The following is a 57,671-nucleotide window of genomic DNA, read 5'->3' as shown; positions in this document are numbered from 1 at the left end:
GTTACCTGGCGTGACGCCTGGGTTGCAGTTGAGCTCGAGGAGGCGGGTGAGCTCGAGGAGGCGGGTCGCGCGGGCTTTGGCCTCAGGAGCGCCGCCCCGGTCGGGAGGCCCTGGCGCCGACTGTTCTGGCGAACACGATCGACATTCCCAGCGCGAAGGCTGCGAACGCCCACCACTGCAGGGCATAACTGCGGTTGCGCGCCCCTCCATCGGTCTCCGGCAGCGGGGCGGTCGCCGCCGGCAGACCTTCGCGAGCCGCGTCCTGGCGGGACGCCGTGAGATACCCCGGCACGATCGGTTCGGGCCAGCTCTGGGCCAGTACCTCCAGACGCAGTGCGGGCAGCACCGAGACCTGCATCGGGACGCCCCCTGAGGCCACGCCGGAACCGGAGGAGGCGGAGGGGCTCGACGCCGAGTCGAAATCCGAGGGCTGGGCGTCGGAGGCCAGCAGCACGCCGGTCAGCGTCACCTGGCCGGTGGGCGGCGCGGTGACCTTCTCGGTCGCGGTGACCTCGCCCCGCACCACCGGGATGATTTCACCCGAGGTCATCTTGAGCCCGGTCACCACCCTCAGGGGCGACGAGGTCCCCACCAGCACCTGGGTGTCCTTCAGAAAGTGTCCGGTGACCTGGATCCGCCTGCCATAGACCTCGCCGACTTGGTCGCGGCGCGCAGTCGTGCCGTCCCAGACCACCGGTGGCTGTCCGGCGCGGGCCTGAGCGGTGTTGGCCCGCTGGGACTCGAAGACGTTCATCTGCCACAGTCCCAGACCGGTCATGATGACCGCCAGCACCAGGCCGATCCCCACCAGCAGCACCTGGCTGAGGCGGGTCGACAGCCTGCCCGACCGGGCGGGTCGCAGGGGTCGCGGGGCACCGGGTCGGCCGGCAGGGGAGCCGACAGGTCCGTCGGAGGGGGAGCCGCTCGGCCTGTCAGCCATCAACGGCGTCCCCGGCAGCATCGGAGACCAGCCGGGAACAGACCTCCCCCAGATCCAGCCCGGCAGCCCTCATCCCCACCGGCACCAGTGAGGTGCCGGTCATCCCCGGAGCCACTCCGGCCTCGAGGAAGACCGGGCGGCCGTGCTCGTCGACGATGGCGTCGACCCGGGAGATGCCATTGAGATCGAGGGTCTGCTGGACGGTCCGGGCCATCTCGGTGGCGGCATCGGCCTGGGCCTCGGTGATGTCGGCCGGGGCGGTGAGCCGGGTCTCTCCGGCGGTGTACATCGAGGCGTAGTCGTAGACCCCCGAGGCCGGCCGGATCTCCACGGCCGGCAGCACCTCGGTGCCCTCGCGGGTGGTGATCATCCCGATCGCCAGCTCGGTGCCGGAGATGAACTGCTCGATGACGACCGTGTCGTCATAGGCGTAGGCGGTGGCCATCGCCTGGGGCAGACCTGCGGCGTCGGTGACCTTGGTGACGCCGAGGCTCGAGCCGCCGTGGGCCGGCTTGACGATCAGCGGGAGTCCGATCCGACGGATCAGCCCCTTGACCACTTCGGCTGCCCCCAGCTCACGGAAGATGTCGTGCGGGAGGGCCGCCTGGCGAGGTGTCGCCACCGACGCCCCGGCCACGATCCGGGTGGCGATCGACTTGTCGAAGGAGACCCGGCAGGTCGCCGGCCCCGAGCCGATGTAGGGGATGTCCAGCATCCGCAGCACCTCGGGCAGTGCGCCATCCTCCCCGACCCCGCCGTGCAGCATCGGGAAGGCCACGACACCGGGGGTGGCGAGCAGGATGGGCACCAGGTCGGCGTCGACGTCGGTCTCGGTGACCTGGTGGCCGGCGCCGCGAAGGGCCTGGGCCACCGTGCGGCCCGATTTCAGGGAGATGTCGCGCTGATGGCTCAGACCACCGGCAAGGACGACGACGGGGTGCTTCATGGGCTCCATTCTTCCAGGGTCGGTGCGGACTGCCTCAGCCGGAGGTCAGCGACTCACAGCGAGTTCGGCCCGGGGCCGTAGTCCCGCGCGCCGCCCGCGGCACTCGGCCCCACGCCGAAGGTCTCGCGGATCTCCAACTCCCGGCGCATCACCGCGGCCAGCCTCTCGACGCCGAGCTTGATCCGCTCGGGGGTCGGGTAGCAGAAGGACAGCCGCATGTTCTGCTGGCCGCGGCCGTCGGAGTAGAACGCGGTGCCGGGGGTGTAGGCCACCAGCTCGGTGACCGCGCGCGGCAGCATCGCGGCGGAGTCCAACCCATCGGGCATCGTCACCCAGACGAAGAATCCTCCCGAGGGGTGGGTCCAGGTGGTGCCGGCCGGCATCTGCTCCTCCAGGGCCTCGAGCATGGCGTCGCGCCGTTGCCGGTACATGTCGATGAAGACCCGGACCTGCCTGCGCCAGTCCCAGCTCTTCAGATAGGTCGCCACCGCGAACTGGCTGAAGACCGGAGGGCACAGCGTGGCCGACTCCTGGGCCAGCACCAGCCGCTCCCGCACGAAGGCCGGCGCCAGGGCCCAGCCGACCCGGAAACCCGGTGCGAAGGTCTTGGAGAAGGATCCGAGGTAGATGACATTGTCAGGAGACATCTCCCGCAGTGTCGGCAGTGGGTCGCCGTCGAGATTGAGCAGTCCATAGGGGTTGTCCTCGACGATCAGCAGGTCGAGTCTTCGGGCCTCCGCCACCAGGGCATGACGTCGTTCGACGGTCTGCGAGATCCCCGAGGGATTCGAGTGGTTGGGGATCGTGTAGAGGAATTTGACCTTCTTGCCGGCCCGGCGGGCCGCGCTCACCTGGACCCGCAGGTCCTCGGGGTCCAGGCCGTCCTCGTCCATCCCGACCTGGATCACCTCGGCCTGATAGGAGGCGAAGGTGTTGAGGGCGCCGACGTAACTGGGGGACTCGGCCATCACGACGTCCCCCGGATTGCAGAAGATCCGGGAGACCAGGTCCAGAGCCTGCTGGGAGCCGCAGGTGACGGTGACGTCATCGGGATCCGCGTGGACCCCCTCGACGGCCATCACCCGGCAGATCCCCTCGCGGATCTCCGGTTCGCCCTGACCGGAGCCGTACTGCATGGCCTGGGCGCCGCGGGTCTCGACAAGCTGCTTGAGAGCGTCGCCGACGACATCGAGCGGGAGGTCGGAGATGTTGGGCATACCCCCGGCCAGTGAGACCACCTCGGGGCGGTTGGCGACCGCGAAGAGGGCGCGCACCGGGGAGGACTTCATCGACAGGGTCCGGGTGGCGTAGAGGTCGTGGAAGTGGTCGAAAGTGGTGTCGACCCGGGTGTGCTGGCGGCCTTGGGGCTCGCCCTCGGCGGGGGAGCGGTGGGGCCGGGGGGTCTGGGGCTGGGTGTGCTGGGTGTGAGAGGTCATGTCAGTGCGCTCGCTGCTGGTGGTGGGCTCGCCCGTGCTGGAGGTGCTGCCCTCGGTGGAATGGGACTGGTGCTGCGAACCGGCGCGGACCGGCTCAGTAGCCGCGGCGGCCTCGGTGGCCTCGGCGCCGGCGCGGGCGACGAGGTGGGAGAGGTCGGGTGCGGCATGGCTGAGTCGGTTCGTGATACTCACCCCGCCTACTGTGCCTCAGAATGCGGCCTGGTTCATAGAATGACACCGAAAAAAGTGTGTGGTTTCTCACGTCGGGTGGCTGTTCTGCAGGTCGATGGCCTCGCTCAGGTGCGCAGATCACTCCCCAGACGGGGGTATCTGCAGCCCAGCGAGCACGAACCCCCGTCTGCGGAGTGATCTGCGCACACCTCGGCCCTGGCCCGGATGCCCTTTCGGGTTCCCGGCGACGGCGGATGGCACTGTGGGGCAGGATGGGGACAGGGTTCGGGAGGGTCCCGGGCTGGACTGGCGGGCTGGGGGTCGCGATGAGTCTTCGACGCTTCCGGCCCATCACCCGCGACATGGTGGCCCACTTCCGCGGTGTCCCCGACGACGTGCTGGCGCATTCCTGGGGGATGGCTCACGGGGAACCGATGCCGGGGTGGATGGAGGCCGCGCTGGTGACCTGGGGGATGGCCGGGGTGAGTATGCGCTGCACTGACGGCTACGCCTTCATCCTGGTGACACCGGGGGAGGCGCTGCCTGCGGATCATCCGATGCGGCGGGTGCCGAGAACCTCGGGAGCCGCAGTCGTGGTCGTGGCGTGTGCGCCCGCGGCCGGATGTGGTGGCGACAGTCACGCGCAACGGGTCGCGGAGGTACCCCCCCAGACAGATGCGTCACCAACCGGACATCGCGCCGGAGCGAGCTGCCGGGACCGTTTCCACTCCGTACCGGTGGGCCGCCAACTCACCGGCTTTCTGGCCGGTCGGCTCCACGGCAGCGTTCCGGCGATCGAGGCCGGCGGGGTGGAGTGCGGGCGGCCGGGTGACTGCCGGGACCTTCGGATCGCCCCGGAGCCATGGCTGGAGTCAGTCGGTTTTCGCCTGGTCGACCCGCTGGACGCCGCGCCGGTCCGCCGGATGCAGCTCGACCTGCGCCACACGGTGGCGGCCGAGGATCTGGGCCACCGATTCCTCGACTGGATGCGAGGCTGGTCACATGAGCCGGCCTCCGAGCCCAGCACCGTGCAGCGGAAGGTTGAGTCTGGACTACCTGGTTCCCGCGGCCAGTACAGCGAGGTCCGTGGTGGCCAGCGGAGCTGAGGCGATCGGGCAGTAGCGGCTGCGAGGAAGCACGGACACGGTGCCAGCATGGTCATCAGCGAGGATTGTCGACATATCGCCGTGATCCCAGATCCTCGGGCCGGTACGGGGGGTGTGGCTCGAGGCAGACACTGCGTCGATATCAGGATGGCAGCCGACGCTCGATGAGGGCTCGGATTGGGCCCCTCGCCATCCCTCGGATTGTGAGAGGCCGAAAATGTCCGTGCCATTTCCCGATCTGGCGGATATGGACCGGAAGAGTCTCGCGAGGCGCAGTTGGTCGCCATGATGGGGTGTCGAGGCCATGGCGGTGGTGTGCCGATTGAATGCGATGAGCCCCGGCAGCTGGGTTGAGCCAGGAATTATGTCCCCAGTTTGGGGGACAACCCGGTGCGTCACCCCTAGTCCGAGGATCATGGTTGTGGCTTCGAACGCTCACTCATCATGAGCGACTGAAAATCGTGTCAGCATGACCCTGTGAGCAGCCTGATAAGCGGCGCATCCGAACCGTCAGCGGACGACGAGGGTGCCGGTGACCGTGTACAGGGCCGGTCAGGAACTCGCGATGACGCCAGTTCATTCGACGATGGCCCGATAGCGGCACGACCCATCATCCTAGCCGCGGTTGATGACGTCCCGATCCTTCTGGAAGGCATTCGTGCCGTCCTGGAGACCCGTATCACCATTGCCGACTATGCCTGCGCGGCCACCGTTGACGACCTGATCGCCACCAAGATTGAACCGGACGTCGTGCTGCTCGATATCCGACTCAATGATGACTCCGCGCCCCACCAGAACGTGGCCCGGATTCTCGGGGAGCTCGGATCCCCGGTGCTGATGTTCTCCCAGGAGGCCCGTCCCAGCGTCGTGCAGGCCTGCTTCGCCGCCGGGGCGGCAGGGATTCTCGAGAAGAACGCCGACGCCGACACCCTGGCCGAGGCCATCACGACCGTCGCAGACGGCGAACCCTGGCTCTCTCCGGAGTGGGCCCGGGCGATCGCCGACGAGGGCTGGGTCATGCCCCATCTCGCCGACCGGGAGAAGCAGGCACTCACCCTCTTCGCCGCCGGTCTGAAGACCTCTACCATCGCCCGAAAGATGGGTGTCCAGAAGGTCACCGTGGGCACCTGGCTGAAACGGATCCGGAGCAAGTACATCGACGCCGGGCGCCCCGCCCCCACTCGCACCGATCTCTACATCCGCGCGGTGGAGGACGGCTACTGCGAGGGTCCGCAGCGACACTGAGGTCCCCTGCCATGCTGAACACGGGGAGCATGCTGAACAACTGGCCGATGTCCGACGACAGCCCGACCTCCAACGAGTCCGCCCTCCACGGCGCACCTGGCGGACGCCCCCCAGGCCGGCTCGCACGGCGTCTCGCCCGCCTGTTGGCCCCCAGCGCGGGCCGCCGGATGGATCGCACCGCCGACTTCATCGGCGCCTTCGCCGCGCTGCTCGGTCTGGCGCTGAGCACAAGCGCCTCGGTGCACCAGTGGCAGACCCACCAGATGACCCCGCGGGACTCCCTGCTCATCGCGATCCTGCTGCCGGCGGTCGCGCTCACCTCCGGCTGGATCACGGTCTGCGTGGCCAGACGCCGTCCGGCCTGTCCGGCGCTGGTCGTGCACACCGCCCTGTGCCTCCTCGGGGTCATCGTGGCCGCACTGTGGTGACAGGTCACCCCTGGTCAGCTGGCACCTCCGCTGGCTCACTCGGCGGTGCTGGGCGCGGCAGCCGCGTGGACCTGCCTGTACTGGCCGTTCGCGGCCCTCGACATCGTGCTGACCGTGACCATCGGCGGCACGATCCTGGCCGGAACCGCCCAGCTGGGCTCGCTGAGCTGGGTGAACTCCGCCTACTACGGCGCCATCGGGATGGTGGCGACGATGGGCTGGGCGGCCGTCGTGGACACCGTGCGGATGGCCCAGTACGCCGACCGCAGCAGTCGGCGCTCCGAGCGGGCCCTCATCGAGTCCGAGGAGGCCCTGGCGGAGTCCAACCGGTGGGACGGGCTCATCCACGACAAGGTCCTCAATGCCCTGGGCACCGCTGCCCGCGCCGTCGTGCCGCAGGTCGAGGAGCCGGCCCGGATCCTGGCTCGCGATGCCCTGGGCGCGCTGCGCGACCCGGGTGCCCGCAGGTCCTCCGACGGCTTCGTCGAGCAGGTCCGCCAGAAGGTGGCGGTCCTCGGACTGGACGCCGACATCGCGATCAGCGGGATCCCGATCGGCCCGATCGTCGAGTGCTACAAGCGTGCTGCCGGGGAGGCCCTCACCAACGTCGCCCGGCACTCCGGCGTCAGCCAGGTGGGGGTGTGGGGGCATTTCGGCACCGACGCCGCCGAGCTGACGATCCGCGACGAGGGCTGCGGCTTCAACCCGGGCGATGTGTCCGAGAGACACCATGGCCTGTCCGGTTCGGTGCGTCGGACGATGGCTGGCTGCGGGGGCCGCGCCGAGGTGATCAGCTCCCCGGGGCACGGCACCACGGTGACGATGTACTGGCAGCAACCGCGCACCTCGAAGGTGCTGATCGGGCAGCTGCCGGCTTTCCGGATGATGATGGGTTTCTTCATCCTCTCCCTGGTGATCTCACTGTCGATGGGGGTGCCGTGCAGTCCCTATGTGATCAACTGGCATATCGAGGATCTGGGCCTGGCCATCCTGGTACTGGCGATCTTCGGGGCGATGCTCTGGCCCCGGCTCGACTGGTGGAAGTGCACGCTGCTGGTGACCGCGACGATGTTCGCCCAGATCATCATGCTGGCCAACCTGCGGCTCACCGCGGAGGTGGAGTGGCAGGAGTGGTTCATCGGCTTCGGCCTGGGGGTCTTCGCCCCGCTGGCCTGGCGGACCAGGAACCGGCGGTGGTGCGTGGTGGCCGGGCTCAGCCTGCCGGTGGTCACTGCCGGGGCGGCTCTGATGAGGGGCTGGGGGTTCTGGTGGCTGATGGCCAGCCGGGCCAGCTCCTTCACCTTCCCGGTCGTGCTGTCGATGGCCGCGGCGTGGGCCGCCAAGAGCATGGACGCCGCTCTGGCGACCGTCCACGACCGTCGCGAGAGGACTTTCCAGGCGATCCGGAGACAGGCCCACGCCGAGGCCGTGCGGCTCGAGACCGAACGGCGTCTGGCCACCATCGAGGGGGCGCCGCTGCTGATACTGGAGAGACTGGCCGGCGGGGTGCCGATCGACGCCGAACTGCGTCGGGAGTGCGCACTGCTGGAGGTCTCCATGCGGGATCTGCTGGTCGCCCCGTTGGTGATGGATGACGCCATGAGGCGCGAGTTCCGCAGCGCGCGGGAGCGGGGTGCCAAGGTGGTGGTGGCAGGCCGCGAGCCGGTGGATGGTGAGTGGGCCGGGCTCGCCGAGGCCTTCCGGGAGGTGTGCGTGAAGCTGGCTGCTGCCGCCGGGGCGGGGTCGAGGTTGACCTGCCGGTGGGCGCCGGGGTCGCACTTCGCTCAGCCGAGCGTGGCCCTGTCGGGGGGCGTCGGGTCAACCACGGTCGGCAGCGGTGACGACTCCGACGGCGTCCTGGAAGGGCTCGCGACACCCGATGGGGTGGACGCGCAGATCATTGCGGGCGGCTCAGACGTCCTGGTGATCCTGACCTCGACAGCACCGGATCGCCCTGCCGATGAAGGAGCCCCCGGCGCGGGCTGAGGTTGCCCGCGGACACCTTCGATGCGGTCCTCGGGACCGGTGTCTCTCGTCTCCGATGATCGAGGTGCTCACCTGAAGGAGAGGCACGCCGCCGCCAGATGTCGAGACGGCTGTGGATATGCTCGCCCGGACCTGTTCGAACCGATGGTGCACCGCGACCTGAAGGATGCTCATGTACAGCGACTGCGTGGTTGTCGGTGGTGGCCTCACCGGACTGTCAACGGCATTGCACCTGATGGTGTACGGCCTGCCGGTCCAGCTGATCGAGGCTCAGTCTGAGCTGGGCGGGCGAATCCGCAACTACCGGATCGACGGATTTGCCTGCAACCAGACGTTCGAACCGGTCTTCGGCGGCCGACCCAAGACTCGCATCATCAACTACAGCCAGTACTTCCCCCTCGCCGATGGCCTGGTGGTCCGAGGCCCCGAGGGCCCACGATTCATCGACGCCGATCCACTGCCGGTCGTTGGTATCGACTCTCCCCAGCTCGCCTCCTGGATGTCAGGTGTGCGGCATCCCGACCTGCCGTGGAACCAACAGGTCCGTCTGGACCGGGCCGCTGGCCCCTCTCGTCCGCCAGGTGACACCCGAGACGATGAGTTCAGGGCCCGAGTCGTCGACGGGGCACTGGCCTCGATGCTGGGGAGCCTGGACCAGTCGGTGAGTTTCAACACGGTCGCCGATCTGGCCCTGGACTGGCTGGCTGAGAAGTCCTTGCCCTGGGCGGGATCCGGCAGGCCGTACCTCACTCTGCGCACCGTTCTGTCGAGCATCCCACCAACCCTCGGGACCACCGTGCTGGACATCAAGGAGACCGGTCCAGATGAGGACTGCGTCCACACCAGCGATGCCGACATCTGGGGTCGCGTGGTCGTGGTGGCCGCCGGGCACTGTGAGGCGCTTCGACTGCGGGGCCAGGTTCCCGCAACCCCAGCGCACCCAGCTGCGGACAGCCCTCATGAGACTGTGCTCGCGCGGCCGGCCCCGATGCTCAGGCACACCATCTGGCTTCGGGCCGCAGTCTGTCCCACTGACAGTTCCGCTCTCCATCTGGGGTGGGCCGAGCCTGGCCGCGTTGCGAACACCGCCGTCGTCTCCAACATCTCCGACGGATACGCCGAACAGGACCACCTCATTGTGGCCACCAGCTTCGGCCACAGCGCGATCGAGGAGTCCACTCTCTACGCCGACCTGTCAGAGATCTACCGCGCCGACGCCACCGACTGGGATGTCGTCGCCAGCTTCACCGAACCTGAGCCGGCCACCCTCGAACCCGTGACGCCGTCCGAGACGCCAGGGATCATCTACGCGCCCTACCCGATCTTCACCCAGCAGCAGGCCTGGGATGCCGGCTACCAGATCGCCCAGCAGCTCTCCGGAACCATGGCCACCACCCGGCTCCAGCGGTGGTCCCAGCGGTGGTCTCGTCGCTTCGCCCGCCCCTGAAGGTCACCAGCGGATGCCCGCCTCGGGGCGTCATGTACTGTCGTACTAGTACGTTAGTACATGAAGCCCGGAGAGATCTGGAGACCCGATGAGCCAGCCCCCGAGCCGAAAGGCTCAGCGCAGACGCGACCCCCAGGCCCGTCGGCGTGCGATCGTCGATGCCGCCGCCGCGGTACTGGTGGAGAGCGGCGCCCTCACCCATCGGGTGGTGGCCGAGCGTGCCGGCGTGCCGCTCGGCGCGACGACCTACTACTTCTCCTCGCTCCATGAGTTGCGCACCGCCGCCATCACCCAGCTGGCTGAAGGGGTCTGCGATGAGCTCGCGGAGGTCTCGGAGCGGGTGAAGGCCTCCGGCGGTGACCCCCGTGTGCTGGCCGAGCTGTTGCACGAGTACCTGTCCGATGAGGATCAGATTCGTGCCGATGCCGCGCTGTACAGCACCGCGATGCAGCACGAGGACCTTCGGTCGATCGCGCTGATGTGGGTGCAGGGCTTCGTCGCGCTCGCCGAGCAGTGGACCAGTCCCGAATCGGCGCGCAGTATCGCGGTCTTCATCGATGGGGCGACGATGCAGACCACCCTCACCGGCACTCCTCTCGAGGTCGCCACGCTCCAGGGCGCGCTGACCGGTCTTCTCCACCAGGCGGGTGATCGGGCATGACGGGTGGGATCACCGGGGAACCCGCACGGGTGATCAGCAGATGGCGTCGGTGGGCGGCCCTGGCGGTCCTGAGCCTGAGCCTGGCGGGGATCAGCATGGACATGACGATCCTCAACGTGGCTCTCCCGCAGCTGGCCGCCGATGTTCACGCGACCTCGGTCCAGCAGCTGTGGATCGTCGACATCTACTCGCTGGTGCTCGCCGGCCTGCTGGTGCCGATGAGCGCTGCCGCCGACAGGCTCGGACGCAGGAGTGTGCTGCTCACCGGGTACGGGATCTTCGCGGCGGCCTCCCTGCTCGTGGTCCTCGCGGACAGCGCGCCGGCGGTGATCGCCATCCGCGCCCTGCTCGGCATCGGTGGCGCGATGATCATGCCGACCACGCTGTCCATGATCCGGGTGGTGTTCACCGACCCGAGGGAGCGCGCCACCGCGCTCGGCATCTGGGCTGCCGCCTCCTCGGTGGGGATGGCCATCGGTCCCGTTCTCGGTGGATTCCTGCTGGAGCACGGCAGCTGGCACGCCGCCTTTCTCGTCAACATCCCGGTGATGGGGGTCGCGCTGGTCGCCGGGTCCCTGCTGCTCCCGGAGTTCCGTAGCCCCACACCCCCGCAGTGGGACCTGCCCGGGGCATTGGCCTCGATCACCGGCACGGTCGCCCTCATCTGGGCCATCACGACCTTCGCCGAGCGCGGCGTGACAGATCAGCCGGCCTGGATCGCGTTGCTGGCGGGTACCGGCATCCTCGCCTGGTTCATCCGCCGGTGCCTGCGTCACGACAACCCGATGCTGGATCTGGGCCTGTTCCGCAGCAAGCCCTTCACCGCAGGCATCCTGGCGGCCACTACCTTCATGTTCGCGATGTCTGCGCTGTTGCTGCTGTCTGCACAGTGGCTGCAGATCGTGGAGGGTGCATCCCCGCTCGAGGCCGGTCTCGCCATGCTCCCCGCGGTACTGGCGGTGGGGGTCGCCTCGCCGCTGGCTCCCGGTCTGGCGGCCCGGATCGGCGCACGCGCCGTGCTCGGTGGCGAACTCGGCGTCACCGGAATGGGTTTCCTCACCATCTATCTCGCCCCGCAGCCCATCAGCTACGGCTGGATGGTCGTCGCCATGATCCTGCTCGGCGCGGGCGCCGGATCACTGGCCGTCGGATCGGCGCTCATCATCTCCGGCACGCCCCAGACCAAGGCCGGTCATGCCGCGGCCCTCGAGGAGACCAGTTACGAGCTCGGCAGCGTCCTGGGCATCGCCGTTCTCGGGAGTGCCGCTGCGGCGATCTACAGCTCCAGGATCACCTCGCTGGCCTCGCAGGCCGGCCTGGACCTGGCGCAGGTCCGGTCCGCGGGGCAGTCGCTCAGCGCGGCCGAGGACATCGCCAGGGCCGCCGGCACCCCGGAGCTGATGACTCTCGCGGACAGAGCCTTCACGACGGCCCTGGCGGACACCGGGCTGATCGGCTTCGTGGTCATGACGCTGGCAGCGGTCGGCGTCACCGTCCTGGTACCGCGCCGCTACGACATCACCCGCGCCGTCCACTGAGCGTCCCCCGTGCCGCCGCGGTGTCTCCAGTTGCAGAATGGCTGCCGAACCGCTTCTGTGAAAGGTCGCCGCGATGCCACGTTCCCGCCCGTTCGCCCAGGTCGATGTCTTCTCCGCTGTCGCATACCGCGGCAACCCCCTCGCGGTGGTCCTCGACGGCCAGGGGATATCGGACACCGACATGCAGCAGATGGCGCGATGGACGCATCTCTCGGAGACCACCTTCGTGCTGCCTGCGACCAGCACCGAGGCCGACTACCGCCTGCGGATCTTCACACCGGGGGGCGAGGTGCCATTCGCCGGACACCCCACCCTGGGCTCAGCGCACGCCTGGCTGGAGAGTGGTGGATCCCCCCGCGATCCGGAGCTGGTCGTGCAGCAGTGCACGGCCGGGTTGATCCCGATCCGGCGTGACGGCGGGGTGCTGTCCTTCGCCGCCCCGCCGACAACGCACACCGGCCCTCTCGAACCGGACCTCCTCTCGAGGATCGAGGCCGCATTCGGCATCGACTCATCCCAGGTGGTCGCCCACCAGTGGGTCGACAACGGACCCGGCTGGGCGGTGCTGCGGCTGCCCACAGCACAACAGGTGCTCGAGCTCGAGCCCGATCTGTCAGCGATCCCCGATGCCATGGTGGGCGCGATCGGCGCCTACCCGCAGGGCTCGGAGACGGCATTCGAGATGCGGACCTTCGCCCCGGGGGTCGGCGTGGCGGAGGATCCGGTGTGCGGGTCGATGAACGCATCGGTGGGCCAGTGGCTGGTGCGCACCGGAGAGGTCTCCGGGCCCTTCACAGTCTCCCAGGGCACCAGGCTCGGCCGCACCGGGCGGATCTCGATCACTCCCGACGATGACGGGACGGTCTGGGTGGGCGGCAACACCACCACCCTGTTCCGCGGCACGGCGCTGGCCTGACGGCATTCCCGGCATCCTGGGGATCCGAGCCACCGTGGGTGGGCCCGGGACCGACCGCGATGGCGACGCCGGCGACCCGCAGCCGGGGGGTCAGCGCTCAGTCGAGGGGCTGACCGTCCACCTTGAAGACCACCTGGGTGTCGGCCGACACGGTGCGCGCCACCGTGCACTCCTTGTCGCGTGACAACTTGACCAGTCGCTCGACCAGACCGGCCGCCTCGCGGCCCTCCTCGGTGTCCTTGAAGTGGACGGCGAAGTCCAGGGTGACCGGGTCCAGCCGGTTGCCGCCGGCCTCGTCGACGATCCGAGCGCCGCTGACGACCACCTCGAACTGCTCGGGTTCGTCACGACGGCTGGTGACGTTGTCGACATCGACCGAGGAGCAGCCTCCGATGGCCGCCAGCAGCAGCTCCACCGGGGTGAAGTCGTCGTCGGCTCCGTTCCCGAGTCGTACCTGACCGCCGCGGGCGTTGGTGGCGACGTATCGGCCCTCGCCCCTGCGGAACACGGTGACCTTCTTGGTGGCTGACGGCATGACGACCTCTTGATGCTCTGGTGTGTGATCTTCCCCAGCCCGGGTGGGGGCCCGGTGCAACACTTCGCCCATTGTGCGCCCGTGCCCGCCGAATGTCATTCCCGGTGCTGGTGTCGGCGGTGATGCCTGGCCCTCCTGCCGGCCGCCGACGCCGCGGGGGCGACCTGCTCGGGGCGCCGGCACGGCGTCATGCCAGCTGCGGCCAGGGTCACTGGCCTGCGGTCTGCCGGGCCACCTGCTGGGCCAGATCCGCCAGATCCTGGCGCGACTGGTTGAGCAGCGCCAGCACCAGCACAGCGGTGTTCTCCTGGAGCACCACGCAGCCGGTGTCGTTGTGGTCGGGGTCGATGCCGCACTGCGCACTGCCGGACTTGTCCGAGAGCTGCTGCTCGCTCACCGAGTTCATCCCGGCGTCATCCATGAAGGCCTTGAGATCGGTCTGGGGCCGGCTCATCAGGACCACGACGGCGTCCTGACCCTTGGTGGCATAGGTCGCCGAGGTGGTCGTGGTGCCCGCCTGGGTGGAGGGGGAGTCGGTGGCGTTCGGGTCGCGGGTGTAGGCCCCGATCTGCACCGGCAGCTCCATCTTCCAGGTCGAGGTGGCGGTCGGGGTGCTCGAGGGCCCGGCCGGCTGGATGGAGTTGATGGCGTAGACCGCGACACCGACGATGGTGACCACCACCAGGGCGATGATGGTGCCGATCAGCATGGTCTTGTGGGAGGGTGCGGGATCGGGGTCATCGGCGGCCCGACTCGGGCGACCTCGCCGGGGAGGGCGGGGGATGCTGGTGAGCTGGTCGTCGACCTGACCGGTCGCGGCCTGGCCGTGGGGGCTGCTGGCGGGGGTGCTCGGGGAGCCCGCCCGGTGGGGGAGTGGGCCGCTGGAGGCCGTGCTGCCCGGCGTCCTCTGCTCGGCCGGGGTCTCCTCGCCGTCGGGCGGGGCTGCCCGTCTGGGCGCCGGCCCGCGGTGGTGTCGGCTCATCTGGTCGTCATCGCTCATCGCAGGCTCATCCGATGAAATCGTCGAGGGCCTTGAGTAGTGCTCGTCTGGACCTGCCGCCCTGCAGTGACCGGACCAGCCGTCCGTCCTGCCACACCTGGATCGTGGGCAGCGAGAGGATCTGCTGATCGGCCGCGGTGCGCTGATTGGCGTTGGTGTCCAGGGTCGTGAATGTCATCCGATCGCCGTGACTGTCCGACAGCTCGGCGATCAGGGGGGAGAGCTGCTTGCACGGCATGCACCAGTCGGCCCAGTAGTCGACCAGTACGGGTTTCGCCGAGCTCATGACCACCGACGCGAAGGTCTCGTCGGTGACCTCGATGACCTGGCTCATGGAAAACCTCTCAAGACGGGGACCTCCCGATAGTAGAGGACGCTGCCCAGACCATCGCAGCCGGCCGCAGGCGGCGCGGATAGGGTGACCGGCATGCCCCCGCGCTCCCCACTGCCCCAGCGTCACGGCCTGGAGTCGGCCTGGGTGCGCACCCCCGATCAGGGTGAGTGCCGCCGGTTGGCGGCCAGTGCCGACGACATCTCGGCAGCGGCCGGCCGAGGCGCGACGGCGATGACCGGCGCCGCCCCGTGGCTCACCATGCGCCAGTTCCTGACCTGGAAGCTGCCACGGATCGGTCAGCCGCGGATCGACGAGATGGTGGCCGAGGGGCGCTTCGTCGACCTGACCGGTGTGCCGATCACCCCGCAGACCCCCTTCACCGCCCAGACCTTCATCTACTTCCACCGCGACCTGCCGGTCGAGACCCCGGTACCCTTCCCGATCGGCACCCTGTACCGGGATGACCGGATCCTGGTCGCCGACAAGCCCCACTTCCTGTCCTCGATTCCCCGCGGGTCCCACGTCCTGGAGTCGGTGGTGGTCAGGTTGCGCACCGAGCTCGGCATGCCGGAGCTGACGGTCGCCCACCGGCTGGACCGGGTCACCGCCGGGGTCCTGCTGCTCACCTGTCAGCGCCAGTGGCGTCGCCCCTACCAGGAACTCTTCGAGCACCACCTGGTGCACAAGAGCTACCGGGTCGTCGCTGAGGCCCTCGATCTGCCACCGGAGGGGATCGAGGTGGCCAGCCGCATCGTCAAGGAACGCGGGGTGATCCAGGCCCATGAGGTGCCCGGCGCCGCACCCAACGCCCGGACCCGGGTCCGGCTGCTGGAGCGGCGCGGGGATCTGGGGCTCTACGAGGCCACACCCCTGACCGGCAAGACCCACCAGATCCGGCTGCACTTCAACCGGTTGGGCGCCCCCATCCTCAACGACCCCTTTTACCCCGAGCTGCTGGACACCGCGGTCGACGACTTCACCAGGCCGCTCCAGCTCCAGGCCCATGAGTTGTCCTTCACGGATCCGGTCTCCGGAAAGTTCCGCAGCTTCAGATCACGTCAGAAGTTGGCCTGTTGGGGGTGACGGATGCGCAGATCACTCCGCAGACGGGGGTCCATGCAGCCTGAGCTGCTGATACCCCCGTCTGCGGAGTGATCTGCGCAGGCTCATCGGGGCGGCGGCCTCACTGGGCGACGGTGAACCGCTGTCCGCGGTGGGCAGGCCTCTCCAGCTCGTCGAGGATCGCCACGGCGAAGGTGCCGGAGCTGACGAAGTCGCCTGCCGGCGAGTCGGCTGCCACGGTGTAGTTCTGCGCCGCATCGCCGGGGGCGACCTGGGGGGCCGGGGAGATCAGCGTCCAGTCCAGCCCCTGGGAGGCCCGGTAGAGGTCAAGCACGGTGCTGAAGGCCTCGGACTCGCTCTTGTAGGCGGCCGGGAAGTCCGGGCTGTCCTTGAGCGGAACCCCGTCGATGAGCAGGGATCCGGCCCCTCCGACCACCAGCAGACGCCCCGTCGGGGCGGCGGCGATGAGATCGCGGTGGGCGTTGATCACCGGCTCGGCCGATCCACCGGTGCGGTCGGTGGGTACCGCGATGACGGTGGCATCGGCGGAGTTGACGAGGTTGGTGACGGTCGGGGTGTCCGACAGCTCCGCGGCCAGTGCGGTGGCTCCCTGGACCGGCGTGCCCGAGCGGGTGACCGCGGTGACCTGATGGCCGCGGGCCAGCGCCTCGGCGACGACCTTCGAACCGACCATGCCGGTGGCACCGATGACGGTGATGTTCATATCTCCTCCTTGGAAGGCCCCACCTCGTGGGCCGATCTGTGCAACGCCGGGCCGACCCTGATACTTCCCTAAGAACCTGGGCTCTTCAGAAGCCTCAGGTGAACTTCTCATCTGGTCCATAGGAAACCGCGGCACCATGAATTCATGGACGAGAACAAGGGCACCGGCAGCGCCCAGTACCCCGACCGGTCAGACCAGGTGGGCACCCAGTACCCCGACAGCCAGCCCTACTTCCAGAGCTCGGGATACGGGTACGGCCGCAACGAGTACGACCAGGCCGGCCAGACCCCAGCGAGTGGCCAGGGGGCCCACTACGGCCAGAGCGCCCAGTACGGCCAGGGCAGTGAGTACCCGCAGACCGGCCAGTACCAGGCCTTCGGCCAGGCCCAGTCGGGCCAGTCGGGTCAGTCGGGCCAGTACGACTACAGCCAGTCCCAGCCCTGGGCGGCCGTCTCCGGCTCCGGCTACCCTCCCCAGGGCCCGGGCCAGTCCTCCCAGACCCTCACTGAACCCAGGCGCGGCAAGGGCATCCGGGCTGGCACCGTCGCCCTGGTGACCCTGCTGGCAGCCGGTGTCGGAGGACTGTCGGGCTGGGCGGTCAGCAGCCAGACCCAGGACACCCCGGCCGCCGTCGCATCGGCATCGGCCACCAGCGCCCCGTCCGCCACCGTCACCAAGGTCGCCCAGGCCAATGCCTCCAATCCGGACTGGACGGCCACCGCCAAGGCGGTCTCCGACTCGGTGGTCTCCATCACGGTGCGTACCAGCCAGGGCACCGGGGCCGGCTCGGGGGTGGTGCTGGACGCCAAGGGCGACATCGTCACCAACAACCACGTCGTCTCGGCCGGAGGCGGTGGGGGCACCATCTCGGTGGGCCTGGGGGACAAGAGCTACCAGGCCTCGGTGGTGGGTACCGACGCCTCCACAGATCTCGCGGTGATCCGTCTCAAGCAGATCCCGAAGGAGCTCACGCAGATCGACTTCGCCGACTCCGACAAGCTTGCGGTCGGCGCACCGGTGATGGCGATCGGCAACCCGCTCGGGCTGTCGGGGTCGGTGACCACCGGCATCATCAGCGCGCTCAACCGTCCGGTGACGACATCCTCCAGTGAGCAGTCCAGTGGATCGAGCGACGGGGTGGTCGTCACCAGCGCCATCCAGACCAGCGCCCCGATCAACCCGGGCAACTCCGGCGGCGCCTTGGTCAACGCCGAGGGCCAGCTGATCGGCATCAACTCCTCGATCGCCAGCCTCTCCTCCTCCTCATCGGGGTCCCAGTCGGGCAGCATCGGGATCGGTTTCGCGATCCCGGCCAACCAGGTGCGCAACATCACCGACCAGCTGATCGCCACCGGCTCCGCCCGGCACGCCTACCTCGGCATCACCTCCGAGGACGGCACCGCCACCGTCAACGGGGTGACGACGTCGGGGGCCGAGGTGGCCTCGGTCCAGGCCGGTTCCCCGGCCGCCGGCGCCGACCTGCGTGAGGGCGACGTCATCATCGCGATGGACTCCACCAATGTCACCTCCGGGGAGTCCCTGGTCGGGCTGGTCCGCGCCCGCAAGGTCAGTGAGCAGATCACCCTGACCCTGGTGCGCGGCGGCTCCCAGCAGCAGGTGAAGGCGACCCTGGCGGCCGCTCCCAAGTGACCGGGGCGACGCCCTTCGGCGCCGCCTGCATCAAATCCAGGCCTACATCAGATCCAGAACGGCCCTGGCCGTCTCGTCGTCGACCACCACATCGGTGGCCACCCGGGCCCGCAGCGCTGCCAGCAGGGCCTTGGCCTTGGTCCTCCCCGAGACCACGCAGATCCGCCGCGGCACCTTCTGGAGTTGATGAGGAGTCATCCCGGTGGCCCTCTCATTGAACGGAATGTCGGCGTACCCGCCGTCGGCCCGCAGGAAGACGGTGTTGACATCGCCCACCACCCCGTAGCTGACGAGTTCAGCCATCTCGGCGTCGGTGAGGTATCCCGAGGAGTAGACGTGTGAGGGCACCGAGGCCTCCAGGGCGCCCAGCCCGAAGACCGCCAGATCCAGCACCCGCTGAGCCGCCAGCACCGTCTGGACCGAACGCTCGCGCCACATCGCAGCCTTGGTCTGCGGGTTGTCGAAGAAGGCCGGGACCGGGAAGTGGATCACCTCCCCCTGGAAGGCCTGGGCCATCCGGGTCATGATCGAGCCGGTGTAGGGGATCCCCGACGCGGCCGGGTTGGCGGCCCCGTTCATCTGCACGATCCGCACGTTGTGGGTGTCCTTGGGGACCAGGTGCAAGGTGATGGTCTCCATCGTCGTGCCCCAGGCCACTCCGATCGCCACGCCGTCATGCACTAGGTCGGTGATGAGCTGACCTGCGATCCGGGCCACCTGATCCAGCCGGTGCACCTCCGTGGTCCCCGACCGGACCGGAACGATGGTGGCCCGTACGCCGAACATCCGTGACAGAGAGGTGCTCAGCCCGGTCCTGGCCCCGGTGGGCTGGGCCAGGCTGATGCGCACCAGACCGGTCTCCCGGGCCTGTTTGAGCAGCCGGGAGACGGTCGACCGCGAGGTCCCCAGGTGCTTGGCGATGACCTCCATCGTCTCGCCCTGCATGTAGTACATGGATGCCGCAGTCCACAGGTCGTCAGCCCACTCGTTCATGCTCCACCTCCTGGCTGCACATTAGTGCACGCGGGGGTGGAGGGTGTTCACTTGTGCTTGACTGAGCCAGGTTCGGTGCTCACATCCGGACTGGTTGCTCGCGCGGTGTCCATGGAGGACGGCGCTGCAGCCCTGAACAAGTCGGTGTCGCTGGTGACACCATGGCACAGGAGTATCCCCTTGCTTCTAGAAACAATGGTCCCGGCCTGGACGGCCTTCGGATCCGAGTTCTTGGGCACAATGATCCTCATTCTTCTTGGTGTGGGAGTTGTGGCCAACAACCTTCTGCCCAAGTCCAAAGGACAGGCCAATGCCCCGGGTTCCCTCCAGATCAACTGGGGTTGGGGTTTCGGCGTGATGTTCGGCGTCTACTGCGCCTACAAGACCGGTGGACAGCTGAATCCGGCTGTCACCATCGGCCTGTGGGCGGCGGGCAAGGACCTGGCCCCAGGCCTGCCGGCCAACGCCACCAACATCATCGTCTGCATCCTCGGCCAGTTCGCCGGCGCCTTCGTCGGTGCCGTGGTCGCCTGGCTGGCCTACAAGCAGCACTACGACGAGGACTGCGATCCGGCCCTCAAACTGGGCACATTCGCGACCGGTCCTGCGATCCGCAACTACTTCTGGAACACCATGACCGAGGTCATCGGCACCTACGTGCTGCTGATCTGGGTGCTGCTGTCCGGCTACACGCAGAACTCCTTCATCGGCCCGCTCGGCGTGGCCCTGTTGATCGTGGCCATCGGCGCCTCCCTCGGCGGCCCCACCGGATACGCCATCAACCCGGCTCGAGACCTCGCTCCCCGGTTCGCCCACGCGGTCCTGCCGATCAAGGGCAAGGGAAGCTCCGACTGGGCCTACTCATGGGTTCCGATCGTCGGCCCGATGGTCGGTGCCCTCCTGGCCTCCCTCACCTACCGGGTCTTCTGGATCTGACCGCTGAGTCGGGGAGGACGCGATGTCAGGCCCTCCCCCACCCGCCTCACATTCCAACTGTTAGGGTGATCTACCAGCGACTGGCCACACGGCGTTCTTTCTCTGCTGTCTGACCACTGACTAGGTAGTTCACCCTCTCACGTGACTCACATGAGTTGTGTGAATGTGATACCAACGTAACTGAGAAGCATGTCGACCGGGTCAGCACCGACCCGGCCGATGAGGATCAGCACAACGGGGCGCAGATGAGCCCCACGCGACTCCTCGGGCTCACAGTGCCGCAGTCTCGACACACCGTGCCGAACCTGATGACGCGACATCGAGCCGGAGCAATCGACACAGAAAGGGATCACTCATGAGTGACCAGCAGTACGTTCTCGCCATCGACGAGGGAACCACCTCCGCTCGCGCCATGATCTTCGACCACCATGGCAACGTCGTCTCGGTCGGCCAGGAGGAGTTCGAGCAGATCTTCCCGCGCGCCGGCTGGGTCGAGCACGATCCGCTCGAGATCATGGAGGCCGTCAACGAGGTCGTCGGCCAGGCCCTGGTCAAGGCGGCCATCAACCGCCACCAGCTCGCCGCGGTCGGCATCACCAACCAGCGCGAGACCACCATCGTGTGGGACAAGAACACCGGCAAGCCGGTCTACAACGCGATCGTCTGGCAGGACGGACGCACCACCTCGATCGTCAACGAGATCAACGCCGGGGACGACCTGGGTTCGGAGCGCTACCGCCAGATCACCGGTGAGAATGTCTCGAACTACCCCTCGGCCCCCAAGATCAAGTGGATCCTCGACAATGTCGACGGGGCCCGTGAGAAGGCCGAGGCCGGCGACCTGCTGTTCGGCACCCCCGACACCTGGGTGCTGTGGAACCTCACCGGTGGGGTCAACGGCGGCATCCATGTCACCGACGTCACCAATGCCTCCCGCACCCTGCTGATGGACGTCCGCGAGCTCAAGTGGCGCGAGGACATCTGCGCCGACTTCGGCATCCCGGTCTCGATGCTGCCCGAGATCAAGTCCTCCTCGGAGGTCTACGGCTACGGCGCCAAGAACAGCCTGCTGATCGACACCCCGATCGCCGGCATCCTGGGCGACCAGCAGGCCGCCACCTTCGGTCAGGCCTGCTTCGAGCCGGGCAATGTGAAGAACACCTACGGCACCGGCTGTTTCACCCTGATGAACACCGGCGAGGAGGCTGTCTTCTCCTCGAACGGACTGCTCACCACGGTCTGCTACAAGATCGGTGACGCCGCTCCGGTCTACGCCCTGGAGGGTTCCATCGCCGTTGCCGGATCGCTGGTCCAGTGGCTGCGCGACAACCTGCGGATGATCGACGCGGCCCCCGAGATCGAGGACCTCGCCAAGACCGTCGAGGACAACGGCGGGGCCTACTTCGTGCCGGCCTTCTCGGGCCTGTTCGCACCCTACTGGCGCACCGACGCCCGTGGCGCCCTGGTCGGCCTGACCCGTTACGTCAACCGCGGCCACCTGGCCCGGGCCGTCATCGAGGCCACCGCCTTCCAGACCCGCGAGGTGGTCGATGCCATGAACGCCGATTCCGGCGTCCCGCTGACCGCACTGAAGGTCGATGGTGGGATGACCGCCAATGACACCCTGATGCAGTTCCAGGCCGATCAGGTCGGGGTGCCGGTGATCCGCCCGGTGGTCGCCGAGACCACCGCCCTGGGTGCCGCCTACGCGGCCGGCATCGCAGTCGGGTTCTGGAACGGCAAGCAGGACGTCATCGACAACTGGGCCGAGGACAAGCGCTGGGAGCCGAAGGGCGATCCCGACGAGCGCGAGCGCCTCTACCGCAACTGGAAGAAGGCCGTCACCAAGACCTTCGACTGGGTCGACGACGACGTGCGCGACTGAGATCCGGTGCCGGCCGGCCCGACGTGGCCGGCCGGCTGGGAGCTGAGTTCCGGCCGGGCCCGATGGCGTTGAGTCGCCATCGGGCCCGGCCGGGGGCGTTCTGGAGCGCGAGTCCTGAATCAGCGGTCACCGGGACGGGCCGGCCCCAGGGCGTCGTCGGGTGATACCTGGACCGCCTTGGAGATCGGGGCCCTGGTGTGGGGCAGGGCCTGGGTCACGGTGTCGGACTTGTCGCGGATGGTGAGGTCCCGATGGGGCTGCTCCTGGGTCAGCCTCCGGACCACTGCCGAGACGACCTCGTCGGGAGCCGTCGGGGCGGGCTGGGCGGCCAGCAGATCGCTCACCCAGCCGAGGTGGCGCGGGGTGCCGGGATCGGAGGGATCCAGGCGGTGGTCATGGCTGTCGTCCATCAGGTCCTCCAGGGTGTCGTCGGGTCGGGAGCCGGCCAGGGGGACCGGCTGTGCACTGGGCCGACCACCACCGGTGTGACGCGCCGGCACCGCGATCGGTTCCCCGAGCGGGTCGGACAGCGGCCATCTCGGGGACACGGTCCGGTGTGGAGGGCTCAGAAACTGTCGCGGAACGGCGCCAGCAGTTCGGCCAACCGGGCCCGGCCCCTGGCACACCGGCTCTTCACGGTGCCCCGTGGCACTCCCAGCTCCACAGCCGCCTCCGCCACCGGCATCTGTTCCATGTCGACCAGCACCAGGGCAGCCCGCTGATCGGCATTCAGCCGGGACAGCGCCTGCTCGACGATCGCGGCCAGCTCGGCCGACTCGATCCGGCGGGTCGGGTCCTCAGCAGCGATCAGGGCCAGATCCCGATCGGCCCCGGGGTGCAGCGGCTCGGTACGCCTCACCCGGTTGCGACGGATCAGGTCCAGGCATGAGTTGACGACGATCCGGTGCAGCCAGCTGGTCACCGCGGCGTCACCGCGGAATGTCCCGGCCCTGCGACTGGCCGAGATCATCGCCTCCTGAAGGGCGTCGGCGGCCTCCTCACGATCGCCCATGGTGCGCACCGCCACCGCCCAGAGCCGGTCCCGGTGGCGCAGGAACAGGGTGCCGAAGGCGTCCGGGTCACCGGCGACGTGGGCCGCCAGCAGGTCGGCGTCGCTGGGGCCCGGGCCCGGATCGGCGGCCTCGAGAGGGTCCTCGGGATCGGCGCGGCCCGGCTCGTCCTCCCCCTGGGCCGATCCTCCCGCCGGCCCCGCGGCCCGGCTCACGGGTTCACCTTGATCTCCGCGATGCCCCCCTGGAAGCGGTTGTCGGAGATCTTCGGCAGCTTGCTGAGGTAAACCAGCAGATACCGGCTGGACACCGCCGGGGAGGGTTTCAGGGTGGTGGCCCCTCGCGCCCCCTGCCGGGCCGTCACCCGGCGCCAGTCGCCGATGGTCGACATCGGGGGCTCAGCGCCGGCGGATCTCGGCACGTACAGGGCCACGTCGGTGGCGCCGTTGACCAGGGTGACCGTCACCGAGGAGAACGACGTCGTGGACCCGAGGTCGACCACCAGCCCGACGCCGGGCTTGAGCCGTCCGAAACTGGGGGAGTTCTTGTACACCAGGGTGGTCCAGGCGGTGTCGGCCTTGCCGTCCCAGGCCAGAGACACCTTGTTCGGGTTCTCCTCGTCATTGCCCCCGTCGGCCTCGGGGTCGAAGTCATCGACCTTGGAGATGGTGACCGCTGTCGAGGCCGAGGACGCCGCCTGGCCGGCCGGTTCGGTTGCCGCCACCCGCCTGAGCCCGACCAGCAGCAGGCAGACCACCAGCACGGCAGCGACCAGGCCGACCGCCCAGATCTGCCAGCGCCGGGGGTCGGGCCGGGGCCGGGCCAGCTGATGGGAGACCTTCTCGACATCCGCGGGGGCGATATGGGAGGCCATCGGGATCGGGCGACCGTCGGGCCGGCCAGCGCTGCCGGATCCTGCCTGACGCCGCGAACCGCGCGGTGAACCCGGGTCCCGGGGGCCGGCGCCCGGGGCGGCGGACGCCGATCCCTCGACGGCCCTGAGGTCCCCCGAACCCCCGTCCAGGTAGTGCTGTGCGGGAACGTGGGCCCACTCCCCGGCGGCGGCCTCCGGGGTCCAGTAACCGTCCTCGTCGCGGCCGGGAATCGTCGAGCTGCCGGTGCCGTCGTCATCCGGGTAGCCGTCGCCGCGAGAGCTGTCGTCGGCGCCGGGAGTGCCGAACTCGGTGGGGGTCCCGTTCGAGCCGGCAGGTCGGCCCGCGGCACCGGGAGCGGCCACTGCGGCGGCCGGTGTCACCGGGGCGGTGGTGCTGTTGCCCTGCTCGGCCGGGTAGCGCAGTCGGCGCTCGAGGTCGGCGGCCGCATCGGCGCTGCCGAGCACCCGGGCCAGCGCCTGGGCCACCTCGTTGGCGGTGCGGATCGGGACCTCGTTGTGGCGGGGGACCTCTGAGAGGATCTGGTCGCACAGGGTGTCCAGTGCGGGGGAGACGCCGGCCCGTACCTGGTGCGGCGGCAGCCAGCCGTGGTCATCGGAGGGGGCCGGGACCAGGCCCCACCGGACCCTGCCGTCCAGGCTGTCGAGCGGGCGCGGATGGCGGGCGGTGCCCACCGGCCAGCGGGAGACCAGGCAGGCGTACAGCAGCCGTCCCATGTCGGAGACGTCGCGGGCCTCACGGTCGGACCAGGTCAACGACTGGTCACCGGGCCAGGGGTGCAGGGCTGCCTGGATCAGCAGCCCGACGATCTTGACATTGCCGGTGGAGGTGACGATGACGTTGTCGGGGTTGAGTCTCTCGTGGAACAGCCCCAGGCTGTGCAGCGGGGCCATCGCATCGGCGAGTTCGCGAATGATCCAGGCCGCTTCCAGGGCCGACAGCGGCCCCGACTGGAGCAGTTCGGCGATCGACCGGCCGGGGGCGAACTCGCAGACCACGAAGGAGCCGGGGTCCCCGGGCCCCGCGGCGACGGCGTCCAGGACTCTCAGGAATCGGGAGTCGGTGGCGACCGCGGCCCGCCGGGCGGCGGCCAGCACCTCGTCGGTGTGGGCCCCGTCGGGGGCCATGATGTGCATCAGTACCGGGCGGTGCAGTTTGAGATCGAAGGCCCGCCAGGTCATCGTGCCGAGGGGATTGCCGAGCTCCTGCTCGAGGCGGAAGCGGCCGCCGAGCTGGGCTCCGGCGCGCAGCACCGGAACCGGGTCTGGGTCGGTGGGGCGTGGCTGGGGGCGGGTCTGCTCGTCCTCCTCGTGCCACTGCTGGTCGCTGGAGTGGGAGACCTGGCGGCGGTCGTTGAATACGCTGTCCACCGTCACCTCCCTGCGCTTCGAACCCGGGGGACGCCGCATGAGGCACCGCCGGCAGCACCCGGGACCTTCGACATCGCCCTCACCAAGTCTGCCGTCTCGGGCTGCTGATCGGAACGGGGCTCACCGGCCGGTACCCGAAGCCGGGTCGATCGGTGCCTCGGACGGCGGAGCGGAGGCGTCTCCTGGTGAGTCGCCCGGCTCCTGGCGGGGTTCGGGCAGATGGTCGTGGGTGGCCCCGTCCGGGCCGACCGTCGAACTCCCGGCCGGCGTCGGCGAGGTGCTCTCGTGATGCTGAGTGGCCTCCTCCAACCCTGCCGTCAGCTCCTCGGCCAGGGTCGCGGCGTCGGTCCCCTGGCGGTGGCGGACCTGGTGGATGCGCAGCAGGGTGGCCCCGAGCAGCACCGCCCCGGAGATCACGATGATGACCCAGCCGATGTCGTCCATCCGGGTCGCCCGGATCAGGAAGTGGTGCTGGACGCCCAGCGGGCGGCCGGCCGGACTGGTGAGCTGGGCGGTCATCTCGACCTGGCCGTTCGAGCTGGCGCGCGGGGAGAAGCGGATGGTCTGGGTCTCCCCCGAGCGGATCGTCACCACCTGAGTGGTCGGCACCGAGATCCGCTGGGGATACTCGGAGGTGAACACCACCTTGACTCGCACGGTGGCGTCGAGCCGATTGGTGACTGTCAGCGGCAGGTAGTTGGAGGCCGAGGACATCACGAAGCTCTCGGCGGCGTGAAGGTTGATCGAGGTTCCCGACAGCAGCTGGGTGGCCGAGGACATCGCGGTGGTCAGCCAGCCGGAGCGCTGGGCGGCGGCCAGGTCGACCGAGACCCCGCGGGACAGCGCCCGGTCGGTCTTGAGGGTGGTCTGCGCCGGGTCGGCCAGCACGTCGCCCCAGCCGGCCGCGTGGCGGGCGGCGACTTCCAGGTCGGTCCACCAGGACCCCTGGAGCACGGTGGGCACCCGGCTGCGGGCCGGCAACGGATTGGTGGTGGACGGCGTCCCCACCGCTGCGGACAGACTCCTCAGGGTGAGCCAGGGCTCGGTGCTGGTGGCCGTCAGCCCGACCACCGCCAACTCCTTCTCGGTGGTGACGACAGTGGTCACCGGCCGGCCGTCCTGGGAGTCCAGCAGTGCCTGGGCGAGCAACCGGCCGCGGCGCTGGGCGGGGCTGGAGGTGTGATCGGGCCCGCCGTCCAGGACATCGGTGGACAGCGGTACCAGGGTGGTCCCGGAGGTCGAGTAGCTGGTGGCCGTGGTGTCGGCGGCGGAGCTGAGGACCACCTGGGGGTGCAGCACATCGACGATCGAGGTGAGCGATGGGCGGTCCAGGGCGCCGGCCCGATCGACCACCGCCAGAGGCAGGTTGGCCGCCGGGTTGGTTGATGTGGAGCTGCTGCCAGCCGTGCCGCTGGCCCCCGTGGAGGTGGCGGCCAGGGCGTCGCGTGCCCTCGTCAGCACCACCTGGTGGCCGGCCCGCGCAGCCCCCACGACATCGGCGTTGCCATAGGGAAGGCGATAGGCGTTGCCCCCCTGGAGAACGGGGGTGAGGGCGGCCAACCAGTTGATCGCGGCCTGGGTGCCGGTTCCGGGTCTGCCGTCGACGGTGTAGCCGGCCGCCATCGCGATGACCTCGTCCACCAGCCCCGGGTCGACCAGCACGGTGGCCTGGCGGTTCTGTGCGGCGCTCAGCAGGGTGGTGAGCCGCCCGGTGAGTTCGCCGGCCAGGTGATCATCCATGAAGGTGCCGTCCAGCCCGATGGCGGGCCGGGAGGACAGTTCGACGACCGGGGTGAGGGCTGCCTTCGTGGTGGCGGCGGAGACCACCGTGAGCACCCGTGCCCGGCCCACCGTCAGCCGGGACCGGCCGACCGGCGTCGCCTGGACGTGGACGCCGACCAGATAGGCACCGGCGGTGGTGAGGCCCATCTCCTTGGCGGTGCCGGAGACCTGGAAGGACGCCGTCTGGCCGGGTTGGAAGGTCTGGGTCGCCTCCGGGTCGGTGATGTTGTCCATGCTCGCCTCGTTCTTCTCACCGAACCAGCGCTCCCCGACCGGCATGGTGATGGGGGAGGAGAGCACGGAGCTGAGGGCGGAGGGGTCGGTGATCGGGTCGCGGGAGCGCCAGAAGGACACCTGCACCCAGGTCATCGCGACCTTCGAGGTGTTGGTCACGGTGCCCTTGATGGTGATGGTGCCGTTGGCATCGACGCTGTCGGGGGTGACGCTGGTGAGGTCGACGGTGACTGCCGGGGTCGAGGGGTTCTGGGTGGCCCTGGCTGGGTGTGTCGTGGCGGGGGAGGCCAGAGCCGGGGCGGCGGAGGTCATCGCGGTGAGGACGGCGAGCAGCAGAGCCAGGAGCAGGGCGGCGCGCCTGCGGGTCTGCCGCCGGGTGCCGGAGGGGCGCTGGCGACTCCCCGGTCGATCGGTGGCAGAGACAGGCATGGTCTTCATCTTATGGACGCCAGCTGTGAACGGCATCGGGGACTGCTGACCGGAGCACCGGCGGCCGGGGGTCAGATCCCGGTCGCCGGACCGGGGGGTAGCGGCAGCCGGGGTGGATGGATGACGTAGACCGTGCCCTTGGAACTGCGCTGCCAGATCCGCTCGAACTGGTCGCGCCGGTAGACCACCCGGACCTGGTCGTTGTCGGGCAGGTTGTGGCTGGCCGGGTCGTTGACGATGACGTCGCCACCGCTGGTGAATCCGATCACCAGCATCAGGTGGCCCTCGGTGGAGTATCCCGAGCCGTCCAGTTCGGTGGCGTCGAAGGCCAGTGAGGCCACCAGCGGGATGCCGGCCGCGATGAAGGGGGCCATCTCGGCCAGGCCGGCGAGTCGGGTGACGAAGGCTTCGAGGGGATACTCGGCGGGGTAGGCGGTGGAGAAGGCCCAGTTTCCGGCGCCCTGGAACTGGTGGTCCCAGGTCGCCCGGGCGCTGAAGGCGACGATCCGGTCGTCGGGGGGTTGGATCCAGGCCAGCTCGGCGGGGGTGGGGCCGCAGCGGTGGTAGCCCATCGTCATCGCCACCGAGGTCGGCGAGCACCAGGATTCGCCGCCACCGCCCCACTGCGGGTACTGGCCGCGATGGGTCATCTGGGACAGCGGGGGGACCGGTATTTCCCTTCCCGGCAGTGGGGCCGGGCCGGGTGCCGCGCTGGGGGCGGGAGACGATCCGTGGCCTCTGGAGGGTGCCCAGGCGACCGCCCCCAGCAGCGAGACGACGGGGCGCTCGGGTGCCCCGAGCGGGGCCGCCAGGATCACCCTCAGCCGGTAACCGGTGATCTCGTGGCCCTCGGAGGCGGCCAGGGTGTCGACATCGACCGAGGCGCCGGCTGAGCTCTGCCCCGCCACGCTGGCGCGGTGGATGGCGCCCCCCTGGGCGGGCAGCAGCCGGCACCAGCGGGCTATCGTGAACCACGGTCCGGGGGTCTGCGTATCGGCGGCAGATGGTGCCACCTCGCCGATGATCGGCTGGATCTGCACCTCGATCCAGGAGTGTCCCGGGGTCAGTGCGTTCCAGGAGACGATGATCTGCTGGCCGCCGAAGCCCAAACGGTGGAGGGGCGAGGTCCAGGTCGCCGTCTGATATCTCACCGGTGAGTTGATCGCACCGGGGTCGTCGGCGGCCGGGCGCACCGAGCCGTCGGGCCGGTCGACGAAGGGGTCGGCCAGGACACGCTCGCCGGTCGGACGGTCGACGGTGAGTCCGCGGTGGTCCGCCCTACAGCCATCGAGGTCTCCGGAGGCGAAGGACCGGCGTCCTCGGGCATTCTCGGGCGGCCTGCCCTGCCAGGCCCAGAACTCGATCTGCGAGTGGGCTCGGGGGGAGCTGGCCGGAGAGTTCATGGCTGGAGCATAGCCGCGCTGCTGGGGGCGACCCCCGGGTGAGCGGGGCGCCTCGCCGGCGGCCGGCGGAGCGACTCCGAGGCGGGTCGGGGCGGCTTCGGCCCGCAGCGTGAGGGCTGGAAGAAGAGCCTTCGGTGACTACCGTGGCGTCATGAGAGCACAGCAGTACAGCCGGTACGCGAACGGGAAGACCCTCGATGTCGGGGTCCTCGAGCTGGTCGAGGACCGGCCGACACCGAGGACGCCGCCGGGATTCGCCCTGGTGCGGGTGATGGCAGCCGGCGTCAATCCCGTCGACTGGAAGGTGATGTCCGGGGGGCTGGACTCCATCTATGACGTCGTCTTCCCGGCGGTGCCCGGCTGGGACGTCGCCGGGGTCATCGAGCAGTTGGGCCCCGACACCCCGGGATTCGAGGTCGGCGACGAGGTGATGGCCTACGCCCGGACCGCCTGGATCCATCACGGAACCTTCGCCGAGCTGGTCCCGGTGCCGATGGAGTTCCTGGCCCACAAGCCGGCCGGGCTGGACTGGGATCAGGCCGGAGCTCTTCCGCTGGCCGGGCTGACCGCCTACCAGAACCTGCTCCGGCTCGGCACCGGACGGGGCAGCACCGTGCTGATCCACAACGCGTCCGGCGGGGTCGGGTGCTACGCGGTGCAGATCGCCAGGCATCTGGGTGCCCGGGTGATCGGGACCGCCTCGGCCCGCAACCACGAGCGGCTCCGCGAGCTGGGGGCCGAGCCGGTGGCCTATGGCGAGGGGCTGACCGAGCGGGTCCGCGAGCTCGCACCCGGCGGGGTGGACATCGTGCTGGACCTGATCGGCGGAGTGCTCGACGTCACCACCTCGGTGCTGGCGCCAGGCGGGGTGCACGGCTCGATCGCCGATCCCGGCGCCGCCGAGGCCGGCGGCTTGTCGACCTGGGTGAAGCCCTCCGGGTCCCAGCTCGCCGAGCTGGCCGAACTGGCGGCCGACGGAGTGCTGCACGCCGACATCGCCGGTACCTTCGCGCTGGCCGATCTCGGCCAGGCCTTCGAGTCCTCGGCCTCGGGGCACGTGCACGGCAAGATCGTCCTCCACCCGAACCAGATCTGAGGGGCGCGGCGCCACGGGTTCGGTGCGCGGTCCGGGGCGCAGACACCTCGGACCGGCCGGGAACCATGACCGGCCGTCGGCCTCTCAGCTCGTCGACTCCGGCTGCTCGGCCCACCACGCCCTGAGCGCCGCACCGGCCTCCAGCTCGTTCTTGGGGCCCTCGTCCAGTCGTAGGTCGAGCAGGTACTTGTAGGCCCGTCCCACCACCGGGCCGGGGGCGATCCCCAGGATCGCCATGATCTGTTCGCCGTCCAGGTCGGGGCGGATCGACTTGAGCTCCTCCTGCTCCTGCAGCTCACCGATCCGGTGCTCCAGGTCGTCGTAGGCGAACTCGAGTCGCTCGGCCTTGCGGCGGTTCATCGTCGTGCAGTCGGCGCGGGTGAGGATGTGGAGGCGCTCGAGCTGGTCGCCGGCGTCGCGCACGTAGCGGCGCACCGCCGAATCGGTCCAGCCCTGCTCGCCGTAGCCGTGGAAGCGCAGGTGCAGCTCGACGAGCTTGGCGACGTCCTTGACGAACTGGCCGGGGAAGGCCAGGGCCCTGAGCCGTTTGCGGGTCAGCTTGGCCCCGACGATGTCGTGGTGGTGGAAGGACACCTTCCCGCCGGGCTCGAACCTGCGGGTCGCCGGCTTCCCGACGTCGTGCATCAGCGCCGCCATCCGGCCCGTGAGGTCGGGGGCGTGGCCGCGGGAGCGCTCCAGGGCGATCGACTGGTCGAGCACCGTCAGAGTGTGCTGGTAGACGTCCTTGTGCCGGTGGTGCTCGTCGAGTTCAAGACGCAGTGCCGGCAGCTCGGGCAGCACGTGGTCGGCGATCCCGGTGGACACCAGCAGGTCCAGGCCCTCCCGCGGGTGGTCGGTGAGCAGCAGTTTGGACAGCTCATCACGGACCCGCTCGGCCGAGATGATCGCGATCCGGTCGGCCATCCCGGTCATCGCGGTGCGCACCGGGTCGGTGACCGCGAAGCCGAGCTGGGAGGTGAACCGGGCAGCGCGCATCATCCGCAGCGGGTCGTCGGAGAAGGACCGCTCGGGGGGGAAGGGGGTGCGAAGGGTCGCGGCGGCGATGTCGGCCAGCCCGGCATGGGGATCGATGAACTGCCGGGTGGCGGCGTGGACGGCCATCGCGTTGACGGTGAAGTCGCGGCGGATGAGGTCCTCGTCGATGGAGTCCCCGAAGGCGATCTCGGGTTTGCGGGAGTCGGGCCGGTAGACGTCGGTGCGGTAGGTGGTGATCTCCACCACCCAGGCGTCGGGGCTCTGATCGGTGGCGGTCGAATCGGTAGCTGTCGGGTCGGCAGCGGCACCGTCGGCCACCCGGATATTGGCTCCGATGGTCCCGAACGCCCGCCCGATGTCCCAGACCGCATGGGTCCGGGTGCGCAGCAGGGCCTCGATCTGGTCGGGGTGGGCGTCGCTGGTGAAGTCCAGGTCATGGCCGAGGGTGCCCAGCAGGGCATCTCGCACCGAGCCGCCTACCAGGTAGAGATCGTGACCGTGCTCGGCGAACAGCTGGCCGAGCTCGCCGACCAGCGGGATGGTCTCGAAGAGGTGGGATATCCGGTGCTCCAGCAGTTGAGGCAGAGTGAGGCCCCTCTCCTGGGGGGTCGGGTTCAAGCAGGCAAGAGTCTCGGACACGAGTCACTACTCTACGAGGCCCCGGGGCGATGCCCTCGGCCGCCATTGGCGAGGAATCGGCGCGGTGCCGGGGTCCACGGGCTCCGGCCGGGCAGAAGGGCTTTATCCGGGCACGTCGTTGTCGGCCCATCGGCGCGGCCGGACGGCGGCGACTGGGGCCCTGTCCCTCTAGCATTGGCCCCATGACATCTGACAGGGACGGGGCGTCGGAGGCCGGCAGCGTGGTCGTGGCGGTCGACTCGTTCAAGGGGTCGCTGACCAGCGGTCAGGCCTGCCTGGCGGTCAGTCAGGGCCTGCGCCGGGCCGACCCCGGTATCAAGGTCGTCTCGATCCCGGTCGCCGACGGCGGCGAAGGCACTCTGGACGCCGCGATCGCGGCCGGCTACCACTCGGTCTCCACCCGCTGCCACGGCGCCACCGGAGACCTCGCCCAGGTCGACTGGGCCCGCCGAGGAGACGACGCCGTCATCGAGATGGCGGCCTGCTGCGGTCTGGAACGCGCCGACCGGGTCTCCGGACCGCCCACTCCGGCTCGCGCGCTGACGGCGTCCAGCAGAGGTCTGGGAGAGGTGATCGCGGCAGCCCTGCGCGAGGGGGTGGCCTCGATCACCATTGGGATCGGCGGCTCGGCCAGCACCGACGGCGGGGCCGGGATGCTCGAGGCCCTCGGGGCGATCTTCCTGGACTCCCATCGCAATGACGTCGAGCCCGGCCTGGCCGGCCTGGTCGCCCTGGACCTGGTCGACCTCACCCACCTCAACCCGAGGTTGGCCGAGGTGGAGCTGACCGTGGCCTGCGATGTCACCAGCCCGCTGCTCGGTCCGAGTGGTACCGCTGCGGTCTTCGGCCCGCAGAAGGGGATGGACGCCGATGGGGTGGCGTTGGCCGACAAGACCCTGGAGACCTTCTCAGGGGCCGTCGAGCCGGCCCTGGGGGTGATCCACCGCGACGATCCCGGAGCCGGCGCGGCCGGCGGTGTCGGCTGGGCGCTGATGTGCCTGGGAGCGCACTACCGGCCTGGCGCCGAGGTGGTGCTCGGCTGGTCGGACGCCGCCCGGCGGATCCGCGAGGCCTCCCTGGTGATCACCGGGGAGGGCCGGCTGGACCATCAGACCCTGCTGGGCAAGACCCCCGACGCGGTGCGCCGGATGGCCCGCCAGGCCGGGGTGCCGGTCTGGGCGGTCTGCGGGTTGTGTGAACTGACGGGCGCCGACCGTGACGCCTTCGACGGCGTCCTGGCGCTGTCGGACATCGAGCCGGATCCTGACAAGTCAATCTCCGGGGCGCGCACGCTGCTCACCAGGCTCATCGCCGAGGCGATGTCGGAGGGTTAGCCGGCCCGGCCGAGGTCCCCTCGTCGCGCCGCTGCGCCTCCTCGAAACCACGATGGCGGCCGGTCATCAGCGGTCTGACCATCAGCACCACCAGCAGCCCGGCGCCCCCGATCAGCACTGGCAGGCTGAACAGCACCCCGATCCAGATCCACTGCCACGCCACGGCGTCATCCCTCAGAAGGCGCCGCGGATGCGGGCCTCGTCGAAGGCGTCCTTGGCCTTGCGGCGCAGCGTCCGGATCACGTCGTACTGGGTCTGGGCGACGCACTTGGTGGCGATCTGGAAGGTCATCTTGTCCCCGGTGATGTCGGTGACGCCCAGCACCGTCGGTGTCTCGAGCAGGGAGTCGCTGAACTGCGGGTCCTGGTCGATCTCGCGGATCACCATCTTGAGCACCCGCATCACCACCATCGGATCCTCCGAGGCGTGCACAGTGATGTCGGTGACCGAGGTCGCCACCCCCTGGGTGCGGTTGCCCACCTGGGTGATCTCACCATTGCGGATGTACCAGATCAGCCCGTCGAAGTCGCGGATCCGGGTCACTCGCAGCCCGACATCCTCGATGGTGCCCTTGATCTCGTTGATCTCCACCACGTCGCCCACTCCGTACTGATCCTCGAAGATCATGAACAGACCCGACAACAGGTCCTTGACCAGGGACTGGGCGCCGAAGGCCAGCGCGATGCCGAGCACACCGGCCGAGGCCAGCACCGGCGTCAACCGGATGCCGACGGTGTCGAACCCCCACAGCACTGCGACTGCCACGATCAGCGCGACACCGATGTTGGACAGCAGCCGGCCCACCGTGGTGGTGCGCTGCGCCTGCCGTTCGGCATTGAGACCGGTGAGCTCGCCGATCGCGATGCCGCCGTGGGTGGTCTCGGAGGACCGCCGCTTCTCGGTGCGGCGCAGCATCCAGCCGATCAGCCAGTTGATCCCGCGGCGCAGCAGCCACCGGAACAGCAGAGCCGCGGCGATGATGATCGCCAGGTTGATGGGGGTGTTCGGCCAGTTCCACGTGAAGGACTTCACGATGGAGGTCCTCAGCGGCACCGGGATGTGGAGCGGGATCTGGAGTGGGGTCATGACAGGAATGCCTTGATGATAGGGCCTGCGGTTCCCGATCCGGAGTCCCCGACCTCAACCATGCAGGCCACCGCGACCGACGACGTCCAGCAGATCATCCAGGCATGGGTTCTCACCTTGCCCGCCGGGCCGAACTCCGCGGTGCCGGTCTTGGCGCCGGTGGCCAGCCCGGCGAGCACCCGGCCGGAGCCCTGCTTGACGGTGGTGACCATCACCTCGCGCAACCCGGCCACCTCCCGGGTGCTCAGCGAGGTGGCCTTGGGGGTCGGTTTCCTGCCCTGGATCAGCCAGGGGACGACGGTCGTGCCGGCGGCGACCGAGGCGGCCACCCCCGCCATCGCCATCGGGGAGGCCAGCACCCCGCCCTGGCCGATCATGTCGGAGGCCAGCACATCGGCGGCGGTGGTGTCGGCGATCGAGCCGTAGAAGGTGGGGAATCCGGCGTCGTAGTCGGTGCCCACCCCCAGGCTGGCGGCGGCCCGCTTGAGGGTCGCCGAGGTGACCTTGGCGTGCTGGGAGATGAAGGCCGTGTTGCAGGACTGGGCGACCGCCTGCTTGAGGGGGATGCTGCCGGCGAAGGCCGAGTCGTAGTCGGAGTAGTTGTGGAAGGTCCGGCCGTTGACGGTGACGGTCGACGAGCAGTTGACGGTGGAGTCGGGGGTGAGCCCGGCGCGCAGCAGGGCCAGGGTGGTGGCGATCTTGAAGGTCGACCCGGGGGCGTACTGGCCGTAGTTGGCGAATCCGTTGGCACCGGCCGCCTGCGAGTTGGCCAGCGCCAGGATGCCGCCTGTGGAGGGCTGGATGGCGACCAGGCAGGCGACCCCGGAGGCGCCCGCCAGGGCGGTCTCGGCCTTGGACTGGAGGGTCGGGTCGAGGGTCAGCCTGAGCGGTGTCCCGTCGGTCTTGGGGGTGGTGAAGAGTCTGGCCGGCAGGGCTGCTGCCGAGGAGGGGGAGGGCGTCGGCTGTGCGGATCCGGTGGTGGCGGTGGTGGCGTCGGGGTCGGAGGCGCCCTTGCGGGCGACCAGATCGATCCGGTGGCCGACCTTGCCGCGCAGCTGGGAGTCGTAGCGCAGCTGCAGGCCCGACTTGCCCACCACGTCGCCGGTCTCGATCTCTCCCTTGCCCCGTGCCACGTCCTCCTCGTTGGCCAGCCCGGCGGTGCCCAGCAGACCGTTGGCGAAGGTCTTGGTGGGTGCCAACGGCAGCTCGCGGTCGGTGACCGCGGCGCCGGGAATGACGCCGACGTCTCTGGGGATGTCCTGCTCGCGCAGCGTGATCGCGACCACGAAGGCCTGGTCCCCGGCCCCCTGGACCTGGGCGGCGTAGGCCTTGGGGTCGATCTTGACCAGCTTGGCGAGGGCCGTGGCCGAGGAGGCCCAGGCCGTCTTGTCGGCCTTGGTCTTGTCGATGCCGACGTCATGGACGGTGTGATTGACGACGATGTCGGAGTCGTTGGCGCCGGTGATCGAGGCCCTCTCACCGAGCTCCCGGGTGTGGCGGAGCCGGGTGGCGGGGGTGAGCCGGGGGTGGACGATGGTGGACTCCCAGGCGACCTTCCAGAGGTTGCTGGTGTTGACGATGCGCGCCGTGGAGGTGAACGACCAGGTCCGGCCGGCCAGCGTGAGGGTGTGAGCCAGGGTGGCGGTGACGGTGCTCGAGGTGCTGTCCGAGCCGCCGTCGGAGACCTTGGTGGAGGCGACCTTGGTGGTCGGGTGCAGGCCGTCCATCCCGGCGAAGATGACCTTCATGTCGTCTGCGGCGCCTGCCGGGTCATCGACCGGGACGCCGGTGAGGTCGCCCTTGCTGAGACCTGCCGCCAGCTGCCGGGCGACCTGAGTGGCGGCGTCGGGCACCTCGGGGGTGTCGGGGGAGGTGTTCCTGCAGCCGGAGAGGGACCCGGTCAGGGCGGCTGCGGCGAGGGTGCCGAGGGTCCCCTGGCCCAGCGCGCGGCGGGAGAGCATCGGTCCTTGCGACGTCATGTACGTAATCCTCCCTGGTCCCCGCGGGTTGTCCTACCGATCCCGGGCGCCGGTGAACCCGGCCGTGGCACCAGACTAGGGCGGCCGTGGTGACGGCGGAGCACCTACTCCCGAGTTGGGGACGCCGGTGGCCGGCGGGAGGCGGCTCCGAGGGTGGTCTCAGTCGGCGTCGAGGAGGTCCTGGGCGATCCGCAGGGCGCCGACGACCGGGTCGGCGGCGGTGACGGCCCGCCATCCGCCACGCCGCCCCAGTTCGGCCAGCACGGCGGCGCGCACCGGGGTCTGGTGGGCCAGCACCCCGCCGGCCAGCACCACCTCGCGGGGGACGTCGCCCGCCCCCTCCACGCCGAGGCCCTCGGGTGCCGAGTCCGGACGGTCCGCGCTGCGTCCTGGCCCGGAGTCGGCGACGACCGCGTCGAGGCTGGTGATCAGCGCCTCCGCGGCCGCCTCCGCAATCCGGCCGGCGACCGCATCGGTCGCCGCAGCCGCCAGCACCAGCGGCGCCAGACCGCCCATCTGGGCGGGGGCCAGCTCGTCGACCCGACGCACCAAGTCCTGGCAGGGGTCGCCGGTCACCGGCTGCACCTCCAGGGATGCCACCATCGGAGCGGTCAACTCGGTGTGCGGGCCGCGTCGATCCAGATCGGCGGCGACGGCACGAAGACCCTGCCAGCCGATCCACAGCCCCGATCCGGTGTCGCCGAGGATCCAGCCGAGCCCATCGGCACGGCGCTCGAGGATCCCTCCTCGGTAGCGGCCGGCCACCGCCCCGGTTCCCGACAGCAGCAGGTAGCCGTCGCCCCCGGAGCTGGCCGATCGGAAGGCCGCCGACAGGTCGTTCTCGACATGGACCCGGTCGCAGATCCCGGCCAGGGCCGCCCGGAAGGCTGCCGCCACCTCATCGTGACGGGCCGCCCCGGCACCCGAGGCCGAGATGACGATGACCTGGGGAAGGAGTTTCCCGGTGACGGCCTGCTCGAGCACAGCGGTCGGGTCGGCAGCGTCCGGGGAGTCGATGAGCGCGGGATCGGTGGGCGTCGAGGACTCGGGAGGCCGGGGGCCGCCGGCCACCGCCACGGTCAGGGCCAGCTCGGCAGAGCGCCGGACAGCCGCCGCCGCCCCGGCGATCCCGCCGCCGGCCGATCTCAGGTTCGCCCCCTCGGCGGCACCGCGCCCGAGCACCGCCCCGCAGTCGTCGGCCAGCTCGGCGAGCGTGCTCGTGCCGCCCAGATCGATCCCCATCACCGTCACCCTCAGGAGGGTACCGGTGACCCGCCGCACCATCACCAGTGCTCATCGCTGATGTGTGTTCGGACCGGGGTTCTGAGCACGCCGAATGGGGTGGCCGGACCGTGACAAGATATGGACCCGAGCCCACCCAAGGAGACCCTGTGACCAGTTCCGCCGAACCTCCCCAGGCCAGCCACTCGACCCCCTCCGGCACACCGGAGACCGCATCGACACCGCTGGTGGCAGGAGTCGGCCAGGCAGCCCCGAAGCTCACCTGGGCCACCGAGTCCCGAAATGAGCGGACCCTGGACATCGACCAGCTGGACGCCGCCGGGGTGGTGGCCGAGATCCTCGCCGAGGACGCCCGGGTGGCCGCCGCGGTGCAGGCCTGCACGGACCGGATCGGCCAGGTCGTCGACCTCTTCGTGGCCGCCCTGGCCGCCGGTGGCGCGGTGCACTACGTCGGGGCCGGCACCTCCGGCCGTCTCGGCGTCCTGGACGCCGTGGAGCTGCTGCCCACCTACGGCATCTCCCCCGACCAGGTGATCGGCCACATGGCCGGTGGGCAGCGCGCCTTCGTGCGGGCCGTCGAGGGGGCCGAGGACTCCCCGGAGCTGGGTGCCGCGGAACTGAAGGAGGCCGGGGAGCACGATCTGGTGATCGGCATCGCCGCCAGCGGCCGGACCCCGTACGTCGCCGGGGCGTTGGCAGAGGCCAGACGCCGAGGCCTGCCGACCGCCCTGATCTCCACCAACCCGAGGGCCCCGCTGGCCGAGCTGGCCGACGTCGCCATCCTGCCCGACACCGGCCCCGAGGCGGTCACCGGATCGACCCGGATGAAGTCGGGGACAGCCCAGAAGATGACCCTCAACGCCATCTCCACCGCTGCCATGATCCGGCTCGGCAAGACCTGGTCGAATCTCATGATTGATGTCGTCGCCACCAATGAGAAGTTGCGAGTGCGGATGGTCCGGATCGTCGAGCAGGCCACCGGCGCCAGCTCCGAGGAGGCCCGGACGGCCCTGCTCGCCGCCGACGGGAGAGTCCGGGTGGCGATCGTCGCGTTGGCCGCCGGGGTCGGCACCGACCGGGCAGCGGAGGCGCTGGACCACACCCCACCGAGCCCCGATCGTCGCGGGGACCCGTCGGGGGTGCGCACCGCCATCGAGCTGGCGCGCACCGCCACCGGGGCGGATCCTCGATGACCACTCGACTGAGGAGACTTCTGGTGCCCCAGGTCGACGTGATCCCGCTGGTCGAGGATGATCTCATCTGGCTGTGGCACTGGAATGTCGAGGTGCCCGATGCCGAGTGGAAGCGCTGGGACGGGCCCTACTTCGGCGACCAGGACGATCGCAGCTATCGTGACTTCGCTCGCGACTGGCGGCCCCGCCTGAGGTCTGGGGACCGGGCGATCATCACCGTGGAGGGGCACCGCTGCGGGTTCGTCAACCGGTTCGAGATCGATCCGGCCGGCGGTGGCTGGTGGGAGCTGGGGCTGGTGATCTTCGAGCCGCGGCTGTGGGGCCAGGGGATCGGGTCCACAGCGCTGGCGAGGTGGACCCGGCAGACCTTCCAGGAGACCGACGCCCACGTCGTCACCTTGACCACCTGGAGCGGCAACACCCGGATGATGAGATGTGCCGAGCAGCTCGGGTACACGGTCACCGGCCGGGTCCCGGAGGCCCGTGAGTGGGATGGCCGCCGGTGGGACTCGATCACGATGTCCCTGCTGAGGAGCCAGATCGCCTGAGCCGGGTCGGGCGGCGTCCGACCCTCCGGCGACACGCGGCGGACCGGATGCGGGAGGATGTCCTCATGAACGCGATCATGACCGTCACCGGGAACGATCACCCGGGAATCATCGCCGCCATCTCCACGGCACTGGCCGGGATGGGGGTCAACATCGTCAACGTCTCCCAGACCCTGATGGGTGACTACTTCACGATGATCATGCAGTGCGTGCTCTCCGAGGACGCCCCCGATCTGGCCACCATCCAGACCCGGATGAAGGACGCCGGGGAGCGGGTGGGCGTCGTCGTCCATATTCAGTCCGAGGCCATCTTCGACGCCATGCACAGGCTGTGATCGGATGACTACCTCCAGGACTGCTGCCGCCAGCCAGGACCCGACGGACCCGGCAACCGCCAAGAACATCCTCGAGACCATCCGGATGATCGAGGAGGAGCGCCTCGACATCCGTACCGTGACGATGGGCATCTCGCTGCTGGACTGCATCGACTCCGACGGCCAGGTCTGTCGCCGGAAGATCTATGACCGGATCACCACCCGGGCACAGGATCTGGTGGCGACCTGCCAGGGCATCGAGGCCGAACTGGGCATCCCGATCATCAACAAGCGGATCACCGTGACGCCGATCTCGCTGGTCGCCGCGGCCTCGGGGGAGGACGACTACCTGCCCTTCGCCCTGACTCTGGACGCCGCCGCCAAGGAGGTCGGCGTGGACTTCCTGGGAGGTTTCACAGCCCTGGTCGACAAGGGGCGGACCCACAGCGACAAGGTGCTCATCGATTCCATCCCGCAGGCTCTGGCGGCCACCGAGTACGTCTGCTCCTCGGTGAACATCGGCTCCTCGCGGGCGGGGATCAACATGTCGGCGGTGGCGGCGATGGGCCGCGCGATCAAGCAGTCGGCCGAGCTGACGGCATCGATCGCCGGTCTGGGGGCGGCCAAGCTGGTGGTCTTCGCCAATGCGGTCGGGGACAATCCCTTCATGGCCGGCGGGTTCCACGGGATCGGCGAGGCCGACTGCTGCGTCTCGGTCGGCGTCTCGGGTCCCGGCGTCATCAAGCGGGCGGTGGAGAAGGTCCCCGGCCGATCCTTCGGGACGGTCGCCGAGACCATCAAGAAGGCCGCCTTCAAGGTGACCCGGATGGGTCAGCTGGTCGGCACGATGGCAGCCGAACGTCTCGACGTGCCATTCGGGATCGTCGATCTGTCGCTGGCCCCGACTCCTGCGGTGGGCGACTCGGTGGCCCGGATCCTGGAGGAGATCGGGGTCGAGAGGGTCGGTGCGCACGGCACCACCGCCGCGCTGTTCCTGCTCAATGACGCCGTCAAGAAGGGCGGCATGATGGCCTGCTCCCATGTCGGGGGGCTGTCGGGCTCCTTCATCCCGGTGAGCGAGGACATCGGCATGATCGAGGCCGCCGGGATGGGGGCGATCGGGCTGGACAAGCTGGAGGCGATGACCGCGATCTGCTCGGTGGGCCTGGACATGATCGCGCTACCCGGTTCGACCTCGGCCCAGACCTTGGCGGCGATCATCGCCGATGAGGCGGCGATCGGGGTGATGAACCACAAGACCACCGCGGTGCGCCTGATCCCGGTGCCGGGCAAGGAGGTCGGCGACCAGGTGGAGTTCGGCGGTCTGCTCGGCCGGGCGCCGATCCTGGCGACCAGCCGATGCGGTTCCGACGAGTTCGTGGCCCGGGGTGGTCACATCCCGGCTCCGGTGCACGCCTTCCGCAACTGACCCTGTGCCGGCGCCTGGGCGCCGCCCGGTCGGCCGGTGGTGAAGCGGCTGGAATGACGGGCCCGGCGGCCTACCGTTGTGGTCATGATAACTATCGGATTGATCGGTGCAGGTCACATCGGCAGCCAGCTCGCCCGCAAGGCGGTCTCACTGGGATATGACGTGGTCATCAGCAACAGGCGCGGGCCTCAGGTGTTGGGCGATCTCATCGCCGAACTCGGGGACCATGCTCGCGCCGCCGCCAGCCCGGCCGAGGCCGCTGAGGCCGCCGACCTCGCGGTGGTGACGATCCCGCTCCACCAGATCGGCACGGTTCCGGTCGAGCCGCTGATCGGCAAGATCGTCATCGACACGAACAACTACTACCCGCAGCGCGATGGTCAGATCGCAGCCCTCGACGAGGAGACGACGACCACCTCCCAGCTGCTCCAGGACCATCTCCCGCAGTCCTTCGTCGTGAAGGCCTTCAATCACATTCCGGCCGCCGAGATCACCACTGCGGGACGCCCCGCCGGCGACCCCGACCGTCGCGCCCTGGTGGCGGTCAGCGATCATCCGACCGCTCTGGCCGTGGTGTCGCGACTCCTCGACGCCTTCGGCTTCGACCCGGTCCCGGTCCAGCCGCTGAGCGAGTCGTGGCGTATCCAGCGCGACACCCCCGGCTATGTGCAGCCGTTGAGCGCTCCCCAGTTGGTGCACGCGATGGCGATCGCCAGGCGCTACCGCGACATGTGAGTCGGCGTCCCCTGCGGCGGCCCGGGAGCACCGGCACTGAGCGCACCTCGCGCCACTGCGCCGAGGGCGGCAGGATGGGGCCATGGCGCATCAACTCGGCGAACCCGAACCGCTGGACCCCCGATTCGACCGGTCGGCCTGGTGGCGCCGGGACCGGTTCGGGATGTTCATCCACTGGGGCGCCTATGCCGTGCCGGCTCGCGGCGAGTGGGTGCGGTCCTACGAACGCCTCAGCGTGGCCGACTACCAGCCGGCCATCGACGCCTTCAACCCGAACCCGGACTTCGAGGCCTGGGCCGACACCGCCCGGGCCGCCGGCATGAGGTATGCCGTGCTGACCGCCAAGCACCACGACGGTTTCGCCCTGTTCGACACCCGGCTGTCGGACTACTCCACGGTGCACACCCTGGGCCGCGACTTCGTCGCCGAGTTCCTGGCGGCCTTCCGGGCGCGCGGCATCAAGGTCGGGCTGTACTTCTCCCTGCTGGACTGGGCCCAGCCCGATTTCCCGCACTTCGGTGACCTGCACCACCCGATGCGCGAGGCCGAGGAGTACCGCGACCACACCCCCGACCTGGACTCCTACCGAGCATTCCTGCACGGCCAGGTCCGCGAGATCTGCTCGACCTACGGCGACCTGGACGTCCTGTGGTTCGACTTCTCCTATCCCGGGATGGGTCCCGAGCAGTGGGGTGCGGCCGACCTCATCCGGATCGTCCGCGAGCTCCAGCCCAACGCCGTGCTGGACAACCGGCTGGAGGGTTCGGGGCCCGAAGCCGGCTCGATCCTCACCGACACTCCCACCCCGTTCTGCGGGGATTTCACCTCTCCGGAGCAGGTGATCCCGGCCGAGGGCATCCGCGGCGCCGATGGCACTCCCGTTCCCTGGGAGAGCTGCCTGACCCTCAACAACCACTGGGGCTACTGCCGCCACGACGCCGACTGGAAGACCGCGCCGGTGCTCATCCACAAGCTGGTGGAATGCGTCGCCAAGGGCGGCAACATGCTGCTCAACGTCGGTCCTGACGCGCACGGCACCTTTCCCATTCAGTGCCGCAGGATCCTCGTCGGGATCGGGGAGTGGATGGATGCCAACTCCGCCTCGATCCGCGGCTGCGGGCCGGCGGGGCTGCCGAAACCCGACTGGGGGTGGTGGACCGCGGGCGGTGGCAAGCTCTATGCCCATGTGTTGGAGGCCCCGGTCGGCCCCCTCCAGCTCCAGGGGTTGCGACGCGACCGGGTCGCCGAGGTCCACCTGCTGTCCGACGGGTCCCAGGTCCCGCTGGTGGAGGCCTGGTCGGTGGCCGACCATCCCGATCAGGCCTTCGTGGCCTTCGGGCCCCAACCGGAATGGACCTATCCACTGCCCGACCCGGTGGACACCGTCCTGGAGGTCACCCTCCGATGAGCGAGAAGGAGGATCCGATGCCCCGAGCATCCATCCCCGAGATGCTGAAGTCCGTCCCCGACGACCTGCTGGGCCGCCTCGGAGTGAATGCCGATCTCCGCGCACCCACCCGACGGCTGCTGGAGACGGTCGCCAGGAATCCCGCTGGAGCCGCCCGCACCGGCGAGCTGGTGGCCGGGTTCCGTGGCCGGATCGGTCGGTACCTCGGCCAGCAGACCCTGCTGTCGCAGGCCGACCTGGCCGGCCTCGGCGGGGTCGAGGGAGCCGTGCCACTGGCGGCGCTCATCCTCTCCGCCCCCGACGTCGAGGAGTTCTGGCGCGGGCTGGGGTACCCCGAGCCGATCATCGCCGACACCCTGGCCGACCTCGGCCGACAGATCCGCAAGACGATCGCGGTGACCGGACGGTTCGGGCTCGGTCAGGCCAGCTGGCTCGAGATGATCTGGCGCGGCGGGTTCGCCCAACTCGGGCGTCTCCAGTTCGAGCTGCGGCGTTCCACCCTGGGGCGCGAGGGAGCCGGCGACGGCCCCCTGGTGCTGTCGGCCCACATCGCACCGATCGGATCGCTGGCCCCAGACCTGGTGGCGGCCTCCCTGGCCCGGGCCCACCGATTCTTCACGACGCATTTCCCCGAGCTGGCCGGCGAACCGGGGGCCTTCGACATCGCGTTCTGCGAGTCCTGGCTGCTGGACACCGAGCTGATGGGCCTGATGCCGGGGTCCAATATGGACTCCTTCGCCCGGCTGTGGACTGTCTGGGAGCGCCCGGTCTCCGACGGTTCGGGAATCTTCTTCGGCTTCGACCGGCCCTTCGCCGATGCCGAGAAGCTGCCCGGGATCCTCGACGACCTGCCCTACGACTCCCGCCTGCACCGCGCGATGATCGATCTGTGGCGCCGCGGCGGGCACGTCCACAGCTGCTCCGGATGGCTCACCCTGCCCCGTTGAGGTGCCCGGATCCGGTGGTGCCGGGCTTACCGGGCCAGCGCGTCGAACCGGTCGTCGAGGTCGGCCTGGAGGGTCTCGAAGGTTTCCTCGTCGCAGAAGGCCGACTCCAGGGCGATGACCTGGGCACGGCGCAGATCCTCCAGCTCCCAGTCGAGCTGGCGGCAGACCAGGGTCAGTTCGCGAGTCATCGAGGTGGCGCTCATCAGCCGGTTGTCACAGGAGATCGTGACCGGTAGCCCGGCCCGCCACAGGGCCCCGACCGGATGGTCGGCCAGGGTTCGGCACACCCCGGTCTGGATATTGGAGGAGGGGCACACCTCCAGGGCGATCTCCTCGATGCGGACCTGCGAGGCGATCGGCCCCAGGCTCATCACCGCCGAGCCGTGACTGGTGAGGTCGTCGACCAGCCGGACGCCATGGCCCAGTCGCTCGGCCCCGCAGTCGAGGGCCGTCCGGATGGACTCCAGCCCGGCGGCCTCCCCGGCATGGATGGTGAGGTGGCCGCCAGCTGCCCGCACGGCGTCGAACAGCTCGCGGAACCGGGAGGCGGGGAAGCCGTCCTCCGGCCCGGCCAGGTCCATCCCGACCACCCCGCGGCCAAGCCAGGAGACGGTCAGCTCGGCCAGCGCCGGGTCGGGGTCCAGCTGGCGCATCACGGTGATCAGCTGCCGCACCACGATCGGCGTGCCGGCGGCGCGTGCCGCCGCCATCGCCTCGTCCAGACCCTGCTGGACCGCGGCGACCGCCTCGTCCAGCGACAGCCCGCCGGCCAGATGCTGCTGGGGGGCCCACCGGGTCTCCGCGTAGACGACATGGTCGGCGACCATGTCCTCGACGAAGTCGCGGGCCACCCGTCGCAGCGCCGCAGCGGTCTGCATCAGGGCCACGGTGACCCCGAAGGTCTCCAGATAGCGCGGCAGGGATCCGGAGTCGGCGGTGCGGAAGAACCAGTCCGCGACATCGTCGGGGGTCTGCCACTCGCCTGCTGGGCCGAGAGGGGCCGGTAGACCGGTCCCCGGCGCCCCGAACTCCCGGCTGAGCTCCAGCACGGTGGCCGGCCGCAGGCCGCCGTCCAGATGGTCGTGCAGGGCCACCTTGGGGGCCGATCGGATGACGTCGTCGCTCAGAGCCATGCTCCGAGCCTAGTGGCGAGGGGCGTCGACGGTCGGTGGCCGGCGAGCCTCAGGGGCGCAGGTCGATCGGACGGTAGGCCCGCTCCATCTCCCCGGTGTAGAGCTGACGAGGACGCCAGATCTTGTTGCTGGTCTCCAGCTGCTCGCGGTAGTGGGCGATCCAGCCGGGCAGCCGGCCGATCGCGAAGAGCACGGTGAACATGTTCACCGGGAAGCCCATCGCCTCGTAGATCAGCCCGGAGTAGAAGTCGACATTCGGGTAGAGCTTGCGCTCCTTGAAGTAGTCGTCGTTCAGCGCGGTCTCCTCGAGCTCCTGGGCGATCTCCAGCAGGTCCTGGCGCCCGGTGTGCAGCTTGAGGATGTTGTCGGCGTGCTCCTTGATGATCGCGGCGCGCGGGTCGTAGATCTTGTAGATCCGGTGGCCGAAGCCCATCAGCTTGATCCTGGACTTGTGGTCCTTGACCTTGGAGACGAACTCGTGGGTGCTCAGGCCCGAGTCGCGGATGTACTGCAGCATCTCGATGACGGCCTGGTTGGCGCCGCCGTGCTTGGGCCCCGACAGGGCGTTGACGCCGGCGGCCACCGATGAGTACAGGTTGGCCCCCGAGGAGCCGACCATCCGCACCGTCGACGTCGAACAGTTCTGCTCGTGGTCGACGTGCAGGATGAGCAGCACCTCCAGGGCCCGGGTGACCTCGTCATTGAACTCGTAGGACTCGGTGGGGAAGCCGAAGCTCATTCGGATGAAGTTCTCGATGTAGGACAGCGAGTTGTCGGGGTACAGCGTCGGCTGGCCCACGGAGTTCTTGTAGGAGTAGGCGGCCAGCGTCGGGGTCTTGGCCATCAGCCGGTCACCGGCGTTCTCGACCTGCTCGGGATCGGTCCCGGCACTCTTCTCGGAGAAGGTCGACAGCGCCATGATCCCGGCGGCCAGCACCGGCATCGGGTGGGAGCGCCTGGGGAAGCAGCGGAACAGGTCGCGCATCCGCTCGTCGATGAGGGTGGTGCGCCGGATCCGGGTCTCGAAGGCCGCCAGCTGGTCGGCGGTCGGCAGCTCCCCGTAGATCACCAGATAGGCGGTCTCCAGGAAGGTGGAGTGCTTGGCGAGCTGCTCGATCGGATACCCGCGGTAGCGGAGAATCCCCTTGTCACCATCGATATAGGTGATGTCGGAGGTGCAGGATGCGGTGTTGACGAAGGCCGGGTCCAGGAGCAGATTGCCGGTCTTGCTGAGGAATCCGGACGAGTCGTAACCGATCTGGCCGTTGCTGGCGGTCACCTTCTCGAACTCGAATTCGGTGTCCTCATCGGTGAATCGCGCGGTTTCGCTCATCGTGGTCCTTTCGAGGGCGCCAGTGCTGAGCAGGTCCTGTCGGGCAGCGCAACAGTGTCACTGGGCGGGATAATGCATCGCCCAGATTACGGCCGCCCGCAAAACTGTCAACGGAATCGGCTTGCAGCGCAGCGGGGTCGGCCGGGCTTGACGCGAGCGGGCCGGGAGCTGTCGGTGCCCCGCAGAGAGCCCTGCACCGAGGGACGGTGGGGCAGGGCCCGGGCGGCAGAAGGCTGCCGCCCGGGAGGGTCCGCGAGGGCCGTTGTCTCAGCCCAGCACCGAGTAGCTCACCGGGATCGCCCCGGCGGAGGTGTTGGCGATCGAGGCGAAGGCGGCCTTCGACAGGTCCAGGCAGCGACCCGAGACGTAGGGTCCACGGTCGTTGATGCGCACCACCACCGACCGGCCGTTGGCCACATTGGTGACCTTGACCCGGGTGTTGAAGGACAGCGTCTTGTGGGCGGCGGTGAGGGCGCTGGGGTTGAAGGTCTCGCCATTGGCGGTGAGCTGGGGGTCGTCGTAGAAGGAGGCGATGCAGGAGCCGGTGGCGGTCGCCATTCCCTCCCCGGAACTGTTCGAGGCGGTGGCAGCAGCGGGGCTGACTCGCGGAGAGGTGGCCAGGTAGCGGCTGGTGACCCATCGGGTGACGCCGTTGACGACCACCTGGGTGCGCCCCGAGGAGGTGGTCCCGGTGATTCTCAACGACGTCCCGGAGTCGACGGTGTCGGTGAACCGGGAGCCGGTGGAGCCGGTCCACAGGTTCAGCGAGACGGTGGCGTACCGGGTGCCCACCGTTGCCGGCGTCGAGGAGGAGGTCGAGCCGGAGGAACTGGAGGAGGTCGTGACCCGTCCACCGTTCTGGGACAGGTAGCCCATCGACACCCAGCCCGATCCCATCCCGGAGTTGACGCTCACCCAGGAGCCTGAGACGTTCCCGGTGAGGATCACCTTGGTGCCGGCGGGCAGCACTGCCCGGACGGAGGCCGACATCCCGGGGGCGCTGCGCAGGTTGAGACCGACCGCCGAGTAGGCCACGCCGGTCTGGCTCGCGTCGCTGGAGCCGGCGCTGCCGGACCCCGAGGTGCCTGATCCGTTGAGCCGACCGCTGGTGAGGTAGGCGCTGGCCACCCAGGCGGACCTGCCCTGGTAGCGGACCGGCGTCCAGCCGCCGACCGCCGAGCCGGTGACGACCACCGAGTCGCCGGGGTAGAGGACGGCGAGGATGCCCTTGGAGGTGCTGGGGCCCGAGCGCACATTGACCGCGGTGGTGGCGCGCAAGGTGGTGGTGTCGGTGGCCTGGGCGATCGACCCCACCACGGCGGGGACGCCGAAGGCCACGGTGCCGGCCAGCGCGAGGGTGACGACGGTGCCGCGCAGCTTCTGAATGATCGCGTGCTTATGAGCAGTCAAGGGGACACCCTCCGGCCTCGGATTGGACCTGGATCACGTCCAGGACCCTGATAGCGAAGGGAGCCTAAGAAATGCCGACGTAATCCTCAAAGGAACTTGAGGGTTCTCAGTCGTCGATCAGCTGATAATGCGCTCCGAAACCCTCGAGCCGGCCTCGAGGTTGAGACTTCAGGACGCCGGAGAAGGCTGTGCTGAGCAGGACGGAATGTCCCGGCCCGAACCCACCGGCGCACCGGCCGGAGGGGGGTCTGCCGCATGACCGTCAGACCGCGCTGAGGCCCTGCCAGCCCTTCCAGTCGTAGACCCAGCAGCCGATCCCCTCGAAGGGCTTGAAGTTCCGGTTGGAACCGGTGTTGACGACGATGTCGCCGGCCCGGCAGAGGTTGAACAGCCACTTGCCGTTGGCCATCGACAGACCCACGCAACCGTGTGAGACGTTCGTCGAGCCCTGCTGCCCCTCCGACCACGGGGCGGCGTGGATGAACTCACCGGTGTAGGTGACTCGCATCGCCCATTTCACGTCCAGCCGGTAGTAATCGGGGCTGCCCTTCGGGATACCGATCGTGGTGGAGTCCATGATCTTGTCGGAGTCGCGCTCGATGATGACCTTGGTGCCCGAGCGGGTGATGAAACCGTCCTTGCCGGTGGTGATCGGAATGGTCTTGACCGTCTTGCCGTTCTCGGTGACCTTCATGGTGTGGGCCTTGATGTCCACGTAGAGGATCCGCACCCCACCGACGGTGAATCCGCCGGAGAGGTTGTCGGTGAGGAAACGGTGGGAGGAGGTGGCCAGGCCGGCGATCTTGCCCTCGACGCTCACCTTGGAGTTCGCCAGCCAGTACTTCTCGGGACGCCACATCAGCTGGGCGTTGTCGATCCATCCCCAGGCGCCGGTCTGCTGGGGGGTGGTGGTGACGGTCATCGCCTGCTGGATGGCCTTGCGCTGGTCGGCGTCGACCACCTCGTTGGCGAACTTGATGATGACCGGCATGCCGGCGCCGACCTGGGCACCGCTGTAGAGCATCTGCGCGGTGTTGGCCTGGGCGTCCAGGGTGGAGATCGGCGTGGTCACCTTGGTGCTGCCGGCTGCGCCCTGGAGGGTGGAGACGACGGTGTAGCTGCGATTCAGCCGGAAGGGGTACTTCGGGGTCCAGACGCCGTCGGACAGGGTCCCGTCGACCGAGTCCCCGTCGGCGTTGGTCACCGCGACCGACGCCAGGGTGCCGTTGGTCACCTTGAAGGTGAGGGTGTCAGTGGGCCGGATCTCGTCCAGAGCGTGCTGGGAGGTGACGCTGACCGAGGCCGCAGGGGGGGTCGGGCTCGGCGTCTGGGAGGAGTTCCCGTTGGATGCCGAGGGGCTGGAACCTGCGTTCTGGGAGCCGGTGTCGGACTTCGGCGAGCAGCCAACGAGAACCAGCGGCACCGCGAGGGCGCCGCCGGCCAGAACTGAGCGTCGAGTGGGCAATGACGGCACAGAAGCCTCCAGCAATGTCTGCAGATATGGATCGTCGGGGGGCCGGGCTCTGGGGAGAGTGGCCCCGGGAACGGGGCCCTTCCGGGCGTCCAGGATTCGTCTATGCTAACTCGCCCTGCTGAGAAACCTCCGACTGCGAGCTGTGGAGGTGCTCCGGCAGCAGCGGATCCACTCCCGGTGGCGGACTCTCACACACGTCTGGTCGGTGAGTCCGTCCTGTGATCGCTGAGCTGCCACAGGACGCTCGCCACCGTCCCCGCAAAGAACACTCCGCACAGAATCCACGCAGTCGTATTGCCGACGACGGACACCCGAACCACTGCCCAGACGAATCCTGCAAGAAACGTGGCAGACCTCACGTACCCCATGACTCTCATCATCAGCCAGACCTCATCTCCCACCATGAGGATCCGCGCGGGATCCGCGGCCCCCGGACCGGCCCAAGATACATGTCTCTGGATGCCGAACACACGGCTGGTCTCACCGCCCGACCACTTGCTCTGAACGGATCCTGAGCAGCGGGGCGGCCAGGGCCAGCACCGCCACAGCGATGATCATCAGCAGGACGACCGAGCGCGAATCAATGTCCAGGGTGCCGCCGAGGCTGGTCGCCAGGAAGGTGGTTGCGGCGGTCATGGTGGCGATCCCGGAGATCGACTCGGCCATCACCGCGGCATTGCTGACATCCAGATCTGACAGCCCGTCAGGATCCTCAGGTGGCGTGAAGAGCATGTTGAGGGTGTCGACGTAGCACAGGCCCATCCCGATACCGGCCAGGGCCCAATCCCACCGCGAGAATCGTGATCGGGGTGGTGCCGAACCAGCGGCTGGAGGCACAACTCATGACCACCACACCCAGAGCGAGGATTGCGACGCCCAGACCTGCGCGGCGCCGATAAGCTGCCGTGCTGCCCGCCGGCCTCCAGCCGCAGAACAGGCCCGTCAGGGCCCATCCGAGGCCTCCGGACATGATGACGATCCCGATGGCTCCAGCGTTGGCGCCGAAGACGTCGTGGGCGATGATCGCGACCACCGAGTCGACGGCGAAGTAGACCCCGCACAGCCCGAACATGAAGGCGATCACCGTCCGGCGCAGCGACCTCAACCTGAAGGTCCCGTTGGGAAGGACTCGGTGTGCCGCCACTGCCAGAAGTGCGATGCCGGTGCCCAGCAGCACCATTCGCAGCCACCGCGAGTCGACCGGCGCGGCGATGCATCCCATCGCCAGGGCGAGCAGCACGGCGTCTGCCCAGCGGATCTGGCTGTCCTGCGAAGGTTCACGGTTGGGCAGGTGGCGCGCCACTATCGCGCGAGCTGCGAGCAGGAGGGGCAGATACAGCACCATCGCCCATCGCCAGCTCAGGGCGTGCGAGATCCATGCGGCGTAGACCGGGCCGAACAGCGCCGAGATGACCCAGATGGCAGACATCGCTGCCAGGGTGATCTGGCGTACCCGTCCCGCCAGGCCGGTGACGACGGCGCCCATCGACACTGTTGCGATGCAGCCGGCCGCGAATCCGCGGATTGCGGTGCCGGTCAGGAACCACACAATGCTTGGAGCGACTGCGCACAGGATCGCACCAGCGCAGATCAACGCGGTGAAGCTCATCAGCAGTCGGGGGATCCGGAACCGGACCGTCAGCCCCACTCCCAGCGGCAGTCCTGCGAAGTTCGCCACGGCGCCGGTGGCGGTGACCACCCCGTAGAACGACTGTGCTCTCAACTCGGCTGCCATCAGTGGCATCACCGTCTGCGACAGGTAGGTCTGGATGCCGGTGAGCAGCTCCACCACCAGAAGTCCGCCGGCCAGAGCAATCTGAGCTGGCCCGATGCTGTCCGCGACCCTGTCGGCTGCGGATGCTTCGCTCTCGGGGACGTCAGGCATGAGGAAGAGGGAAGTAGCGCAGAGACTCCGGCGAGTGGTGACGGTTCAAGATCCCCAATCCTGCATACTCATTCTGGATTCGTCCGTGTCCAAGCTGTGGTGCCAGGGTCGGGGAATCGGGTGCCAGTTCTGGCATGACAGTCCTCACGACGCGATCCCCCATCGTGTGGGCATCGGGAGATGTCACGTCCACCACAATACGCTCGTACCCGTGGCCCGTGATGCGGCTCTTCACGATTGAGGGTGTAGTTGGGGTCTGAATCCTCCGGCCTCGAGGAGACTGCGGGCAATGTAGTTCGTCAGGTTTCGGAAGCCCAAGGCTGAGCCGCGCAGGTGTTCCAGTCGGCCATTGAGGGCTTCTGTCGGGCCGTTGGAGGTGTGGGGGCGCTCGAAGTAGGCCAGGACGTCTGTGGCGCGCTTCTTCAGCGTCCTGCCGAGCTTGGTGATCTCGACCAGGGCCTTGGGGACGCCGGTGCTGATCGAGTCGATGAGCCGGGCCATCAGCTCGCGGCCGTGGCGCCGGTTCTCGTGGCGTGACCCGGGTCGAGCTGGACCACTACCTCGAGGTTCTGCGCCACAAGCCCGGCGCGTTCCCCGGCTCGACCGCCCTGGCCCAAGCCAGAGCCGCGGGGGCGTTCACCGCCGCCCACGACGCGTTCTGGGCTGCCGCCCGCAAGACCAGCGGCGACGTCGCGGGCACCCAGGAGTTGATCGACGTGCTCCTGCTCCACCGCTCCCTGCCGGCCGAGGCGGTGATCGCCGGGATCACCAGCGCCCTGTCCGTCGGGGCCGTCTCGGCCGACGTCGTCGCCGTCGAGGCCCGACGCCACAGCGTCAGCCACACCGCGCCCGCGCCGCAGCGCGGCGGCACCGTGGTGAACCTGCCACCGCGCCGCCACACCGACTCGAACTCGCTGATCGCCGCGCTACCGGCCGACACCCGGCCCCTGCCCAGCGTCACCGCCTACGACGAGCTGTTGCGACGTCGCCAACCCGACCCCGCTTCGGCCACCGCCGAAGCCCATCACCACACTCCGACAGGAACCCCATGACCACCACCAACACCAGCAGCTCCCGTCCGGGCGGTCTTCGTCGTCGTCACGGCCTCACCGAACAAGCCGCCCAGGCCGCGATCGACCAGGCCTGCCGCCGCCTACGACTGCCCACCATCCGGTCCGTCGTCGATGAGGCGATCACCACCGCCACCAAGGAACAACTCACCTACCAGGGCTTCCTCGCCGAGCTGCTCCTGGCCGAGGTCGACGACCGTGACCGGCGCTCTACCCTGCGCCGTATCAAGAGCGCCGGATTCCCGCGCGAGAAGTGGCTGGCCGACTTCGACTTCACCGCGAACCCGAACATCAACCCCGCCACCATCAACGAGCTCGCCACCGGGGACTGGATCCGCCGCGGCGACCCGCTGTGCCTGATCGGGGACTCCGGCACCGGCAAGTCCCACCTGCTCATCGCACTCGGGACCGCCGCCGCCGAGCAGGGCTACCGCGTCCGCTACACCCTCGCCACCCGCCTGGTGAACGAGCTCGTCGAGGCCGCTGACGAGAAGCAACTCACCAAGACCATCAACCGCTACGGAAGAGTGGATCTCCTGGTCATTGACGAACTGGGATACATGGAGCTCGACCGGCGCGGGGCCGAGCTGTTGTTCCAGGTCCTCACCGAGCGGGAGGAGAAGAACGCCATCGCGATCGCCTCCAACCAGTCCTTCTCCGCCTGGACCGACACCTTCACCGATCCACGACTGTGCGCAGCGATCGTCGACCGCCTCACCTACAACGCCACCATCATCGAGACCGGCACCCACTCCTATCGCCTCGCCCACACGCGAGCTCGCCAGACTCTGTGACTCGACGGGTCATGGCGTGGCCATCGAGAGAAGTGCACGGCAGAGAGGCGGCCGAACCGAGTGCCGGTCGACTTCTGGTGGGTTTCTGTGCCACTGCGGGTACTGCACAGGTCCGGGGCATCGATGGTCCGGACGGGGGAGGTGGGTGACAGCCGGTGTTCGCGGTGGATCTTGATCATTTCTTCACACTGTCTTGCTCGTGCTCGACATGCCGCCTGGAGGCTTGGCGGCATGACGACGAATGAATCCTCATCCCTGGCTCGTGGGTCCCTCGCATTCCTGGGAATTGCCAGCGTGGCCGCGGTCGGGCTGGCCCTGGCCGTGCCCGACCTGACTGCTGGCTCGGGCATGGCTGGCATGGCGATGACCCACTACATGGAACTCCTCGCGGTGCGGCAACCGTGGAACCTGCTGTTGTTCATGGCCCTCCCGGTCATCCTGGCCGAGACCTTGGCGATCACGGAACTGGTCATGCTGCTGGGGCGCCGCAATGACCGGCCCGCAGCCCCGTGGGTGGCGAGGCTCAGTCGGGCTGCTGGCCTGCTCGCCGGTCCCGTGTGGGTCTTCATCGGGACGCACCTGATGGTCCACGCGGTGGTGCCCTTGACCATGAATGGGGGATGGCGCGGCCCGGCTGATGTCATCGCGGTCCTCAGCTACCTGGTCGGTGGCCTGCCCATGCTCGTGATCAGTCTCCTCGAGGCGGGGGTCCTGGGCCGCAGTAGTGAGAACCGTCTGCGGATGCACGTGGCGATGGTGGCGGCCTTCCTCGTGGTGGCCCACGTGGCGATGATCTTCGGGATGGTCGATCCGGCAGTCCTGGGAGGTGACACGTCGTCGAGCGTCATGACCCATGACATGGGTGGCATGTCCGGCATGAACCACGACATGGGCAGCATGAACCACAACATGTCCCCGTCCTCGCAACCGACGAGGTGACGCCTGCTGGGTCTCGTGGTGAGGTGGAGCCATGAGCGATGTGGCGCGCACTTCGGTGCTGGTGGTCGACGACGAACCGGTGCTGGCCGGCACGGTGAAGAACTACCTGGAACGGGCCGGCATGGCCGCAGACACCTGTGCAGACGGGAACGAGGCGGTGTCGCGGATCCGGGAGGAGCAGCCAGATGTCGTCATCCTCGACCTCGGCCTTCCGGGCCTCGACGGAGTGGAGGTCTGTCGCAAGGTGCGCACCTTCAGCGACTGCTACGTCCTGATGCTGACCGCGCGAGCTGACGAGGTGGACATGCTCATCGGGTTGTCCGTGGGCGCGGATGACTACCTCACCAAGCCCTTCAGCCCGCGCGAACTCGTCGCACGTGTCCAGGTGATGCTGCGTCGCCCGAGATCCACGGCTTCGGCATCCGTCGCCCGCAGGATCGGGGAACTGGTGGTGCATCCCGACTCGCGCGAGGCTTCCATGGATGGTGTGGCGGTGGACCTGACACGCACCGAGTTCGACCTGCTGAAGGCCCTGTCCGCGCATCCCGGACGTGTGTTGAGTCGGCGTCAGCTCACGGACATGGTCTGGGGCGAGGACTGGGTCGGCGACGACCATCTGGTCGATGTCCACGTGGCACACCTTCGCAAGAAGCTGGGTGAGGAGGCCGCCGATCCCCGCTACGTGCTGACTGTGCGGGGCGTGGGCTACCGGATGGGCCGAGGCTGATGGGAGGACGGCCATCAGAGCTGTGGCCCGGGTTGTCGTGGGGTCGACGGCTGGTGTGGACCCAGTTCGCCGTCCTGGTCACCATGAGCGTCACGCTGGTCCTGACCGCCCTGGAGATGGGCCCGCCGTTGTTCAAGAAGCACATGGCCGAGGCCGGGCACACCCAGCCCATGGTGCTGGACCATGCCGAGCGTGCCTTCCATGACGCCGGTGCGGCCTCCCTGGGATTGGGACTTGCCGCCGCGATGATGATCGCGGCGGTGACGTCATGGGTGCTGAACCGCAGCCTCATCCGAGGGCTGGATGCCCTGGCCGAGGGGGCTGAGAGGGTCGCGCACGGCAACTACGACGACCCCGTGCGCATGCCGCCACTGGGGCGCGAACTCGAATCCGTGGCCCATGAGTTCAACCGGATGGCGGCCCAGATCGCGGCCACGGAGGCCACCCGACGACGCATGTTGACCGATCTTGGCCATGAGCTGCGAACGCCCCTGTCCGTGACGCGGGTGACACTCGAGAGCCTCGAGGACGGAGTCGCCGTGTATGGGCCGGAGGTCCTTGAGGTCCTCCAACGCCAGAACGAGCGCATCACGGCGCTGGCGGCCGACATCTCCGAGGTCTCCAGGGCAGAGGAGGGGCGGATCCCCTTGGAACTACGGCTGACCCGCATCGATGACCTGGTGGAATCGGCGGTCACCTCGTGTGCGAAAGCCTGTGCCGAGGCAGGTATCCAGCTGGTGACCCGTGGCAACTGCCCCGTGGAGGTGGATGTCGACCCTGCACGCATCGGCCAGGTCCTGGACAACCTGCTGCGCAACGCCGTCCAGCACACGCCACGCGGGGGTGAGGTATGTGTGACGAGCTGGTCTGACACGGACTCGGTGTCCATCCAGGTCAGCGACACCGGCGCAGGCATACCCGCCGGTGAGGTGCCCCACGTCTTCGAACGCTTCTTCCACCAAGGATCACGCAGGGTCCGTGACGTCGACGGCGGAACCGGAGTCGGCCTGACCATCGCCAGGGCCGTCGCCCGGGCACATGGGGGCGACGTGCTGGCGGCCAGTCCGGGGGTGGGCTGCGGTGCGTCGTTCAGCCTGGTGCTGCCACGAAGTCTTGATCGAATCTCCACACTTCCCTGACCCGGTCACACTGCGGGGCGGGAAGAGTCGGGGGCATGAACACGATCACTCGCCGACAGGCCTTGCTCGCCGGCCTCGGCCTGGCATCCACCAGCGCCCTGGCTGCATGCGGCGCCAAGCAGCCCTCCCCGGCCAGCACCACCCCGGCCACATGGGCCATCCCGACCCAGACACCACTCGCCACCCCGGCCGGGGCGACGACCGTCACCCACACCCTGACCCCGCGCCCTGTCACCTTGGACCTGGGCGGTGTCCTGGCCAAGACCTGGGCCTACACCGACGAACTCGACGGGAACGTCCTGCGCGGCAAGGCGGGCGACCTGTTCCGGGTCACGGTCGACAACCAGCTCCCCACAGCCACCTCGGTGCACTGGCACGGCATTGCCCTGCGCAACGCCTCCGACGGTGTGCCTGGTGTCACTCAGGACCCCATCGCCGCCAAGAGTGCCTTCACCTACGAGTTCGTCGCACCCCATGCCGGAACCTACTTCTTCCATCCCCACAGCGGAGTCCAGATCGACCGGGGCCTGTACGCTCCCCTCGTGCTGGACGACCCACGCGATCCGGGCGACCACGACGCGGAATGGGTCCTGGTCCTGGATGACTGGACCGATGGGGTGGGCAAGTCACCGGATGCGATCTTCGCCGACTTCAAGGCCAACAGCGGCCCCCTGTCCCAAGGAATGAACCACGACATGGGAGGCATGGACCACGGCAGTTCCCCCTTGGGCGATGCCGGAGACGTGAGCTACCCGCACTACGTCGTCAACGGCCGGATCCCGGCCGCACCGCGCACCCTCACGGCACGCCCCGGAGACAAGATCCGGCTACGGCTGATCAACGCCGGAGCCGACACGATCTTCAAGGTCGGCCTGTCCGGGCACCGACTCACCATCACCCACGCCGACGGATTCGCCGTGCAGCCAGTCGAGGCGACGGCCATCTACCTCGCCATGGGAGAAAGGATCGACGCCACCGTCACCGTCGGCGACGGCGTCTTCGTGCTGCAGGCCGCCCCCGAGGGCAAGACCGGTACTCCCGCCCGCGCCATCGTCAAGACCGGCGCCGGCAGCATTCCGCCGGCCACCACCCGAATCCCCGAACTCGGAGGAAAGGCTGTCCTTGGCACCGCCCTGCGCGCCGCCGACGCAGCCAAGCTGCCCGACAAGGAACCGGAGCAGACCCTCGAGGTCCAGCTCAACGGCCAGATGAAGCCCTACGCCTGGGGCATCAACGGCAAGAAGTTCGGTGAGGACACACCCCTGTCGATCAGCCTGGGACAGCGGGTCCGGATGCGGATGACGAACATGACGATGATGGCCCACCCGATGCACATCCACGGCCACACCTGGTCCCTGCCGGGCAGCAACGGACTACGCAAGGACACCGTGCTGCTGCTGCCCATGCAGACCATCGAGGCCGACCTGCAGGCCGACAACCCCGGAGCCTGGATGCTGCACTGCCACAACATCTACCACGCCGAGATCGGCATGATGACCAGCCTGCGCTACTGACCCCAGCCCACGCCGGTGCGGTTCCCGCGTCGCCCCGGGAACCGCACCGCCGCATGCCCGCACATGCCTCCGACGTCTTGGTCAAACCTTCATCATTTGCCCCGGTCCAGCTTCATGGACGCTCGACAGTCTGGATGGTGACGGCAGCCAGCCACACACGACGAAGGAGACCACCATGTACACAAACCCCACCCAGCTCAACCGCAGTGACAGCGACGCTCCCCGCCCCGCCGCCGACCCGGTACTC

50 protein-coding genes and 2 pseudogenes are annotated in these 57,671 nt (G+C 69.0%); 27 read left to right on the top strand and 25 right to left on the bottom strand.

All coding sequences use genetic code 11. The features are described from left to right. Positions 1-82: 82 nt before the first annotated feature. Genes G554_RS0100265 through G554_RS0100255 form a run of 3 tightly spaced genes read right to left on the bottom strand, consistent with a single transcriptional unit; the run spans position 83 to position 3,514 of the window. The gene (locus G554_RS0100265; RefSeq protein ID WP_084648184.1) at positions 83-940 is read right to left on the bottom strand and encodes an SURF1 family protein; all 858 of its coding nucleotides are present in this window, start codon (positions 938-940) and stop codon (positions 83-85) included. Further along, a complete protein-coding gene (locus G554_RS0100260) occupies positions 933-1,886 on the bottom strand; it encodes a D-alanine--D-alanine ligase family protein (RefSeq protein ID WP_027586341.1) in 954 nt (317 codons plus the stop codon). The genes G554_RS0100265 and G554_RS0100260 overlap by 8 nt, the downstream gene beginning before the upstream one ends. A 53-nt stretch (positions 1,887-1,939) precedes the next feature. Further along, entirely contained in the window at positions 1,940-3,514 is a 1,575-nt protein-coding gene (locus tag G554_RS0100255) for an aminotransferase-like domain-containing protein (protein WP_425393320.1), read from the bottom strand. Positions 3,515-3,819: 305 nt separating this feature from the next. On the opposite strand from G554_RS0100255, the gene G554_RS13690 reads away from it, so the two are divergent. The 8 genes from G554_RS13690 to G554_RS0100215 all read left to right on the top strand — a co-directional run bounded on the left by G554_RS13690 (position 3,820) and on the right by G554_RS0100215 (position 12,820). Continuing rightward, complete coding sequence (locus tag G554_RS13690; protein ID WP_051232066.1) at positions 3,820-4,599, top strand: hypothetical protein; 780 nt, start codon at positions 3,820-3,822, stop codon at positions 4,597-4,599. Between the two features lie 477 nt (positions 4,600-5,076). Continuing rightward, positions 5,077-5,844, top strand: a complete 768-nt coding sequence (locus tag G554_RS0100245; RefSeq protein WP_051232063.1) for a response regulator transcription factor — start codon at positions 5,077-5,079, stop codon at positions 5,842-5,844. Between the two features lie 11 nt (positions 5,845-5,855). Then, the gene (locus G554_RS0100240; RefSeq protein ID WP_027586338.1) at positions 5,856-6,272 is read left to right on the top strand and encodes a hypothetical protein; all 417 of its coding nucleotides are present in this window, start codon (positions 5,856-5,858) and stop codon (positions 6,270-6,272) included. Between the two features lie 45 nt (positions 6,273-6,317). Beyond that, positions 6,318-8,258 carry a sensor histidine kinase gene (locus G554_RS0100235; RefSeq protein ID WP_027586337.1) on the top strand — a complete coding sequence of 647 codons (1,941 nt, stop codon included), beginning with the start codon at positions 6,318-6,320 and terminating at the stop codon, positions 8,256-8,258. A 172-nt stretch (positions 8,259-8,430) separates the two neighbouring features. Then, complete coding sequence (locus G554_RS0100230; RefSeq protein WP_027586336.1) at positions 8,431-9,705, top strand: NAD(P)/FAD-dependent oxidoreductase; 1,275 nt, start codon at positions 8,431-8,433, stop codon at positions 9,703-9,705. 88 nt (positions 9,706-9,793) lie between these two features. Then, positions 9,794-10,366 (top strand): TetR/AcrR family transcriptional regulator, encoded by a 573-nt coding sequence (locus G554_RS0100225; protein WP_027586335.1) that lies wholly within the window; start codon positions 9,794-9,796, stop codon positions 10,364-10,366. Beyond that, positions 10,363-11,904, top strand: coding sequence for an MFS transporter (locus tag G554_RS0100220; protein ID WP_027586334.1), 1,542 nt, complete (start codon positions 10,363-10,365; stop codon positions 11,902-11,904). Before G554_RS0100225 ends, G554_RS0100220 begins: the two co-directional genes overlap by 4 nt. Before the next feature lie 73 nt (positions 11,905-11,977). After that, positions 11,978-12,820 (top strand): PhzF family phenazine biosynthesis protein, encoded by an 843-nt coding sequence (locus G554_RS0100215; protein ID WP_027586333.1) that lies wholly within the window; start codon positions 11,978-11,980, stop codon positions 12,818-12,820. Positions 12,821-12,917: 97 nt separating this feature from the next. Here G554_RS0100215 and G554_RS0100210 read toward each other — a convergent pair whose 3' ends face one another. The 3 genes from G554_RS0100210 to G554_RS0100200 all read right to left on the bottom strand — a co-directional run bounded on the left by G554_RS0100210 (position 12,918) and on the right by G554_RS0100200 (position 14,689). Then, positions 12,918-13,355 carry an OsmC family protein gene (locus tag G554_RS0100210; protein WP_027586332.1) on the bottom strand — a complete coding sequence of 146 codons (438 nt, stop codon included), beginning with the start codon at positions 13,353-13,355 and terminating at the stop codon, positions 12,918-12,920. 208 nt (positions 13,356-13,563) lie between these two features. Continuing rightward, a complete protein-coding gene (locus tag G554_RS0100205) occupies positions 13,564-14,355 on the bottom strand; it encodes a hypothetical protein (protein WP_027586331.1) in 792 nt (263 codons plus the stop codon). A gap of 7 nt (positions 14,356-14,362) precedes the next feature. Next, on the bottom strand, positions 14,363-14,689 hold the full coding sequence (locus G554_RS0100200) for a thioredoxin family protein (RefSeq protein ID WP_027586330.1): 327 nt from the start codon (positions 14,687-14,689) through the stop codon (positions 14,363-14,365). 258 nt (positions 14,690-14,947) lie between these two features. Here G554_RS0100200 and G554_RS0100195 point away from each other — a divergent pair, with 258 nt between their 5' ends. Continuing rightward, positions 14,948-15,772, top strand: a complete 825-nt coding sequence (locus G554_RS0100195; protein WP_027586329.1) for a pseudouridine synthase — start codon at positions 14,948-14,950, stop codon at positions 15,770-15,772. A 100-nt stretch (positions 15,773-15,872) separates the two neighbouring features. On the opposite strand, the gene G554_RS0100190 is transcribed toward G554_RS0100195, so the two are convergent. Beyond that, a complete protein-coding gene (locus G554_RS0100190; RefSeq protein WP_027586328.1) occupies positions 15,873-16,475 on the bottom strand; it encodes an NAD(P)-dependent oxidoreductase in 603 nt (200 codons plus the stop codon). Positions 16,476-16,619: 144 nt separating this feature from the next. On the opposite strand from G554_RS0100190, the gene G554_RS13685 reads away from it, so the two are divergent. Then, positions 16,620-18,125 carry a S1C family serine protease gene (locus G554_RS13685; RefSeq protein WP_084648182.1) on the top strand — a complete coding sequence of 502 codons (1,506 nt, stop codon included), beginning with the start codon at positions 16,620-16,622 and terminating at the stop codon, positions 18,123-18,125. Positions 18,126-18,167: 42 nt separating this feature from the next. Here the strand turns inward: G554_RS13685 and G554_RS0100180 are convergent, their stop codons facing one another. Next, on the bottom strand, positions 18,168-19,118 hold the full coding sequence (locus tag G554_RS0100180) for a sugar-binding transcriptional regulator (RefSeq protein WP_027586327.1): 951 nt from the start codon (positions 19,116-19,118) through the stop codon (positions 18,168-18,170). A gap of 180 nt (positions 19,119-19,298) precedes the next feature. On the opposite strand from G554_RS0100180, the gene G554_RS0100175 reads away from it, so the two are divergent. After that, complete coding sequence (locus G554_RS0100175; protein WP_027586326.1) at positions 19,299-20,054, top strand: MIP/aquaporin family protein; 756 nt, start codon at positions 19,299-19,301, stop codon at positions 20,052-20,054. Positions 20,055-20,409: 355 nt separating this feature from the next. Further along, positions 20,410-21,939, top strand: coding sequence for a glycerol kinase GlpK (glpK, locus tag G554_RS0100165; RefSeq protein WP_027586325.1), 1,530 nt, complete (start codon positions 20,410-20,412; stop codon positions 21,937-21,939). Positions 21,940-22,058: 119 nt separating this feature from the next. On the opposite strand, the gene G554_RS0100160 is transcribed toward glpK, so the two are convergent. From G554_RS0100160 to G554_RS13670, 5 genes are all read right to left on the bottom strand, one after another. After that, complete coding sequence (locus G554_RS0100160) at positions 22,059-22,487, bottom strand: hypothetical protein (RefSeq protein WP_027586324.1); 429 nt, start codon at positions 22,485-22,487, stop codon at positions 22,059-22,061. Positions 22,488-22,504: 17 nt separating this feature from the next. Beyond that, positions 22,505-23,164, bottom strand: a complete 660-nt coding sequence (gene sigM / locus G554_RS13680) for an RNA polymerase sigma factor SigM (RefSeq protein WP_084648181.1) — start codon at positions 23,162-23,164, stop codon at positions 22,505-22,507. Further along, positions 23,161-25,095 carry a protein kinase family protein gene (locus tag G554_RS0100150; protein ID WP_027586323.1) on the bottom strand — a complete coding sequence of 645 codons (1,935 nt, stop codon included), beginning with the start codon at positions 25,093-25,095 and terminating at the stop codon, positions 23,161-23,163. The genes sigM and G554_RS0100150 overlap by 4 nt, the downstream gene beginning before the upstream one ends. A gap of 237 nt (positions 25,096-25,332) precedes the next feature. After that, positions 25,333-27,657 (bottom strand): DUF6049 family protein, encoded by a 2,325-nt coding sequence (locus G554_RS13675; RefSeq protein ID WP_161626442.1) that lies wholly within the window; start codon positions 27,655-27,657, stop codon positions 25,333-25,335. Positions 27,658-27,728: 71 nt separating this feature from the next. Beyond that, positions 27,729-29,060, bottom strand: a complete 1,332-nt coding sequence (locus tag G554_RS13670; RefSeq protein ID WP_051232059.1) for a C39 family peptidase — start codon at positions 29,058-29,060, stop codon at positions 27,729-27,731. 151 nt (positions 29,061-29,211) lie between these two features. Between G554_RS13670 and G554_RS0100135 the strand changes: the two genes are divergently transcribed. Continuing rightward, positions 29,212-30,156: an NADP-dependent oxidoreductase gene (locus tag G554_RS0100135; protein WP_027586322.1), complete on the top strand. Its 945-nt coding sequence runs from the start codon at positions 29,212-29,214 to the stop codon at positions 30,154-30,156. 84 nt (positions 30,157-30,240) lie between these two features. Here G554_RS0100135 and G554_RS0100130 read toward each other — a convergent pair whose 3' ends face one another. Then, a complete protein-coding gene (locus tag G554_RS0100130) occupies positions 30,241-31,791 on the bottom strand; it encodes a CCA tRNA nucleotidyltransferase (RefSeq protein WP_027586321.1) in 1,551 nt (516 codons plus the stop codon). Between the two features lie 182 nt (positions 31,792-31,973). Here G554_RS0100130 and G554_RS0100125 point away from each other — a divergent pair, with 182 nt between their 5' ends. Beyond that, positions 31,974-33,125, top strand: a complete 1,152-nt coding sequence (locus G554_RS0100125; RefSeq protein ID WP_051232057.1) for a glycerate kinase — start codon at positions 31,974-31,976, stop codon at positions 33,123-33,125. Here G554_RS0100125 and G554_RS0100120 read toward each other — a convergent pair. From G554_RS0100120 to G554_RS13665, 4 genes are all read right to left on the bottom strand, one after another. After that, positions 33,097-33,288, bottom strand: coding sequence for a hypothetical protein (locus G554_RS0100120; RefSeq protein WP_027586319.1), 192 nt, complete (start codon positions 33,286-33,288; stop codon positions 33,097-33,099). The genes G554_RS0100125 and G554_RS0100120 overlap by 29 nt on opposite strands. Positions 33,289-33,299: 11 nt before the next feature. After that, the gene (locus tag G554_RS0100115; protein ID WP_051232055.1) at positions 33,300-34,211 is read right to left on the bottom strand and encodes a mechanosensitive ion channel family protein; all 912 of its coding nucleotides are present in this window, start codon (positions 34,209-34,211) and stop codon (positions 33,300-33,302) included. Next, complete coding sequence (locus G554_RS0100110; protein ID WP_084648180.1) at positions 34,208-36,190, bottom strand: penicillin-binding transpeptidase domain-containing protein; 1,983 nt, start codon at positions 36,188-36,190, stop codon at positions 34,208-34,210. The genes G554_RS0100115 and G554_RS0100110 overlap by 4 nt, the downstream gene beginning before the upstream one ends. Positions 36,191-36,349: 159 nt before the next feature. Then, positions 36,350-37,474 carry a BadF/BadG/BcrA/BcrD ATPase family protein gene (locus G554_RS13665; RefSeq protein WP_051232051.1) on the bottom strand — a complete coding sequence of 375 codons (1,125 nt, stop codon included), beginning with the start codon at positions 37,472-37,474 and terminating at the stop codon, positions 36,350-36,352. Positions 37,475-37,581: 107 nt separating this feature from the next. Between G554_RS13665 and murQ the strand changes: the two genes are divergently transcribed. The 7 genes from murQ to G554_RS16500 all read left to right on the top strand — a co-directional run bounded on the left by murQ (position 37,582) and on the right by G554_RS16500 (position 44,006). Then, positions 37,582-38,625: an N-acetylmuramic acid 6-phosphate etherase gene (gene murQ, locus G554_RS0100100; protein ID WP_245569898.1), complete on the top strand. Its 1,044-nt coding sequence runs from the start codon at positions 37,582-37,584 to the stop codon at positions 38,623-38,625. Beyond that, positions 38,622-39,173 carry a GNAT family N-acetyltransferase gene (locus tag G554_RS0100095; RefSeq protein ID WP_036923848.1) on the top strand — a complete coding sequence of 184 codons (552 nt, stop codon included), beginning with the start codon at positions 38,622-38,624 and terminating at the stop codon, positions 39,171-39,173. The genes murQ and G554_RS0100095 overlap by 4 nt, the downstream gene beginning before the upstream one ends. 65 nt (positions 39,174-39,238) lie before the next feature. Next, complete coding sequence (locus G554_RS0100090) at positions 39,239-39,508, top strand: ACT domain-containing protein (RefSeq protein ID WP_027586314.1); 270 nt, start codon at positions 39,239-39,241, stop codon at positions 39,506-39,508. Between the two features lie 4 nt (positions 39,509-39,512). Next, positions 39,513-40,916: a PFL family protein gene (locus G554_RS0100085; RefSeq protein ID WP_084648179.1), complete on the top strand. Its 1,404-nt coding sequence runs from the start codon at positions 39,513-39,515 to the stop codon at positions 40,914-40,916. 84 nt (positions 40,917-41,000) lie between these two features. Beyond that, positions 41,001-41,651 carry an NADPH-dependent F420 reductase gene (locus G554_RS0100080; RefSeq protein ID WP_027586312.1) on the top strand — a complete coding sequence of 217 codons (651 nt, stop codon included), beginning with the start codon at positions 41,001-41,003 and terminating at the stop codon, positions 41,649-41,651. Between the two features lie 82 nt (positions 41,652-41,733). Further along, the gene (locus tag G554_RS0100075) at positions 41,734-43,059 is read left to right on the top strand and encodes an alpha-L-fucosidase (RefSeq protein WP_051232049.1); all 1,326 of its coding nucleotides are present in this window, start codon (positions 41,734-41,736) and stop codon (positions 43,057-43,059) included. 17 nt (positions 43,060-43,076) lie between these two features. Further along, positions 43,077-44,006 carry an acyltransferase domain-containing protein gene (locus G554_RS16500; protein WP_154654099.1) on the top strand — a complete coding sequence of 310 codons (930 nt, stop codon included), beginning with the start codon at positions 43,077-43,079 and terminating at the stop codon, positions 44,004-44,006. 26 nt (positions 44,007-44,032) lie between these two features. Here the strand turns inward: G554_RS16500 and G554_RS0100065 are convergent, their stop codons facing one another. The 7 genes and pseudogenes from G554_RS0100065 to G554_RS0100035 all read right to left on the bottom strand — a co-directional run. Then, positions 44,033-45,139, bottom strand: coding sequence for an adenosine deaminase (locus tag G554_RS0100065; protein WP_027586310.1), 1,107 nt, complete (start codon positions 45,137-45,139; stop codon positions 44,033-44,035). Positions 45,140-45,188: 49 nt separating this feature from the next. Continuing rightward, a complete protein-coding gene (locus tag G554_RS0100060) occupies positions 45,189-46,472 on the bottom strand; it encodes a citrate synthase (RefSeq protein WP_027586309.1) in 1,284 nt (427 codons plus the stop codon). Between the two features lie 267 nt (positions 46,473-46,739). Further along, positions 46,740-47,882 carry a septal ring lytic transglycosylase RlpA family protein gene (locus G554_RS18465; RefSeq protein ID WP_027586308.1) on the bottom strand — a complete coding sequence of 381 codons (1,143 nt, stop codon included), beginning with the start codon at positions 47,880-47,882 and terminating at the stop codon, positions 46,740-46,742. Positions 47,883-48,144: 262 nt separating this feature from the next. Continuing rightward, entirely contained in the window at positions 48,145-49,299 is a 1,155-nt protein-coding gene (locus G554_RS0100050) for a L,D-transpeptidase (protein WP_036923892.1), read from the bottom strand. Between the two features lie 537 nt (positions 49,300-49,836). After that, on the bottom strand, positions 49,837-50,088 hold the full coding sequence (locus tag G554_RS16495) for a hypothetical protein (RefSeq protein WP_051232046.1): 252 nt from the start codon (positions 50,086-50,088) through the stop codon (positions 49,837-49,839). Continuing rightward, complete coding sequence (locus tag G554_RS13650; protein WP_051232044.1) at positions 50,069-51,241, bottom strand: MFS transporter; 1,173 nt, start codon at positions 51,239-51,241, stop codon at positions 50,069-50,071. Before G554_RS13650 ends, G554_RS16495 begins: the two co-directional genes overlap by 20 nt. A 231-nt stretch (positions 51,242-51,472) precedes the next feature. Continuing rightward, positions 51,473-51,754 (bottom strand): annotated as a pseudogene (locus tag G554_RS0100035) (transposase); the annotation flags it as partial. A gap of 29 nt (positions 51,755-51,783) precedes the next feature. Here G554_RS0100035 and G554_RS0100030 point away from each other — a divergent pair. From G554_RS0100030 to G554_RS0100005, 6 genes and pseudogenes are all read left to right on the top strand, one after another. Continuing rightward, a pseudogene (locus G554_RS0100030) lies at positions 51,784-52,293 on the top strand (IS21 family transposase); the annotation flags it as partial. Beyond that, positions 52,290-53,105 (top strand): IS21-like element helper ATPase IstB, encoded by an 816-nt coding sequence (gene istB / locus G554_RS0100025; protein WP_027586303.1) that lies wholly within the window; start codon positions 52,290-52,292, stop codon positions 53,103-53,105. The pseudogene G554_RS0100030 and the gene istB, both read left to right, overlap by 4 nt. Before the next feature lie 231 nt (positions 53,106-53,336). Beyond that, positions 53,337-54,044: a DUF6803 family protein gene (locus G554_RS0100020; protein ID WP_027586302.1), complete on the top strand. Its 708-nt coding sequence runs from the start codon at positions 53,337-53,339 to the stop codon at positions 54,042-54,044. A gap of 31 nt (positions 54,045-54,075) precedes the next feature. After that, positions 54,076-54,771: a response regulator transcription factor gene (locus tag G554_RS0100015; RefSeq protein ID WP_027586301.1), complete on the top strand. Its 696-nt coding sequence runs from the start codon at positions 54,076-54,078 to the stop codon at positions 54,769-54,771. Between the two features lie 83 nt (positions 54,772-54,854). Further along, positions 54,855-55,910, top strand: a complete 1,056-nt coding sequence (locus G554_RS0100010; RefSeq protein ID WP_036923889.1) for a HAMP domain-containing sensor histidine kinase — start codon at positions 54,855-54,857, stop codon at positions 55,908-55,910. A gap of 35 nt (positions 55,911-55,945) precedes the next feature. Next, the gene (locus tag G554_RS0100005; RefSeq protein WP_027586299.1) at positions 55,946-57,424 is read left to right on the top strand and encodes a multicopper oxidase family protein; all 1,479 of its coding nucleotides are present in this window, start codon (positions 55,946-55,948) and stop codon (positions 57,422-57,424) included. Positions 57,425-57,671 lie beyond the last annotated feature (247 nt).

This window comes from Acidipropionibacterium thoenii DSM 20276, assembly GCF_000423445.1.
GTDB classification, from domain to species: domain Bacteria; phylum Actinomycetota; class Actinomycetes; order Propionibacteriales; family Propionibacteriaceae; genus Acidipropionibacterium; species Acidipropionibacterium thoenii.
This window is presented reverse-complemented; position numbering and strand designations above follow the sequence as displayed.

Bases quoted from the DNA above. Each gene is read 5' to 3' on its own strand.
- G554_RS0100265 (WP_084648184.1), bottom strand. From the start codon at position 940: ATGGCTGACAGGCCGAGCGGCTCCCCCTCCGACGGACCTGTCGGCTCC.
- G554_RS0100260 (WP_027586341.1), bottom strand. From the start codon at position 1,886: ATGAAGCACCCCGTCGTCGTCCTTGCCGGTGGTCTGAGCCATCAGCGC.
- G554_RS13690 (WP_051232066.1), top strand. From the start codon at position 3,820: ATGAGTCTTCGACGCTTCCGGCCCATCACCCGCGACATGGTGGCCCAC.
- G554_RS0100240 (WP_027586338.1), top strand. From the start codon at position 5,856: ATGCTGAACACGGGGAGCATGCTGAACAACTGGCCGATGTCCGACGAC.
- G554_RS0100230 (WP_027586336.1), top strand. From the start codon at position 8,431: ATGTACAGCGACTGCGTGGTTGTCGGTGGTGGCCTCACCGGACTGTCA.
- G554_RS0100225 (WP_027586335.1), top strand. From the start codon at position 9,794: ATGAGCCAGCCCCCGAGCCGAAAGGCTCAGCGCAGACGCGACCCCCAG.
- G554_RS0100220 (WP_027586334.1), top strand. From the start codon at position 10,363: ATGACGGGTGGGATCACCGGGGAACCCGCACGGGTGATCAGCAGATGG.
- G554_RS0100215 (WP_027586333.1), top strand. From the start codon at position 11,978: ATGCCACGTTCCCGCCCGTTCGCCCAGGTCGATGTCTTCTCCGCTGTC.
- G554_RS0100210 (WP_027586332.1), bottom strand. From the start codon at position 13,355: ATGCCGTCAGCCACCAAGAAGGTCACCGTGTTCCGCAGGGGCGAGGGC.
- G554_RS0100205 (WP_027586331.1), bottom strand. From the start codon at position 14,355: ATGAGCGATGACGACCAGATGAGCCGACACCACCGCGGGCCGGCGCCC.
- G554_RS0100200 (WP_027586330.1), bottom strand. From the start codon at position 14,689: ATGAGCCAGGTCATCGAGGTCACCGACGAGACCTTCGCGTCGGTGGTC.
- G554_RS0100195 (WP_027586329.1), top strand. From the start codon at position 14,948: ATGCGCCAGTTCCTGACCTGGAAGCTGCCACGGATCGGTCAGCCGCGG.
- G554_RS0100190 (WP_027586328.1), bottom strand. From the start codon at position 16,475: ATGAACATCACCGTCATCGGTGCCACCGGCATGGTCGGTTCGAAGGTC.
- G554_RS13685 (WP_084648182.1), top strand. From the start codon at position 16,620: ATGGACGAGAACAAGGGCACCGGCAGCGCCCAGTACCCCGACCGGTCA.
- G554_RS0100180 (WP_027586327.1), bottom strand. From the start codon at position 19,118: ATGAACGAGTGGGCTGACGACCTGTGGACTGCGGCATCCATGTACTAC.
- glpK (WP_027586325.1), top strand. From the start codon at position 20,410: ATGAGTGACCAGCAGTACGTTCTCGCCATCGACGAGGGAACCACCTCC.
- G554_RS13675 (WP_161626442.1), bottom strand. From the start codon at position 27,657: ATGCCTGTCTCTGCCACCGATCGACCGGGGAGTCGCCAGCGCCCCTCC.
- G554_RS13670 (WP_051232059.1), bottom strand. From the start codon at position 29,060: ATGAACTCTCCGGCCAGCTCCCCCCGAGCCCACTCGCAGATCGAGTTC.
- G554_RS0100135 (WP_027586322.1), top strand. From the start codon at position 29,212: ATGAGAGCACAGCAGTACAGCCGGTACGCGAACGGGAAGACCCTCGAT.
- G554_RS0100125 (WP_051232057.1), top strand. From the start codon at position 31,974: ATGACATCTGACAGGGACGGGGCGTCGGAGGCCGGCAGCGTGGTCGTG.
- G554_RS0100115 (WP_051232055.1), bottom strand. From the start codon at position 34,211: ATGACCCCACTCCAGATCCCGCTCCACATCCCGGTGCCGCTGAGGACC.
- G554_RS0100110 (WP_084648180.1), bottom strand. From the start codon at position 36,190: ATGACGTCGCAAGGACCGATGCTCTCCCGCCGCGCGCTGGGCCAGGGG.
- G554_RS13665 (WP_051232051.1), bottom strand. From the start codon at position 37,474: ATGGTGCGGCGGGTCACCGGTACCCTCCTGAGGGTGACGGTGATGGGG.
- G554_RS0100095 (WP_036923848.1), top strand. From the start codon at position 38,622: ATGACCACTCGACTGAGGAGACTTCTGGTGCCCCAGGTCGACGTGATC.
- G554_RS0100090 (WP_027586314.1), top strand. From the start codon at position 39,239: ATGAACGCGATCATGACCGTCACCGGGAACGATCACCCGGGAATCATC.
- G554_RS0100085 (WP_084648179.1), top strand. From the start codon at position 39,513: ATGACTACCTCCAGGACTGCTGCCGCCAGCCAGGACCCGACGGACCCG.
- G554_RS0100080 (WP_027586312.1), top strand. From the start codon at position 41,001: ATGATAACTATCGGATTGATCGGTGCAGGTCACATCGGCAGCCAGCTC.
- G554_RS0100075 (WP_051232049.1), top strand. From the start codon at position 41,734: ATGGCGCATCAACTCGGCGAACCCGAACCGCTGGACCCCCGATTCGAC.
- G554_RS16500 (WP_154654099.1), top strand. From the start codon at position 43,077: ATGCCCCGAGCATCCATCCCCGAGATGCTGAAGTCCGTCCCCGACGAC.
- G554_RS0100065 (WP_027586310.1), bottom strand. From the start codon at position 45,139: ATGGCTCTGAGCGACGACGTCATCCGATCGGCCCCCAAGGTGGCCCTG.
- G554_RS0100060 (WP_027586309.1), bottom strand. From the start codon at position 46,472: ATGAGCGAAACCGCGCGATTCACCGATGAGGACACCGAATTCGAGTTC.
- G554_RS16495 (WP_051232046.1), bottom strand. From the start codon at position 50,088: ATGCTCTTCACGCCACCTGAGGATCCTGACGGGCTGTCAGATCTGGAT.
- G554_RS13650 (WP_051232044.1), bottom strand. From the start codon at position 51,241: ATGCCTGACGTCCCCGAGAGCGAAGCATCCGCAGCCGACAGGGTCGCG.
- istB (WP_027586303.1), top strand. From the start codon at position 52,290: ATGACCACCACCAACACCAGCAGCTCCCGTCCGGGCGGTCTTCGTCGT.
- G554_RS0100020 (WP_027586302.1), top strand. From the start codon at position 53,337: ATGACGACGAATGAATCCTCATCCCTGGCTCGTGGGTCCCTCGCATTC.
- G554_RS0100015 (WP_027586301.1), top strand. From the start codon at position 54,076: ATGAGCGATGTGGCGCGCACTTCGGTGCTGGTGGTCGACGACGAACCG.
- G554_RS0100010 (WP_036923889.1), top strand. From the start codon at position 54,855: ATGAGCGTCACGCTGGTCCTGACCGCCCTGGAGATGGGCCCGCCGTTG.
- G554_RS0100005 (WP_027586299.1), top strand. From the start codon at position 55,946: ATGAACACGATCACTCGCCGACAGGCCTTGCTCGCCGGCCTCGGCCTG.